Genomic DNA, 54,311 nt, shown 5'->3' with positions numbered 1-54,311 from the left:
AACACGGTCTTCAGGGTCATTGAAAAAATGACGACCGGCCCGTCGCAAGGCGAATTCAACATCGAAAGAATGTGCTGGCTCGCTGGCGTCAGCCGGGCAAGTTACTATCGTCATTGGCTCGATTCATCTCCACGCTGCGCCGAAACCGGATTGCGCGATCTCATTCAGAAGCTGGCTCTCGCCAACCCTCATTACGGCTATCGCCGAATTGCAGCTCTGCTGCGACGAGAGGGATGGCAAGTCAATCATAAGTGCGTCTTGCGGATCATGCGGGAAGATAATCTGCTGTGCCTGCGCGCAAGGCCGTTCGTACCTGTGACGACGGACTCCAAACATGGGTGGCGGGTGGTGCCGAACCTTGCCAAGGGAATGATCCTCAACGGGGTCGATCAGCTTTGGGTTGCGGATATCACGTACCTGCATCTGGCCGAGGAGTTTGCGTTCCTTGCCGTCGTCCTGGATGCGTTCAGCCGCAAGGTTATCGGCTGGGCTCTGGATACGCACCTCAGAGCAAGTCTGGCAATCGAAGCATTGGAGATGGCCATCGCGGACCGCCAGCCAGAACCTGGTGGCATCGTTCACCATTCCGACCGTGGGGTTCAATATGCATGCGGGGCTTATTCCGAGCTTCTGAACCTCCATGGCATTCAGCCCAGCATGAGCAGGGTTGGAAATCCATACGACAACGCGAAAGCGGAAAGCTTCATGAAAACCCTGAAGCAGGAGGAGGTGCAAGGTCTCACCTATAAGGACGTAGATGACGCTCGCAAGCGCATCGGCACGTTCATCGATACCGTTTACAACACGCAGCGCCTGCATTCGGCGCTCGATTATCTCACGCCGGAGGAATACGAGCAGAAGCTGCGAAAAGTCGTCAGCCCGAAAAACATCGATGATCGCCCGCAAAGCCGCTCGCTCGCTACAGCGCGATTGAGGGCGCGCGAGCGAGCGGCTTTGCTACCGTCGAGCTAGACCACCACCGAAAACAGGCTTCGGCACCACTTAACCGCACTTTCCAGCGACCGCAGATGGACGACAGATGGAAAAAGCGACATAACTAAACGCGCGAGCTGTCCGTGAATTTCCCTGTCTCACACGGAGGGTGCACTCCACGATTTCGAGAATTAGCCGGGCGCGATTCCGATTTGATACCGGACAGTTTTTCAACGTAAGCGGTGCCCCTGGGTCAGCAACCTTGGCATGCATTTCCTTTTGAACTTGAGGAGATAGCATGTCGAAGAGACGAAGGCTGACCATGAGACAACTACGACGTTTGCTTCGACTGCGATCAGACGGCGTGAGCGTTCGCGATATTGCCGATCTGCTCGGGATTGCCCGCAGCACGGTGCAGGACGGGATCGGGCGAGCTGCGACGGCAGGGCTGTCATGGCCTTTGCCTGCCGATCTGACTGACGACGTCCTGGAAGGCAAACTTTTCGCCCGGCAAGGCACCAAACAAGGGGTGCGGCGACTACCAGAGCCGGATTGGAGCGTCATTGCGGTCGAGCTGAAGAAGCCCGGCGTGACGCTGACGATACTGTGGGAGGAATACCGGGCGATTCATCCGGATGGCTACGGGTTCAGCCGGTTCTGCGACCTGTTCCGCGGCTTTGAGCGACGTCTGACGCCAACGATGCGGCAGATCCATATCGCCGGCGACAAGGTGTTCGTCGACTATTCCGGCAAGAAGCTGCCGATCGTCGATCGCAAGACCGGCGAGATCCGCGAGGCGGAGATCTTTGTCGGCGTGCTCGGCGCATCGAGTTATGCGTTTGCAGAAGCAACCTGATGCGGCCGCGGCGATTGAGGTGAGCAGAGCCGAACAGTTCGTCGGTCGCCACTGATAAGAGCTTCTCGCCTTCGAAAAATTTTTCTTTAGATGAACTTCGAACGGCGACGGGGCGCCCTGAAGTGCAGCCAGGGATGCCAGCACGGCATCGAGGGTCGGTTGCACTCGGCTTTCGAGACGCCCGAACGACGAAAGACCGCGCCACATCGACCGTCGCTGCAAAGATTGCTCATCTCCCTGCCCCTTCTCGAGCGGCCTGTCCCACGAAGATAAATCCTCCATTTCGGCGATAGACGCATTGCGTTAAGTCAAAATAAGCGACGCCCGATGATGCAGGAAAGACGTGTGTATCGGCCCCTCCCTGCTCCTTCGAAAATCGGACCAGGTCCAACATTCATTGATCGGCATCAAGGATACTGATCCAAACTCCTTGTAGCATCCCGGGTGCATTCAACTGTTCTTCGACGTCCAACAAGGCGCCGATCGAACTGCGAGGCGCATCAATGCGGCTGAGCACCAAGACATGGAGATACGTCTATGCAAGGAACAGAAACGCACCGGTCTTCGGCACCGATATGGCCCGATCCATCATGGAGATTTACTTTATTCGATGGTTGGAGCACGTTATTCTCGCTCGGGAGCCTTCAGGCCCAAGCGCTCGAGGCGACCCTTCGCTACCAAGTCGAGGGTCTCAAGTTCTTAAAGGGTCGCTTTGAGCAGGATCTCCGGCTTCTCAATGACATCCAGTCGCCCGATCACTCGACTGACATTTTCGATTTGTGGAGTGTCTTCTGGCAAAACGCTTTGCTCGACTACTCGAGGGAAGGAGCCAGAATGGCGGAAGTTGGTTCGAGCATAGCGACCAAAATGGCAAAACGTATTCATCAAGATGAGAAGATTCTCGCTGAAAATATAGCCACACAATCGATCGGTGGCTGAAGATGACACGCTCCAGGACCCAGACACGCAGCCTGCAAGGCGCAGTTGTCGTCGCCCTCGTTTTGATGTTGTTTGAAGAGGGCGCCGCAGCGGATCTCGCTCGCGGACGTAACATTGCCCTACGCTGGTGTAGCCAGTGCCATATCGTTGCTTCCGGACAGAGTACCGGCTCCGATTCTGTCCCGACATTTGTTGAAATAGGGGAATCCGAGCATTTCAACCAGGCCCGGCTGTCGCGCTTTTTGGCAAGTCCCCCGCACTCACGAATGCCCGATCTCTCGCTGACGCGCACGGAGATTGCCGATCTGGTGGCCTATATCAAGGCACAACACCGTTAGAACGGCTCCATCGCGGTTGCCCTGCATAGGAACTAAACACATCCGAGCGGCCCCGCCTATTTCGGCAGTGGGCATCAAGAAGCTGCACTCTTGATTGGAGACCGGTCCATGACGACACGTCTGCGGTATATCATCTCCAAAGTTCGCCTACCTTACGCCGGCCGCATTTGCTCCCGCTTGCTAATTCGCACCGAACTGCCAAGGCGCGTTAGCTATAGCCGCTCGATCCGCCTAAGCCTTGCTCTGATGATGGCCCCAGCCTGCCTTCCGGCGCAATCCTTTGCACAATCGCCGGCTGGACCGGCTATGCCGGATGTCGAATTCGGTGCCCGAAAAATATTCTTCATGCTTTTCTTGATGCTTGGTCCGATCAAGATCCTAATGCCCTTTGTGGCTCTCACCAGCAACTGCGACACCCGCTTTCGACGTCGCATGGCCAATCCAAGCGGCTTGCCTTGGCGTGCGGGGGGCCAGCGCCCTCGCCGGAATGTTCAAATCCGGGCGCATTGTCTTAGCTAATTTTAGCGGAGAGACGACGGCAGCTAATTATATTCAGGTGCCCGTCAGCAGGATTCGGCAAGTGTTTTAACGACGAACGGTAAGCAAGCGCGGCCGCACTTCTAACAACTGACTAAACGGTTTGCCATGAAGACGGCACGGAGCTCCTAGGAAGCTACGTTTCAGAACCGCCACTCCATGTCGTAATCATTCAGAGGATTAGATAACGCTCATGAAAAAGCTACAAAGACTATCAAAGCGTTCATGTTGCTATGTCGCGACCGCACTTGTGCTCACAATTGTGGTCGGGCCGGCCTTTGCCGCTTCGCTGAAAAGCATAATGGGCGATATGGGTGACAACACGACCGCTGCCAAGGCCGTTCTAGCAAATTTCGATAGTGCTTCGGCCAAGCAGGTTCTGCAACATTATGCATCGGAAGCTCGGGCGGCGAGCGACATGTTTACCGGCCAAGGAAGCGCTAAGGAAAAAGATCTGAGCGCTCGTTTCAAGAAATTAGCCGCGATGGCCGATGCTGCAAGCCAGGCACCGCAGAACAAAGCCACGTTCCGCAGCGCATTCGCCGACGTCGCAAGCGAGTGCAAGTCATGCCATTCCATCTACAAGTAACGGCTTATAGGGCGGCAGGCGAAACACTTCGCCGCAGATGCGTTTTTGCCCAAAGCTCCTGCTACGGCTTTCGCCCGCAGCCCGACCGTTAAGCGGCCGGCCTCAATCCCGGAGATGCAGAATATAGGCCGATACGTCCTCAACTTCCTTGTGCGACAAGACTATCCTGGGCATGGTGGGATGTTCATGGGCCGTCAGCCAGACATTGAGCGCCATTGCGGTCATCCCTGGAGTCACAGCGATCGTTTTGAAACTGGGCGCTGTTGCGACAGGAGATTGAACTTGCCCTGGTAGAACGGCATGGCAAGACGCGCAAATTTCAAGTGCGAGTTTGCGCCCGTGCTGATTGTCTTGCGCTTGGGCCACGGCAACCGTCGCAAAGGCGCAGATAATGACTGCGATAGTCCGTGTTCGCATGGAAACTGTCCTATCCAACATTGCCCCAGAATTCACCGAGGGTTGGCCATGCCATAATCCTGGTGAGACAACTCAAAATGCAAAGGCGATCTGGTAATGTAATGCGGTGTTGGGCCAGCCAGAGTTATGGCAGTCTCTCGCCTCTCGACGCGCTGGTCAATACCAACATTGGGAGCAGGAACAACGACCTTCAGCCTAACCGAATCCATAAGCTGTCGGAGAACCTAATGGACGACCTTGAAAGTTCCACTAGTCGTCTCGGACCGGCGTCGTGGTACAATGCTTGAAATGCGGAATGGGAGGTGCTCGGTAATCGATATCGCAAGCGAGCGCTTTTCGAGTCGAGCCGGTGCGAGCGCCTGGCCGCTACAGCCAAGATTCGGGCGCCCGCCGCACTTTAGCACATTCTACTCAGCATTTCCGCTTTAGCCTCCACTACTCCTCGTTCCGCCAATGCGCCTTTGGCAAAGCCGCATTTACAACCTGACGGATCAGTTTTCACTCCGGCTTCTTTACGCTCCATCGAGTTGTAGGCATCCACCGTCTCTGCAGTCGGTATCTGCCTTTCGCGTCGGCGTCGTTCATTTGGCGTGTCAGCTCAATATGATTGTTTCCCGATAGTTGCTAATCAGATGTCCGATTGTTTGAGGTCCGCCGACTGCGTCCGATCGAAAATCTTCACACCCTGAGGTCGCAGAAATGTGAGCGCCGGCTGGAACCAATTGCGACTGAAAAGAGTTTGTCGAGGTTGCACAACCAGGGAGGGCTCTACCGAGCGGGGTCGATTGACGGCCGCTCGGTGGAACAGTCGAGTTATGAACGCACCGCTTTCACAAAACTCATCCAGGAAATCTCATGACTTTTTCCAATATTTGCTGGAGGGCATTGCCGAGCCGGTGATCGTAAAGGACGATCGCTCGCGGTTTGTTTTCGTCAACAGCTCGGGATGCGCACTTCTGGGTCGGGACTGCGATGAGCTTCTGGGACACACCGATTATGACTTTTTGCCCAAGGAGGAGGCCGACAGAATAGTATCCCTGGACAGGGTCGTGCTTTCAACCGGCAAGGAACACCATCTCGAGGAGCAGGTCACGACGGCAAATGGCGCCCAACGGACGCTGCTGACCAAAAAACGCTGCGTGCACATACCCACCGGTGGGACTGAGGAGAAATTTCTGGTCGCCGTCATCGTGGACATCACGAAGCTGCGTCGGGCCGAAGATACTCTTCGAACCAGCGAAGATCACTATCGTTCCCTCGTCGACCTTCATTCGCAAGTTCCCTGGATTGCAGACGCGGCGGGAAACGTTTTGGAGGTTGGCCCCCGCTGGACCGAGTTTACGGGATTGAGCGTAGAGAAGACAGTCGGAAGTGGTTGGGGAAAAGCCGTCCATCCGCAGGATGCTGACGCACTGGTAGAGCATTGGCACCACTCTCTTTTGAGCGGCGACCCGCTGGACTATGAATACAGGCTATTGTCTCGGACGGGCTCTTATCGGTGGTTTCGAGTTCGCGCGGCCGCCAAACGCAATGGCGTTGGCAAAATCGTCCGCTGGTACGGTGTCCTCGAGGATGTCGACGATAGGCGACGCGCCATCGAGGCTTTGCGCGAAAGCGAGATACAGTTCCGGACGATCGCTGATAATGCGCCGGTGATGATTTGGATGGCGGATCCATCGGGCGACACAAGTTTCTTCAATCGCCTTTGGCTAGAGACCACCGGCCAAACGGAGTCCGAGGCGCTTGGCTTTGGTTGGGTGGATGTCATCCACCCCGAAGATCTGGAGAAAGTGCAGAAGGCTTTTTTCAGTGCAAAGGCGGGCAGGGCATCGGTACGCTGCGAATACCGTTTGCGACGGGCTGATGGGAGCTGGGCATGGGTGATTGATGTCGGCCATCCCCGCTTTTCTGCCGATGGAACGTTCCTCGGATACGTCGGATCAGTTCTCGACATTACGGAGCGCCGAGCCGCGGAGATCGCCCGAGAACAATCGGAAGCCTTCATCCGGAGCATATTCGACAGCAGCGCCGATTGCGTGCGCGTGCTCGACCTCGACGGGCACCCTCTACTTATGAACATAGCTGGTCGGAAGATATTCGGTCTTGCTGAAGGGGCACCGCTGACAAAAACCACATGGGATGTCATCGGCAAAGCCTCGGACGCAAAAAAGGTGAAGGCCGGTTGGGCCAAGGTCAGGTCGGGCGAAACGGCCCGTTTCGAGATCACCATTCGGGATGGCGATGACAGGGAAAGGTGCATGGACGTGATCGCAGCGCCGGTTATGGGGCGCGAAGGGGAGCCGGTTCGAATGCTTTCGATCTGGCGCGACGTCACCGAAGCGAAGCGCGCCAAAGAGGAAATAAGCCACGCGCAAAAACGGGCAGAAGCTGCGGCCGAGCAGCTCTCCTCGGTTCTCGAGAGCACCATGGAGAGCGTCATGCTCCTCGACCCCGAGTGGCGTATCCGGTATTTAAATGAAAATGCCAAAAGACTTTTGCGAATTGGGGACGAGTCGCTTGGAAAGGTCTTTTGGACGGTATTCCCGAAAGAAAGGAAAGGAACTTTTGCGAAGCATTGCCAGGAGGTAATGAGTCGGCGCACGCGCTCCTTCTTCGAGGACTACTTAACGTCGCTCGATCGATGGATCGAGGCAAGTGCTTCTCCTACTCAAGACGGTATATCCATTTTCTGCCGAGACACAACGGAGCGCCGTCGGGCGGAGGAGGAGAAGCTCCTCGCCCAGAAACAGATGGCTCACATGGCAAAGCACGACATGCTGACCGGGCTTGCAAACCGGGTGTTCTTCCGCGAGAGCTTCGATCACGTCTTGAATGAACGACGTGCAAATCAAAGTGTGGCAGTACTGTGCGTGGATCTCGATGGCTTCAAGGCTATCAATGACACGCTTGGACATCCGGCCGGCGATTCGTTACTGCGGCAGGTATCCGCCCGGTTGGTTCAGAGCGTGAGGGCTACAGACATCGTTGCGCGACTGGGGGGTGACGAATTCGCTATCATACTCCCTGCCGCAACGGATGAAGATGGGGCTTGCCATCTCGCTCAACGAATAATCGACGTGCTATACGAGCCCTTTACCATAGAAGGGGTCAGCGCGACTGTCGGAGCGAGCGTCGGAATTGCTTTTGCACCGGACGACGGGGAGACCGCGAATGAATTAATGAAAGCGGCGGATATCGCTCTTTATAGCGCGAAGTCGAGCGGCCGGGGCACTTACAGACGCTTTAATGTGGCGATGCATGCTCAACTGCAAGCGCACCAGCAGATCAAGATTGCGCTCCGAGGTGCGCTGGAGAGGAACGAATTCGAGCTGCATTACCAGCCGCTAGTTAGCTTGCGATCGCGCCGTGTAACAGGCTGCGAAGCGCTTTTGCGGTGGCGCAGTCCCGAAAGAGGCATGATTTCCCCGTCAGAGTTCATTCCCATTGCCGAGGAAACCGGGCTGATCGTGCCGATGGGCGAGTGGATTCTCGCTCAAGCCTGCCGCCAGGCTGCTCGATGGCCCGAGCATGTCAGCATAGCCGTCAACCTATCGCCCGTCCAATTCAAGCATCGGAACCTTGTTAAGACGGTGGCCGATGCCCTATCTGCTTCCGGCCTCGCTCCGGCACGTTTGCAAGTGGAGATAACGGAATCGGTCCTGTTGGACGAGAGCGAACACAATCTCCACGTGCTCCAGGAGCTGCGCGGCCTTGGAGTGAAAATCGCCATGGACGATTTCGGAACAGGCTATTCGTCGCTCGGCTATCTCAGAAGCTTTCCCTTCGACAAGATCAAGGTGGATCAAGCCTTTGTCCGCGACCTGCCGCATGGAAAGGAATCGCTCGCAATCGTCAGAGCCGTCGCCGGCCTTGGTGAGAGTTTGGGCATAACGACAACAATCGAGGGCATCGAGACGGAGGATCAGCTTGCGATCGTCAATGCGGAAGGATTCCATGAGGTTCAGGGCTATATCTTTTCGCGGCCGCTGCCGGCATCCGAGGTCTCCAAACTCATAAACGGCCAACTCTGATCCGGCTAGACCAGGCGGCTAGAAGCCGAGCAGTGGTAAATACCCCCGGGCTTTGCTTGGCAAAGCCGGGGGGTCTCCCGCTGACGCTAGGCAGGCCTTGCATCAAGGCAACTCGTCATTGGCGCCGCCGCTGGCGGCGGCAGGTCGCTGGACCAGCTGATTGCCCGACTAGAATGTCTAAGCAGATTCCGCTGGGTTGACCAACGGATGGTATTTGTGATTCGGTGTTTGGGTTGATTTGTCGTGATGGCAGATGGTGGGCAAGTCTCTGGTGGCGGCGGATGAGAAGCAGCGCGCGGCGTTGGAAAGGCTGGCCCGTTCGCGCGAGCGCGGTGAAGCGGATCGGGCTCGGGCGATCTTGTTGACGCTTTCGGGCTGGACCAGCCCGCGCATTGCGGAAGCCTTTGGTGTGCGCGAAGATACGGTTCAGCTGTGGCGCAGCGATTTCATGGGCGGCGGCGTCGAGGCGTTGAAGTCGACCATCGCGCCCGGCTCGGCGCCGGTGAAGACCGAGGCGGCGCTGCGCGTTGTTGCGCCGCTGCTCGAAGCGCCGGTCGCCGACCGGCCCAACTGGACGATTGCCCGTCTGGGGGCCTTCAGCGACAGTTCCGCCACTCCCGGCAATGGCACCGATGGTTCGTCCTTCAAACCGGATGGGAATGCCACCGCCGAAGACCACGATCCTTCCACCATACGAATGCTGAATGCCGTAGAGTTCGGCGCCAGGTTGGGCCAGTGCACCGAGCGCCTCGGTCCGGTTGTTGAAAATGTGAGCGGCAAAGGCCTTGTCGATGGCGAGCTCGGCTGACCCTACCATGGCCCCTTCCTGGCGAACAAAGGAGAGCAGGTGCCCAGACGCTTCGACGATGGCGATTGAGCAGGCAACTTCCAGGGCGCCGGCGGCCGCGATGCACCTTTCGATCATCTGTCGCGCACCCGACAGCAGCATCGCTGGAATCGTGGTGGACATAAAAACTCCGGTTTCTGAAGGCGATCTGCCGACGCACTGGCCGTCGGCAGATCACGATATTTCAGCGCGTTCAGGCGGCCCTAGTATTCATCTGGTCCAGAGCTGCGATCAGTGCTTCTGCTGCCTTGCTCGATGAGGCCGGGTTCTGACCGGTGATGAGCTGGCCATCGACCACTGTGTGCACGCTCCAGTCCTTGACCTTGGAAAAGACCGCGCCGAGACCCACCAGCTCGTCTTCGACAAGGAACGGCACGACCTTTGTGAGACCCACAGCCTCTTCCTCGGAATTGGTGAAGCCGGTGACGGAGCGTCCCTGAACGAAGGGGGTACCGTCGGGATTGGTCACGTGACGCAGGACGCCCGGCGCGTGGCAAACGAGGGCGATCGGCTTGCCGGCCCCGACAAAGGATTCGATCAGCCCGATCGAATGCGGATCTTCAGCCAGATCCCACAACGGGCCGTGGCCGCCGGGATAGAAGACCGTATCGAAGTCCCTCTGATCGACGCTCTCCAGGCGCACAGTCTCCGCAAGTTGCGCCTTGGCTGCCTCATCGGCGCTGAAGCGCCGCGTCAGGTCGGTCTGGAACATCGGCTCGTCGCTCTTTGGGTCGAGCGGCGGCTGACCGCCTTTCGGTGAGGCGAGGGTGATTTCGGCACCGGCATCCTTGAAGACATAGTAGGGCGCTGCCAGCTCTTCGAGCCAGAAGCCGGTCTTCCTGCCGGTGTCGCCGAGCATGTCGTGAGAAGTGAGAACCATAAGGACTTTCATTGTCGGATCCTTCCGTCAGATGGCGCGATCAAGCCTCGCAGCCGGTTGAATTGGAGTTCGGTCAGCCGCAATGGCCTTTCGATGTGGTGACAATGGCAGATGCCTACATATTTCGGAAATTTACTTCATTGATTTTAGATATTCATATGAGATTATATCTTAATGAGATACGATCTGAACCTGCTCCCGGTTTTCTTGGCTCTGATGGAGGAGCGGAGCGTGACTCGAGCTGCCGCGCGACTGGGCATTACCCAGCCTGCGCTGTCCAATTCCCTCAATCGCCTGCGCGAGACCTTACGCGATCCGCTGTTCATCCGGGAACGGTACGGTATCAAGCCAACGCAACTGGCCGAGGAGATCGCTCCGACAATCGAAGCGGCGCTGGCACAACTAGACGATCTCGTTTTTAACCAGCAGGAGTTTCGGCCAGCGGAGGCCGAACGCCTGTTCACGATTGCCCCCAACAGCTATGCGGAACTCGTTTTGATGCCGGCGCTTGCAGCGAGAATGCTCGAGCTAGCGCCCGGCATCAAGCTCCGCATGACGCCATTTGGCAACGATCTCGCCGAAACCGGCATCGTTTCCGGTACCACCGCCATGGTACTTGGCCGGATCGTAGATCCGCCTGATAACCTCGTCGTCCAACACCTTATGGACGATGGGCTTGCCTGCGTGGTGCGCAGAAATCATCCCGAGATTGGAGACCATATATCCCGGGAACAGTTTGAGAGCCTCAAGCACGTGAACGTACTGCCACCGGGCCGGCTGCGCGCGGGCCTCTTCCAGGCATTGGGGCAGCAAAACCTCAAGCGAGAGGTCGCCGTGTCCGTGACGCACTTCCTTGCCGTGCCCGAGATGCTCGTCGTAACAGATTACTGCGCGACGCTACCGCGCCTGATTTGTAGGAGCCTCGAGCGGGATCCGCGCCTCAAGGTACTACCGCCGCCCGTCGATCTCGGTACTTTCCCGGTGCAGATGGCCTGGCACCTTCGCTATCGCCACGACCCAGCCCACAGGTGGTTACGTTCGATGATCGGCGAATTGGCAAGAGAAATGACCGCAAAAGAGACTTAAAATCGATTGCTCGTAATCGCGTCCGTCTAGGAGGGCACTGTGCCGTCTGTGGAGACCCGTTCCAACCGTTGTTATGTGGTGAAGCCGGCCAAAATCCTATCGTTTGAAAGTTGTCATGGTCACCCAGGATAATGGAACCGATGGCATAGGGGCCGAATTCCGTGGCTGATGAATCAGCGACGAAAGCACGCCTTCTGATCTTCATTTTACTGACGTATGAGCTGATGACACGGTTCCGTAAGACGTAACTGACGCCCATGCAAAGTGGTAATGATCCAGATCGCAGGCTCAAGGGCAGACCGGAGAGATCACCTTGTCGAAGACTTCCCGGAGCCCGCTATAGGCCAATTCCCGTCCGGCGGTTGTTATCGGCACCCACTTCACCTCACGGGAATTCTTCTCGGGATAGTCGATAGCCGTATCGTGGACGGACAGAAGATGTACGGCGACTGCATATCTTAAGAGACGCCCTTCCTTGTCCTTGTGGTAGGAGAACGATCCAATCCTCTGTTTCGTCACTTCGCCAATGACGCCCGCTTCCTCGAAAGCCTCTCTTTGGGCCGCCTCAAATGACGTCTCGCCCGGTTCGATATGTCCTTTCGGGATACCCCAGCCACCGTGGCTGCGGCTGGAGATCAGGAGAACTTCGGTCTCTCCGAACTCACCACGCGGTCGCAAACAGATGGCGCCAGCCTGCGCGATCTGCCGTGCGGGCGTTGCCAACTCCAAGTGATCATTCCGCGTCCAGCTACGGACGAGTTCGATTGTCATCGTCGCTTCCACCGTGTTTTTGACGAATGTGCCTCAAGCATTAGGGGGAACGAAAATCGCATTCCTTCGCCGTCTGATGTCAAATGGCAAATGCCTCGCACGCTACGGCACGGCACGGCATCTTCATTTTCGATTGGCGGCTCCTCCCTCCATCCCGGCGCGACTTCATTTATTTCTCACACCGGCAACGTCTCCAACGGCAGCACGTGCAGCGGCGTACTCGCGATCGTCGAAAATGGTTCCTGTCAGTTCCGCCACGCCGTTCATGACGATCACGCTAGTCGAGGATGTTTCCGCTCCATCGCTGCGCTGCGATCTCATCGACAATCGCCGATTCGATACGAGCGTCGTCGTCCGGGGCCAAAGCGACCTCGGACATCGCGTTTGCCAAGGCCCGCATGAAATCCGACCGGGAGACAATGCCGACGACTTTTTCGTCGGCAACGACAGGTAGCCGCTTGATGGCGTGCTTCTCCATGATCGACGCGGCAGCCACGGAGTCGGTGTCCGGCGAGACCGTCTCGACGGGCGAGGACATGACTTCCTCGACCTTGCGCCCGTGCGAGCGCACATATTCTTCCGCCATCTTGCCTACGTTCACAAAGAAGGAAAGCCAGCGCGACCTCGCCTTCTCGGTGCCGGGTTCACCCCATCTGAGGAAGTCGCTCTCGGTAATAATCCCCACAAGCCGGCCATGATCGTCCAACACTGGAAGGCCGCCCACCCGTCTTTCGAGCATAAGTTTTGCTGCATCGATGAGCGGAGTAGAAGGAGCCACCGTGGTCACCGGGGAAGTCATAAGGAAACGAATAAGCATGGTGGTCTCCGATATGGTGGTGCTGCGACGCGTGCGGAGTGAACTGAACCGCAGTTCACTCCATCACAATCGCAGCACAGTGGGTCTCATCCGTCATCACCAAGACTTCGGCAAAGACCTTTGCCGGTTGCTGGATTGCCTCGATCATGAAGGAACGGCGTCGAGCCTGCCTTGATCGGGATCAAAAGGGTTGCGTTGCGTCGCACGAAATTTTCTCTGGCACAGCTACATTCCTGCGCGCAGCGGGAACTTCAATCCAATGGTCTGAACATTTCGGTAGAGTGGCAATACCACAAAGAGGATGGCCTAGAAGGCCGTCAGAAACCTTTAAGGCGGCGTTGGCGTGAGAACTGGAATCAAAATCGCCCCCTGCGTCAGTACCACTGACGTCAGGAGGCGGATTGAGGACGGATTCGAACGCGACGTCGAATTCGAAGCCAGAACCATACAGGTCCGGCTACGCTATTGCCACACCGGAGCAATCAGGTTAAGCCCCGGCGGAGCACTGCGCCTGTATCAGCAGCCTAAGGTTCAACCGTGAAAGCAATGTACATTCCCGCACTGAAGTGCCCCTGTTCATTGCAGAACAGCTCGTACTTGCCGGGTTTGAGGATCAAGGTGGTACTGCGCGACTTGCCCGGATGAACATCGCCGAGTTCTTTGAGGCCCTTGAACTTGTCTTCATCGACGCGCGTGCCGCTTGCATCAATCGGAAAATCCGCTGGGGCAAGATCTGTCTTCACGAGGAGAAGTTCATGATCTTCGTCGGTGGACACGTTCTTTACCTGGAACTGAACTTTGCCCGCTTTGACGTGATCAGTGCTTAATGTGACGCCTTGCGAACCATCTGGTTTGTTCCACAGCTCCGCCTTAACGACGGTCAGGCCAGAGGCGTAAGCCGGAATCGCAAGGTTAAGAAACATCGTAGTAACAACGGGCGCAATCAATGATGATCTGATCATGATATCCTCCCCTTCATGCTCTGCACATCAAGTGCCAAAGTAACAACAAGCATACTTGCCCTACGAAGACGCGAATTGATTTGCGTCAAGATCCACGCACCGCGGTTATTTTTACCCACACGCCACGGCCTTTAATTGGCGAGACACTACTGCCGCTGTCGCGGTTTCTGCGTCTGCTTTTCCGCTTCGCTTTGATGGTTGGCTTGTTTCAGCACATGAATGTCTTCTCCGACGAGTGCCAGCATTCCGAGGCTGTCGGGAGATGAACTGAGCCGTGCATGGATAGACAATGGCGATGCCATTCGCTTGGCCCAGCTCCTCGTTTAGTCACGGGGGGCAAAGCCGCACCCTCGCGGGAATCCGTTCGGAATGGGGTATGGCCATTTTGCTCTTCCCAAGACTTGGATATCTGATGGAAGGGATATCGAAGTTCATCCCAAGGGCCAAGGCCTGACACCGGTAATCTTGAGGAAATGGAAGATCGCCGCGCGGCCCTTAAATCCGATAGGTCACGGGAGATGGCAGCAAAAGGGTTAGCTGAGCAAGGGGTTTGTTTGGCTCTTTCCAGCAAACGGTCTGAAATGATGGTTCAGTCGTTCTGGCCCTTCATCGCACTTCATTCAATTATCTCGTTCATCGGACCCACGCGACACTCCCCTACCCCGCCAAAATGCTGCCTCCTCTTCGGCTGTTATATAACCTTCAGACTCCGGCGATGGGGGGGCTTGTTCTTCTGGGTAGCCTACCTCCAGAAATTCTTCCGCTCGCAGATAAGCCAGGGCTTCCGGTCGAACCTCAATCTCCAGCACATGTACCGCCACCTCGCCAGAATATTCCTTGATTGGCTCGGCATAAGAATAACGCGCCCACGGAAAGAGTTGGGTCATCAGCTCATGAAGACTGCGGGCGCGAATACGATAATCAACCTGCATCTCCGGCTCGCTGTTGGCTAGAAAAACGCGCAAATTGCAGAAGATTGGGGAAAAATCCCCCCATTCGTCCCATATGAATATCGCAGTCTGATGGCCAATTCTCTCCATCAAAAAGCGATCGAGCGCAAATGCCGACCGCAACAACAGTTCCGAATCCAGTGAAATGCCTTCCTCGAAACTCAATCTCGCCGATCCATCCAAGATGTTGGATGATGGAACGGCCAGCAACCATTCTTCCCCGGATTTGCTGCACGATTCCGAGTTGACCCATTGCCACATAACACAATGGCGATCCGGGTCGAAAAGGAACACACAAACCGACAGGCAATGCGATGCCCAGTAGTCTACAGAGCGCCTTTCGAGTTGGTGAAGGTAGTTGCCGCTGTCGTCCTTTTCTGACGGCGCCGGCCAGATCCGCATCGGTAGAAAGCGACCGGTCGACCATCCATTGTCGAGAATCTCGGCGCGAGCATCAATGCCACTCTCTTGGGGATATGAGAGCCGGCGGAAAGACCATTTAAAGTCTTGGATAAACACTTGCTCGACAGCATCGATCGCTGCGCAAATAGCAGGATCTGCATGAAAAGCGCTGAGACTCATGACGCGCTGGCGTCTTCGCGGCAGCTCTTCCGGACCGGCTGTTACGAAGAGGCGATACATTGCCGTCACAGCGGCAACGATTGCAAGAATAACTGCCTGCAGACGTCCAGTCATCGAACCCTGCCGTCAAACTAAAGCAGTTCAGCGCCTTACGGAATCGCTAGACTGCTCTATCTCTTTGTTTTCACGCAATTCCGGGCGGAAAACCGCTACGCACTTTTCCTCGAAATGCTCTAACCTGCCCGTTCGCTTACATGATCTAGCAGTGCCAGCAAGCCTTTGAGGATATCCGTTGGTGATGGGGGACAGCCCGAAATGTGCAAGTCGACGGGCACGATCTTCGAAACCCCACCGACCACGGCGTAACTTCCGGCAAAGCAGCCGCCACTACGCGCGCAGTCACCCAGCGCAACGACCCATTTGGGATCTGGCGTAGCATCATATGTCCGTTCGAGGGCTTCTGCCATGTTCTTCGTCACGGGGCCAGTGACGATGAGCACGTCGGCATGACGAGGCGAGGCCACGAAACGGATGCCAAACCGTTCGATATCATAGAAAGCATTACTCAGAGCATGCATTTCGAGTTCGCAACCATTGCAGGATCCGGCGTCGATGGCGCGGATCGCCAGACTACGACCGAGCCTACGGCGCGCCTTCTCGTCAACAGCAGCCGCGAGCTCTTTAGCTGCTGCATCGGCACTGACCGGTGCAGGCTCCGTCAAAGGCGGCAGTATCAAGCTTTCGAACAGGAGCCTGCGCATAGCTTATTTGCCCTTATAGATCGTGCCCCGAATATGAGCAGTTGAATGACTTGTTGCAGAGCGGAAAGTCGGCGACGATATTGTCTTTGATGGCGGCCTCCAGCAGCGGCCACTGAAACCAGGAGGGATCGCGCAGATGGCAGCGTTCGATCCTGCCCTCGGATGTGAGACGTAGCCATGCCAGGACATCGCCGCGGAATCCTTCCACAAGAGCCACACCCTCTCGAATTTCGTTGACAGGCGGAACATCCGAGAGAACCGGGCCGTCCGGCAGCCGGTCGAGAATTTGTTCGACGAGCGACAGGCTCTGCTCGACTTCACGAACGCGTATCCATATCCGGGCGTTTACGTCGCCGTCGCTAAGCAGCGGTATATCTAAGGTCAGTTCGTCATAGGGCGGGTAGGCAAGGTTACGCCGGGCGTCAAAGCCGCGGCCGGCCGCCCGCCCGACATAACCGCCTGCGCCGTATTGGCCGGCAAGCTCGTTGCGCAGCGTGCCCGCACCGACCGTCCGGTCCTGAAGCGAGGCGGTATTGTCGTACAGTTCCACCAAAGCAGGGAATTTCCAACTGAGCTCGGCATGCAGTGCCCGCAAGCCGGCTTGTCCGTCGCCATCAAGGTCGGCGGCAACGCCGCCAGGTACGATACGGTCGCGCATCAGCCTGTGCCCGAAAGCGGCATCGGCGGCGCGCAGGACATGCTCACGCAGCAGGCCGCAATGGGCGAGCATCAGTGCAAAGGCGGCGTCATTACAGATGGCGCCTATATCTCCGAGATGATTGGCGAGCCGCTCGAGTTCGGCCATCAGCGCACGTAGCCAAACGGCGCGCGGCGGGATCTCTATCCCAAGGGCGGCTTCCACGGCCCGCGAAAAGGCATAGGCATAAGCGACGGTGCTGTCCCCGGACGTCCGCCCGGCAAGCTGCAATCCGCGAGCCAGATCGGTACCCACCATCAGCGCCTCGACCCCCTTGTGGACATAGCCGAACCGTTCCTCTAGTCGAACGACAGTTTCACCATTGGCCGTGAAGCGAAAATGCCCGGGCTCGATGATGCCGGCATGCACCGGCCCGACTGGTATCTGGTGTAGGTTCTCTCCATCGGCATACAGAAAGGCGTAGGATAATTCAGGGGCAGGCGCACTGCGCGTTCCCAGTGGGAACCGCAGACCCCAGCGGCCGTGGTCGATCCACGGCCTGTTATCCGGCAGTCCTTCCGGCTCCAATCCTGTGAGGTCGCGGAGCGTTCGTTCCAGACGTAGCGCCGGCGGATGGTATCGCGCGATGGAAGGATAACCTTTCTGCAGTTCCTCTAGGCTAAGGACAGCAGTCATACCGGCCTGTTCGTCGAGCAGAGCCAGATGCACGGCGTTGCGTTCGCCCCAGAGGCCGAGCATCGTCAATTGTCCTTCCGATAATCTCGAAGCAGCCGACATCCAGGTGGAAGGATCGGTGACGGCGCGCGGCGCGGGCCTATGATGCGAGACCAGGCGGCTATTGCGTATGAGATCATTCAACATCGACATATTCCGGCCTCGTATTATCGAAGAAGATTGGCGATATGCTGAAACCAAGCAACCATCAGGGGCGGTAGGTAGATTCCGGCTCCGAGCACGAGCGCCAGATGCAGGAACATTGGCAAGTAGGACGCTTCTGCCGGCGCAATGCTGCCACGCGGCTGACCAAAGATGGCCCCCGTCAATCGCAGCAATAGAGCCCCGAAAGCGACCAGCAGCCCAAATACGAGCGGAATGGCCAACAACGGCACCTTCGCGAAGGTCGAGCTGACGATGAGGAATTCGCTCATGAATATGCCCGCCGGCGGCAAGCCGGCAATGGCGATCACGCCGACCAGCAGACCCCAGCCAAGCCCCGGATGTGTCTCGGTCAGGCCTCGAATGGCCGAAAGCCTCTGCGTCCCCTTGATCTGGGCGATATGACCGACGGCAAAGAAGATCGCCGACTTGGTCAGCGAATGCATGACCATATGCAACAGGCCGGCGAAATTGGCGAGCGAGCCGCCGAGACCGAAGGCGAAGACGATGATGCCCATATGCTCGATTGATGAATAGGCGAACAGACGTTTGATGTCGCGACGGCGGTAGAGCATGAAGGCGGCGAAGATCAGTGAGGTGAGCCCCATCGTCATCATAAGCGGCCCGGGGCTGATTGCTTCCGGGCTGGCGGCAAGCAATATCTTGAACCGCAGCACGGCATAGAGCGCAACGTTGAGCAGCAGGCCAGAAAGCACCGCCGAAATCGGTGTCGGCCCCTCGGCATGCGCGTCCGGCAGCCAGGCATGCAGCGGCGCCAATCCGACCTTGGTGCCGTAGCCGAGCAACAGGAAAATGAAAGCGAGGTTGAGAAGAGCCGGATCGAATCCGGCGGCGTGTTCTACCAGCGTCGTCCAGACCATGGCATCATAGCCGGTGCCGACAACGGCCTGAGCGGCCAGATAGACGAGGATGGTGCCGAACAGTGCGAAGGCGATACCGACACTTCCGAGGATGAAATATTTCCAGGCAGCTTCCAGTGCCTCATGCGTACGGTAGATGCCGACCATCAGCACGGTGGTCAGCGTCGCGAGTTCCACCGCCACCCACATCAGGCCGATATTATTCGACACGAACGCGAGATTCATACCAAACATCATGATCTGATACATCGCGTGGTAGAATCGCAAGTTGGCAGGCGTCAGACGGCCGATCTCAAGCTCGTGGGCGATGTAGCCGGCGCTGAAGACACTGGTGGTGAAGCCGACAAAGGCATTCAGGGCGACAAAGACGATATTGAGATCATCCACGAGCAGATATCGGCCGGGCGGCGGCCGCGCGCTGACAAAGAGCAAAAGCGCCGCAAGCAGAGTCAAAAGACTCGCGACTATGTTCAGCCGCGCCGTCATGCGGTAGCCGGGCAGGAGCGCTAGAAGGGCGGCGGCGGCAATCGGAATAACGAGGACAGCGGTCACTGCGTCGAAGCCGAGGATGGAGGAGAGATCGTTCATTTCCGTCGTCTCCCCTTGAAGTCGTCGAGCGCCCGCACGTCCACTGTGTCGAAGCGCTCGCGGATGCGGAACAGGAAAACGCCGATGACGATGAAGGCGATCAGAATCGAGAAAGCGACGCTGATCTCCACCACCAGCGGCATGCCCTTGGCGCCGGTCGCCGCCAGCACCAACCCGTTTTCCAAAGACATGAAGCCAACGACCTGACTGACGGCATTGCGGCGCGTGACCATAATCAGCAGTCCCAGCAGCAGAACCGACAGGGCGAAGGCGAGGTCCTCGCGGGCGATCGGATCGGCCGATGGTGTTACCCGCAGCATTACTACCGTGGCCAGGGCCACCAGTCCCAGGCCGGCAAGCATGGTGGGGCCGACGCCGACAACAGTCTCGATCTCGCGGTGGATGCCGAGCTGGCGGATCATGCGATGCAGCACGACGGGAATGATGATTGCCTTGAAAATGAGAGCGATCGCCGCCGTCACGAAGAGATGCGGTGCATCCTGGATGAGGGCTTGCCAGGCAACCGAGAGCGTCAGCACCAGCGAATGCAGCGCGAAGACGTTCAGCAGCGCATAAAGACGGTCCTGATAGAGCATCATCATGCTGACGAGCACCAGACCGCCGGCAAGCATGTGGGCGATGTCGAAGACCGACCCGGTCATCACAGCCCCCTCGACACGAACCGCAACAATGCGGCGAGCAGACCGAGCATCAGCGCGGCACCGAGGAATTCCGGCACACGAAACACGCGCATCTTGGCAGTCGCGGTTTCAAACAGCGCAAGCAGAGCGCCACCCGCTGCGAGCTTGGCGAGATAGGCGAACAATCCGATCAGATAGGCAAGCGGCCCGGCCCCAAAGGCAACGAGCCTCCAGGGGACGAAAAGGCAGGCGATCAGCGAAATATAGAGTAACAGCTTGAGCGATGCCGCAAGCTCGATCATGGCAAGGTGTCGCCCGGAATATTCAAGCACCATAGCTTCATGCACCATGGTCAGTTCCAGATGGGTCGCGGGGTTGTCGACAGGGATGCGAGCATTTTCGGCAATTGCGACCATGATGAGGGCGATGAGGGCAATCGCCAGCGAGACGCGCAACCCCACTTGCGGCGAGGTCATGAAGGCAGCGATGGTGGAAAGTTGGGTCGAGCCGGCGACCAGGGCAAGCGTGAAGATGATGAGCAGCATCGACGGCTCGGCGAGCGTCGCAATCATCATCTCCCGGCTCGAGCCAATGCCGCCGAAGCTGGTGCCTACATCCATGCCGGCAAGCGCCAGGAAGAAACGCGCACTGCCAAGCAGCGCGATGATGGCGATCAGGTCCGCGGTCCAGCTAAAAAGGAGGCCGGTGGCGAAAGTCGGGATGATGGCTGCAGCCACCCATGTCGCGGCGAAGATCACGTAGGGTGCTGCTCTGAACAGCCAGGATGCATTCTCCGCAACCACCGCCTCCTTGCGCAGAAGCCGGGCAAGGTCACGATAAGGCTGTATCAGCGAAGGTCCGCGACGGCGTAACAGCCGCGCCTTGAACATGCGCACGACGCCCGTCAGCAACGGCGCCAACAGCACGACGAGCAACATCTGGAGGACTTGGGCGAAAAGGGCTGACATCATGACCATAGCGCCAGCACCAGAAGCAGGAGGACGAGCGTGAGGAAGACCAGGCTCAGATAGCGGCGGATAGTCAGGAATTGCAGATAGTTGAGTTTTTCTGCGGCAAAGCCGACGGCGCCGACGATAGGCAGATAGAGCCCTTCCCATATCTGATCATGCATCTCCAGGGTGAACCGCGCCGGCCGGAGATCGCCGGGCGGCGGCATGCTGACCCGGTCTCGCGCGCGAAAGATCAGCGTGCCGAAGACGCGCCTGATGGGCTGGGCGAAGCTGCTGGCGGTATATTGCGTTGCTGGACTGCTCAGCGGAAAGCCGCAATCCCAGGCCGGCGCCCGGCGGATGAGTCGCGAGCCGAAGCGGTGGACAAGATAGGCCGTGAGCGACGCCGAAAAGAGGATGAATAGGAAAACGAGCAAGCCGTTATACGAGCTGCGGGCTTCGGCGATCGGCACGATCGACAGCCATGGAATATCCGTTTGCACCGGCATGCGCTGGCCGATCAGCGAGAGCGTCAGCGGTGCCAGTGCATCGATGACGACCCCCGGCAGAATACCGGCAGCAAGGCAAAGGAAAGCCAGAACCGACATGGCGGCAAGCGAGAAGCGGTCGACCTCCGTTGCCCGTTCGACTAGCACGCTGCGGGGACGGCCAAGAAACGTCACGCCGAAAACCTTGACGAAACAAGCAGCCGCAAGGGCGGCGGCAAGAGCGAGCATGCCGCCCACTGCCGGCACCAGAAGCTTCAATCCCCATTGCGGCAGGGCTGGGCTTTGCAGGACAGCCTGAAACGCCAGCCATTCGGAAATGAAACCATTGAAGGGAGGAAGAGCCGAGATGGCGACGCAGCCAATGAGAAAGACTACGCCGGTCACCGGCATGCGATGGATGAGCCCACCGAGTTTTTCCATATCTCGTTCCCCGGTTGCCGTCAGCACCGCGCCGGCACCAAAGAAAAGCAGGCTCTTGAAGAAAGAATGATTCAGGACGTGGAATAGCGCGGCGATCAACGCCAGCGCTGCTGGCAGTCCCATGCCGTTCGCCTTGAACGCAAGCGCCAGACCGAGGCTGACGAAGATGACGCCGATATTTTCAATGGTGCTATACGCGAGAAGGCGCTTGAGATCACTCTCCATAAGCGCGTGCAGGATACCGAGAACCGTGGTGGTGCCGCCGATCGCCAGAACGACGACGCCGAACCACCAGGCAGGCGTGCCGAGCAGATCGAAGACCACGCGGATGAAGCCGTACACCGCGACCTTGGTCATGACGCCACTCATGAGGGCGGAGACATGACTGGGGGCTGCCGGATGCGCTCGCGGTAGCCAGACATGCAGGGGCACCAGCCCAGCCTTGGATCCAGCACCGAGCAGCAGCAAAACGAGCACCAAACCTGAGGTCAGTGACGCATGTTCGGTGGCACGCATGGTGGCAAAACTGTAATTGCCATCCGGTCCCGCAAGCAGACCGAAAGCGAGCAAAAGGGTGAACGTGCCGAAGCTGGCCATGACAATGTAGAGATAACCGGCTTTCCGGTTGTCGGTATCGCGATGATGGGCCATCACAAGCGCCCAGGAAGCGAGCGACATAAACTCCCAGGACATCAGGAAGGTGAAGGCGTCATCCGCAAGGATCACGAGATTCATACCTGCGACAAAGGCCGGGAAGAACGGTAGCACTCGGTGCGGCGCCTGTTCGTGCCGGCCATAGCCGAGCGCGTATAGGCTCGCAAGCATGCCACCGAAATCGACGACCGTCAGGAAGAAGGTGGATAGCGCATCCAGACGGAAATGACTGCCGAGCCACGGCAGGCCGACCGGAAGCATGAGCTTCGATACGGCATCGGGAGAAACTATCGTGGTGAGTGCACCGACAGCCGCAGCGAAGGCGATTGCCGAGAGGAAGAAGCTTAATCCATAGACGAGATTCGTTGCATGTTTCGAGCGGGCGATGAAGACCGCTGAAGCCGCGGTTGCAAATAGGAATACCGAGCACAGTAGGATCGCGACCAGACAAATCATGAACGAGGACCTTTTCCTCGTCCGGGCAATGCAGGCGCTTCGTTGTCCGACTGCCTAGTCTTTAGCCTGACGCCGCGCCCTCCATCCTGGCTAACCGCCCCCTCGTTAATCACCTCTATGCCAGCCTCGCTCAAAGCCGCCAGCAAACGCATGAGGGAATCAACGTTGCCGCGCACGACGTCAGGGCTTGCCTCCATACGCTGAATCGTCGGGACTGATACTCCAGCCAATTCGGCGAGTCGGCGCTGATCTATGCCAAGAAGTGCCCTGGAGGCACGTATTTGAGCGGCGGTGATCATAGCGCAACCATCACTTATGCTTGATAAGCTCTGATATCAGAACCCTAGCGCATGCTTACCGATGTATCAAATCACAATTCTGATGCGTCACGGCTCGCTTCGGCGGGCCTTTTTCTGAACAGCGCGGGTTTTGAGAAAGATCTAAGGGTGCATTGGGAACCATTTGTACCGGACGCCTTCCAAAATGGATAGTAATGTCATATACTTAGCTTATGAATTGGGAAATCCTTAGGCGTTATTGCCACTATTGTTCAGCTTGATTGAGATGCTCATTTAGCGGCTCAGGAACAACTGAAACCGGACCGGTTTCAACGAGTAGTCCCTGGATCATCCCACCTGGCGCTTCTTTCTTGAAAGCTTCCTCGCGAAGTTCCTGATTATCAATCAAGGGTCGACGATTGACTATCTCGATGAGACCATCTCACCGCGTCGGTGACAGGAACTCATCTTTCCATGTGCTGTAGATTTCCTTAGGCTAGCTGCGCATACGCCATCGTGATCGGCAATTGGCATGGGAGGCCACGCGGAGTGACATCCAAGACTATGGAACAGTTGATAACAACAACACCCGACGACTCGTCATTCCACCAGGCGGCTGACTTCAACGCGGAGCTGCATGCTCGGCCATCGATCTACTTCGATGGACCGGCGATTGTCGAGCATATCGCATTTATGCCTTCAGACGGGGTTGTGAAGGATTTCCATGATAGCGTCCGGGTAGACGGAAATATATCGGTCAGACTGGAACACCACACCGAGTTCGTGACAGTCACCCGCGTGCGAAAGCTCGCTGATCAAACCCTAACCTGGCCTGAATCCGATCTCGCTGAGGCAGATTTCGCAACCCTTGCCGGGCTAGCGTCCCCTCGTCTCGTTTGTCACGTCAGCATTCTTGTCCTGGGCGAGGCTCCGACCGACCTTAGCCCGGTCCTTAAGACCTTCGATTTCGGAGACACCGCGGCCTCTACAATCGGAGGCGGTTCCGCCCAAGTTTGCTCCGATTTTCGGGTTCGCGAGGATCATTCGAGCAGAATCCTATTATTCAACAAAGATCTGAATGCACACCGGCTCGGGCGGATGGTACGGCGTATCTTTGAGATCGAAACTTACCGCGCCATGGCGCTGCTCGGACTGCCCGAAGCGCGGCGGCTCGCTCCACTCCTTGGTGGCTATGACAAAAAGCTTGTAGAGCTGACAAACCGCAACCTGATTACGCCTGCAAAGGATCACAAACAGCTACTTGAAGAGATCACAATACTTTCTTCGCACATCATCTCGGCCACAGCCGAGACACGCAATCGATTCGGAGCAACCGGAGCCTACGCCAAGATCGTCGAGGAACGGATCGCCATGCTCCGGGAAACACACGCCCCTGGTTTTCAGCGCTTCGGCACGTTCGTCGAAAGGCGTTTTAAGCCTGCGGTCAGAACGTGTGAGGCAACGGCCATTCGGCTTGGACAGCTCTCACAGGCGACGATGCATTTGCTCGACCTTCTCCAAACCCGCATTCAGGTCGAGATCGAGTTCCAGAATGCTACCCAAATCCAAGCTATGGCGGATCGCGCCGCGACCCAGGTAAAGATCCAGCGTGCAGTAGAAGGCTTCTCGATCATCGCAATCAGCTACTATTTGCTCAGTTTGATGAAGTTCGTCTTCGAGACCGCTGACCACACCGGCTATCACTTCACTCCCGTGATCATGCTCGTCTCAATTCCAATTGTTGTCGCAGCGGTGCTGGTTACCGTCCTCCGCGTGAAGCATGCTCTGAAGGCAGAGCCCTGAACCAAGATGCAGTGCTCATTGTAGCAGCTGATGGCAGGCCCGCGCAGCCTGAAGAAACTACTCAACGTTTGCCTTGGCAAAGACGGCGCTGGCATCGCTTACAATTTCGACATGCGAATATGCCGCCTGCGCAGCGGCAGCGCCGTCTGCTCGAATGATTGCCGTTACGATCGCGTCATGCTCCGCATAGGATTTCGTCAGCCGACCCGGCAGCCTGAACTGTGCTCGGCGGAAAGGCGCGAGTCTGGCGCGGCTCTGGGTCACGAGTTCGTAAATATGATCGTTATGAGCGCCGCGATAGAGCCGGTTATGAAATTCGATGTTATAGGCGGCATAGTCCTCATCCGCCCCTCGATGAACCAGCCGTGCTGACGCCCGATGCTCGATTTCCAGCTGACGCCGCTCGTCCACGGTCATGCGCTCGGCCGAAAGCCGCGCGCACATCCCCTCGAGCTCCGCCATCGCCTCGAACATCGAATGCAGATAGTTTTCGGTAACGTTGGTTACGACGGCGCTGCGGTTTGGTTCACGATCGACAAGACCCATCGCCCCCAGTTCGCGCAGCGCTTCTCGCACGGGCGTGCGTGACACCTCGAAGCGCGCCGCAAGCGAGATTTCATCAAGCTTCTCGCCCGGCAGCATTTGTCCCGTCACAATCATATCCGCAATCGCCCGCACCATCTGTTCGACGGTATTACCTGCCCGGACGACCCGCGTGCGCCTGACTTGCCCCAACACTGATTCTGCCTTTTTACCTTCTGCATACACATGCATTTGCCACGCATGAAAGTCAATTATTGATTTAAGCACCTGATTATACTTACAGAAAATCTTCCGAAAGCAGGAGAACGGTGGAAGCTTGCATATTTAAGCACGTATTCTGACTTATTTGTAGGCTATGCACATATTTTGATCTTCCTAGCATGAAAGTTGCATGAAATCTCCCATGTAGCGTTCCGTAGAAATAAACATTATTTATAAAAATCAACATATTAATATCTGGCATGCTCATTGCATACACTTTTTTGCACCCACACTAACCGGCCCTCTTCGCCGCAAGGAGCATCGTGATGACCAAACTCCTTTCCATGAACCGTCGCAATTTCCTTCAGGCATCCGCCGCTGGCGCCCTCGCCGGACTTGCGCCCGGGCTGCTAGCATCCCGCGCCGCCGCACAGACGGCGCTGACCGTCGGCTTCATCTATGTCGGCCCCAAGGACGACTACGGCTATAATCAGGCGCATTCAGAAGGTGCTGCCGCCGTCAAGACGATGCCGGGGGTGACCGTGGTCGAAGAGGAGAACGTGCCGGAGACGGTCGATGTCCAGAAGACGATCGAGTCGATGATCAATCTCGACGGCGCCTCCCTGATCTTCCCGACATCCTTCGGCTATTTCGATCCCCACATGCTGGCGATGGCCGCGAAGTATCCGAACGCCCAGTTCCGCCATTGCGGCGGCTTGTGGCAGAAGGACAAGCACCCGATGAACACGGGTTCCTACTTCGGCTACATCTTCCAGGGCCAGTATCTGAATGGCATTACGGCGGGCTACGCGACGAAGAGCAAGAAGATAGGTTTCGTCGCCGCCAAGCCGATTCCGCAGGTGCTGCAGAACATCAACGCCTTTCTGCTCGGCGCCCGGTCGGTCGATCCCGCGATCACCTGCCAGGTGATCTTCACCGGCGAATGGTCGCTTGCGGTCAAGGAAGCAGAAGCTACCAACGCGCTCATCGATCAGGGCGCCGATGTCATCACCTGCCATGTCGATAGCCCCAAGGTCGTCGTTCAGACGGCTGCCGGCCGCGGCGCCTTCGTCTGCGGCTACCACGCCAATCAGAGCCCGATTGCACCGGAAAAATATCTGACCGGCGCCGAATGGGCCTGGGGGAATGTCTATAGCAATTTCATCAAGCAGGCGCAGGCCGGCCAGGCCCTGCCGAACTTCGTGCGTGGCGGCCTGAAGGACGGTTTCGTCAAGATGAGCGCCCTTGGCCCCGGCGTTTCCGATGCGGCTCGCAAGAAGTTCGAGGCGACCAAGGCAGAAATGATTGCCGGCGGCTTCTCCGTCTTTAAGGGGCCGCTGAAGGACAACAAAGGCAAGCAGGTCATCGATGGTGGCAAGGCCTATGCCGAAGACGCGATAGAGCTGGAAAGCATGGATTACCTGGTCGAAGGCGTGGTCGGGTCCACCGCCTGATCTCGAAGGGAGGGAAGCGTCATGACGGTCAAGATCGATGATCCGGCAATCTCTCTTTCCGCCACGAGGCAGGCATCGTTGCGCCCTGTCCTGGAATGGCTGGCGCGGCGGGCCGAACCTATCGTCATCACGCTTGGCGGCATTCTCGCCGGCCTGGCGCTTTTCTCCCTCTTCCTTCTCGCGCTCGGCAAGTCGCCGGCCATGCTCTATCAACTAATGTATACCGGCGGCTTCGGCAGCTGGTTTTCCATCCAGAACAGCCTGAGCCGAGCCTCGCCGCTGCTGCTGACCGCGCTCTGCGTCGCGCTGCCAGCCCGCCTCGGACTTGTCATCATCGGCGGCGAAGGCGCGGTCGTTCTCGGTGGCGTCGCGGCGGCGGCGATCGCCCTGCCGCTCGTTGGCACTGCGCCGGTCCTCGTCGTTTTGATTCTGATGGCCGCTGCCGCCTTTTTCATTGGCGGTATCTGGATCAGTCTCGCGGGTCTGTTGCGCCATTATCGCGGCGTCAACGAGACTATTTCCTCGCTACTGCTCGCCTATATCGCCATCGCCCTGATGAACCAGTTCGTTGAAGGGCCACTGCGCGATCCGGCGAGCCTGAACAAGCCTTCGACTAAGCCGCTTCCATCGGGCTATATGCTGGGCAACATTCCCGGCATGGACGTAAATTGGGGCCTCGTGATCGGCATCACGGCCTGTGTCGTCTCCTGGGTGCTGATCGAGATGACGAGCTTCGGCTTTGCTGCACGCATCGCCGGCGGCAATGTACGCGCCGCCCAGATCCAGGGTCTGCCGGTCGGCAAATTGATCGGCGGGCTGACAGCGATCGCCGGCGGTTTCGCAGGTCTCGCCGGCATGGTCGAGGTCGCGGCTGTACAGGGTAGCGCCAATGCCTCGCTTGCCGCGGGTTACGGCTATACCGGCATCCTCGTCGCCTTCCTGGCACGCCACAATCCACTGGCAATCATTCCCGTCGCCTTCTTTCTCGGCGGCATCGATGCCGCCGGCGGACTGATCCAACGGCGCATGGGCCTGCCCGACGCAACGGTCCTCGTTCTGCAGGGCACCCTCTTCATCGTCATCCTGTTTTGCGAGACCTTCTATGGCCGTTTCAGGATCTTCAATCCCGATCTCTGGAACACCAGGGACTTCGCCAAGGGGAGAGGATGATGGAAGACGCAGCAATCGGCATCTGGGGCGTCCCACTCGCGATCCTGGCCGGCGCGATCCGGGTTTCGACGCCTTTTATTTTCGTCAGCCTCGGTGAAACCATCACCGAGCGCTCCGGCCGCATCAATCTCGGTCTCGAGGGCACCTTGGTGTTCGGCGCGATGACGGCTTACGCCATCGACGTCATGACGGGTTCGCCCTGGCTCGGCGTGCTCGCCGCGATGGCGACCGGCGCGGTGTTCGGTGCCGTGCACGGCTGGATCTGCAAATGGCCGAAGGTGAATGATATCGCGATCGGCATCGCAATGATGCAATTCGGGCTCGGCCTCGCCTTCTTTCTCGGCAAACCCTTCATTCAACCGGCGGCGGCGCATTTGCCTTCAATCCCGTTCGGCTTCTGGTCGGAACTTGCGCCGGTGCGGGTGGCACTCGATGTTAACGCCCTCTTCCTGATCGGCATTGCGCTTGCGATCCTGCTCTGGTGGGCCTTTCGGAATACCAGGATCGGCCTCATCCTTCGTGTTGTCGGCGACAGCACCGATGCGGCGCGTGCGATGGGCATTCGCCCCGATCGCGTCCGGTTGGTCGCGACCGCCGTCGGCGGCTCGCTGGCAGCCGTCGGCGGTGCCTATCTGTCGCTCTATTACCCAGGTTCCTGGAATGAACGCATCTCCTCGGGCCAGGGCCTGATGGCCGTTGCCCTCGTGATCTTCGCGCGCTGGAACCCGATCGGCTGCTTCCTTGCCGCTCTGCTCTTCGGCGGCGCCGGCGCCCTTGGTCCTGCTTTGCAATCGGTCGGTGTGACCGAAGGTTACTATCTCTTCTACGCGACGCCTTACGTGCTGACGCTCGTGATCCTTATTGCCACATCCTCGCCGACCCGTTCGCTTGCGGGCGCTCCCGGCGCGCTTTCATTGACCAAATAGGAGATCCGCAATGAACAGCCTTCCCAAAGCGGAACTGGCCGGCCAGACGCTGAGCTACATCGACGCCGATCCCTATCCGTGGCCCTATAACGGCGATCTGCGACCGGACAATACCGCGCTCATCATCATCGACATGCAGACGGATTTCTGCGGCAGGGGCGGTTATGTCGACCACATGGGCTACGACCTGTCTCTGGTCCAGGCGCCGATCGTGCCGATCAAGGCCGTACTGTCTGCCATGCGCGCAAAGGGCTATCACATCATCCACACGCGGGAGGGCCATCGGCCGGATCTCGCCGACCTGCCTGCCAACAAGCGCTGGCGCTCGCAACGCATCGGTGCCGGCATCGGCGACAACGGTCCGTGTGGCCGCATTCTCGTGCGCGGCGAACCGGGCTGGGACATCATTCCCGACCTCTATCCGATCGAAGGCGAAGCAATCATCGACAAGCCGGGCAAGGGCTCCTTCTGCGCGACCGACCTTGAGCTGATCCTCGACCAGAAGCGCATCGAAAACATCATCCTGACCGGGATTACGACCGATGTCTGCGTTTCCACGACCATGCGCGAGGCAAACGATCGTGGCTTCGAATGCCTGCTGCTCGAAGACTGCTGCGGCGCGACCGACTATGGCAATCATCTCGCCGCAGTCAAAATGGTGAAGATGCAGGGCGGCGTCTTCGGTTCCGTTTCCAATTCCAAAGCGCTGATCGAGGCGCTGCCATGAGTATCGTCCGCGATACGCCCCTTCCGCACGCAGGCAAGGCCGTCGGCATCGATACCCTCGACATGACGATGCGCTTCGGCAGCTTCACAGCCCTCGACCATGTCTCAGTCAGCATTCCGGCCGGCAGCTTCCATGCGCTGCTCGGCGAAAATGGCGCCGGCAAATCAACGCTCGTCAAATGCATCATGGGCTTCTACCACGCGACCTCCGGCTCCCTCTCCGTCGATGGCCGCGAGGTGGCGATCGCCTCGCCAAAGGACGCCGCGACTTACGGCCTCGGCATGGTCTACCAGCATTTCACGCTGGTGCCCTCGCTGACGGGCGCAGAGAACCTCGTTATCAGCCGCACCGAAGTGCCTTCCGTCATCAACTGGGCCAGGGAACGCCGGGATCTCGCCGCTTTCATGGAGCGTATGCCCTTCAAGATTCCGCTCGACCGGCCCGTCAGCGAGCTTGCCGCCGGTGAAAAGCAGAAGCTCGAAATCGTCAAGCAGCTCTATCTCGGACGCTCCTTCCTCGTGCTCGATGAGCCGACATCGGTGCTGACGCCGGCCGAGGCCGATGAAATGCTCGGCCTCGTACGCGGAATGACGGAGCGCGGCGAACTCACCGTGCTGATGATCTCGCATAAGTTCCATGAAGTGACGATATTCGCCGACGCGGTCTCGATCCTGCGACGCGGCAAACTGGTGGGGAGCGGTAACGTCGGCGAGCTATCGACCTCGGATATGGCGGCGATGATGATCGGCGACGTCAAGCTCGCCGAGCTCGACACGCGCGTTCCCGTCGCCGATCTCGCCAAACCGGTCTTGACAGTCGAGGCGGTCAAGGCCCCGGATCGCTCCGGGCTGAAGACCATCGAGATCGACAATCTCACCGTCCGTTCCGGCGAGATCGTCGGCATTGCGGGAATCTCCGGCAATGGCCAGAAGGAACTGACGGAGATTCTTGCCGGCCAGCGCCCGACCGATACGGGCCGGGTCATGGTCAATGGCGCGCTTTACGGCGCGACGCGGCAGGAGACGCGCAGGAACAATGTCCGCTTCATTCCTGAAGAGCCGTTGCAGAATGCCTGCGCGCCGAAAATGACGGTCAGTGAAAACCTCACCTTCCGCACCTTCGACATTAAGGCCGACGGCAAGGATGCGATCTGGCTGAGCTCGGCCAAGATGAAGAAGCGGGCCGCCGAATTGATTGCCGATTTCAAGGTGAAGACCGCGTCTTCTTCATCGCCCATCGCAGCGCTTTCGGGCGGCAATGTCCAACGCGCCGTGCTTGCGCGCGAGCTGACGGGCAAAGTCGATCTTCTGATCGTCTCAAACCCCTGCTTCGGCCTCGATTTCTCCGCCGTCGCCGAAATCCGCGCCCGTATCATGCGCGCCCGCAATGCCGGGACCGCCGTGCTGCTGCTCTCGGAGGATCTCGACGAATTGCTGGAAATGTCCGACCGCATCATGGTGATCTCGGAAGGCAAGCTGGTCTACGAAACACCGGCACTCTCGGCCGATATCGGCGTCATCGGCGCTCACATGGCGGGGCATCACTGATGATCGACATCAAGGCGGAGCCCTTCGCCTTTGCGGCGAAGATCGATCAGGTGGCCCTGATCGTCATCGACATGCAGCGCGATTTCGCTGAGCGCGGCGGCTTCGGCGAAAGCCTCGGCAACGATGTCAGCCGCGTCACCAGGATCGTGCCCGAGGTAAAGCGGCTGATTGAGGGTTTCCGCAAAGCGCGCTTACCGGTGATCCACACGATGGAATGCCATAGGCCGGATCTGTCCGACCTGCCGCAGGCGAAGCGAGATCGTGGCAATCCTTCGCTCAGGATCGGCGATGAAGGTCCGATGGGCCGCATCCTGATTGTCGGCGAGCCAGGTACGGCGATCCTGCCCGAGCTGGCGCCCATCGATGGCGAGGTCGTGATCGAGAAGCCGGGCAAAGGAGCCTTTTACGCCACGGAGCTCGGCGACATCCTGAAACGGCGCGGCATCGCTCAGCTCGTCTTCGCAGGCGTCACGACCGAAGTTTGCGTCCAGACGACAATGCGCGAAGCGAACGACCGTGGCTACGAGTGCCTGCTCGCCGAGGAGGCGACCGAGAGCTATTTCCCTGAGTTCAAGACCGCCGCCATCGCCATGATCCGTGCTCAAGGCGCAATCGTCGGCTGGACGGCGCATGTGGATGACATATTGGAGGCGATCCATGCCTGAAAGCACCCGCGAACTCTTGACCTCCGGCGGTTGGAAGGAACTGGAATTCAGCCCCTTCCGACCCGATGTCACCATCCATTGGATCCGTCCTTTTGAAGGCGATCAGCCGGGCGTAGCGCTTCTGAAATATGAGGCCGGCGCTTCCGTGCCGCGCCATCGACACGAGGGGCTCGAAACGATCCTGGTGCTTGACGGCACCCAATCCGACGAGGCCGGCGATTACGGCAGTGGCAGCTATTTGGTCAATGCTGCCGGAACCGAACATTCGGTTTGGAGCGACACGGGCTGCGTTGTGCTGATCCAATGGGACCGACCCGTCAGAATACTTGAAGGGGAAACATCATGAGAGCGGATCAGCTTTCAATATCCGTTCCCTTCATGAGGCTACGCAAACGGCCTTACCGCGGTATGATTGACACCGCATTTTTGCGCATCACCGAGGTAGACGATCCCGGTATCGTCATCCATCTTGCCGACATCAGAGATCTGCTCGCCCAAGCCGAAGCTCGTGGGGCGTTCGCCCCCAGTCGCAAGGCTGCCCTTGGGCGTTGCCTTTGCGGTTAAGGATAATATCGACGTCGCCTGCCGCGGAAAGCGACTGATTGGCAGCCTCAACGTCCAAATCTCTCCGTCGGTGCGATGGCATTGTATGAGGTGCTTCGCCGTTGTACTCTATGACAGCGATGGGTGCGCAACGTGCTCGATCCATAGCCGAGGCGAAGTCCGGTCGCGTTTCAACCCGTGAATAAGTAGCCGCGGATATGGAACTTATCGTCGCCCTTGGCCTGATTATCTTCAAGGTCGCCTTTCTGATTGCGATCCTTCTGTTGCTGCCCTTGCCGCTGACGTGGCTGGAACGCAAGATCGCCGGGCACATGCAGCAGCGGATGGGCCCGATGCGCGTGGGGTGGCATGGGCTATTGCAGCCGATGGCGGACGGGATCAAGCTCTTAACCAAAGAAGATCATATCCCGGCCGAGGCGGACCGCTTCCTGTTCAAACTGGCGCCAATCCTGGCGCTCGTCCCACCTTTTGTAGTGTTCGTCGCGATCCCCTTTGGCGAAAATATCTCGGTCCTTGGCGCCAATATTACGCTCTACGTCTCTAATATGAATGTGGCGATCCTTTTCGTCTTCGCGGTGATCGGGATCGAGGTCTATGGCGTCATCTTCGGTGGCTGGGCCGCTAACAGCAAATACGCCGTTCTGGGTAGCCTCAGGACGTGCGCGCAGATGATCAGCTATGAGATCCCGATGGGCTTCTCGGTCATTGGCGTGGTGATGCTGGCGCAATCCATGAGTCTGCTCTCGATCGTGCGAGCGCAAGCCGATGTCTGGAACATCGTGTATCAGCCGATCGGCTTCTTCGTGTTCTTCGTCGCTGGCCTGGCCGAAGCGCAGCGCATTCCCTTCGATTTGGCAGAAGCGGAGGGCGATCTGGGGGCTGGCTTTCATACCGAATACAGCGGCATCCGCTTTGCATTCTTCATGGTCAGCGAATATGCGATCGTATTGCTGGTGTCGGTCCTGGTGGTGATCCTGTTCTTCGGCGGCTGGAACGGCATACTGATCCCCTTGCCGCCGCTTCTCTGGTTTCTGCTCAAGGTCGCGTTTTTCGTCTATTTATTTATTTGGTTCCGCTTCACCTTCCCCCGCTACCGCTACGACCAACTGATGGCGATCGGATGGAAAGTCTTGCTTCCTCTGTCGATCGCGAACATAATTATTACTGGTATTGCCTTCTTTTAGGGGCCACAGGGGCCCCACAGCGAGGCGACAATGTCGCGCGCGCAGCACAGACTTGGAACTTGGATCGGCTGGGCATTCTTCGCCGATCTGGCGAGCGGTTTGGCTTTGACCTTCCGCTACATGTTCTCCAGATCCGTGACCATGCAATATCCTGACAAAGAAAAATGGTTGCCCTACTCGCGCTACCGCGGCCACCACTTTCTGACGCGCGACGACGAGGGTGAGATCAAATGCGTGGCCTGCGAACTCTGCGCACGCATCTGTCCCTGCGACTGCATTGAAGTCGTTCCCTACGAGGATGCGAAGGGCAATCGTCACCCGGCAAAATTCGAAATCGACACGGCCAGGTGCCTGTTTTGCGGGCTTTGCGAGGACGCCTGCCCTGCGGATGCGATCGCTCTTGGCCAGCAGTACGAATTCTCGAGTTTTTCCTCCCGTGACCTGGTGATTGGACGAGAGGATTTGCTCGGCAAGCCGGGCAAGGCGGCAACCGGCGGCGGCGTAGTCGCTGCGTGCCTGAACACCCAAAAGGACGTTCGGGTCGAGACAAGTGAGCCGCAGGGTTACAACTGGTGGCGGAATATCCGGCGAACGTGAAGGCGCTTGCGTGAGGCCGGAGCGTGCAGACAGGAGGCTCAGATGCATGTTTGCCAAATCTTGAAAACCAAATCGCCCGAGCTCATCTCGATCAGACCAGATCGGCCGATGGTTGAGGTTCTGCGGCTGTTTCGGGACAACAACATCGGTTTCGTGGTCGTGGGCCGTAAGCCGGGGGAATGCCTGGGTACGCTGTCGGAGCGGGACTGCTGCAACGCAGTGGCTGAATACGGAACCGAGGCACCCATGATGCGGGTGGCCGACATCATGAACCGCAAAGTAGCGACCTGTACGACAGACGATTTGCTACCCTATGTGATGGCGATCATGACCAAACGGCGCACGCGCCATGTGTTGGTCATGGAAGGCAACACCCCTATCGGCGTTGTCAGCATCGGCGACGTGGTCAAGCACCGGCTCGACGAATCGATGCGCAACGAGCAGGCGTTGCACGAATACATTGCTGGCACCGGTTATCACTGATTGCGCCGGCCTGATGTCCAGATGCGGGACCAGTCTATCAGCGGGATCCCTCAACGCAGACTATCGGGTTTCGGCTCGACGTCGACGACTGAGGGAATCTCGAAGGCCGCGTGCGCCTTTCGAACATCGACCGGGCATGGGTATTCGCCTCGCCGCATCAGCCTGTTGAGACGCAGGGCCTTGTAGTTTTCGGGAACAAATACGAGGCCTTCGGGAAAACGCCTGTTGACCTTGAGTTTTGCCGTCAATTCGCCCTGAGCGGACCGGACGGTGACCAGATCGCGATCCGAAAGGCCAAGTTGAGCCGCATCCTCCGCACTCATCTCGACATAAGGGTCATCTGCGACCGTATTGAGGATTTCCGAGCGTTCGGAGAGATATCCGTTGTGGAATAGGCAATCGCCGGTGATCAGCATGAGCCTGTCGGCTGCTTTCGGTGCGGGAGGCGACGTGAAGAACTCACCAGCCGGTGGCGTCGGGACAGCCTTGGTGAAGGCGCCGTCGGCACCGAGCGTTTCCTGCGTCAACCCGTCGTAAGCCGGAATCAACTCGCCAATCTCGTCGAAGATTTCTCCTTGCATCGATGGCCGCAGCTCTTGATTCCGCAGTGCCGCCACGAAATCGAAGATCGCCAGATTGCCTCGCGCCTCGAAGGCTGGCTCGCGGAATTTGCGGACCATTTGGGTTCGGCCCTCGTTGTTGGTGAAGGTGCCGGTTTCTTCGCCGTAACCTGCCGAGGGCAACACGACCTCTGCCAAACCCGCGGTATCCGTAAGGAAGGTGTCCTGCACGATCAGGAGATCGGCAGCACCAAGTGCCCGGGCCACGAAATCCCTGTCGGGATAGGCTATCAAGGGGTCGGTTCCGGCGATGTAGAGCGCGCCCATTCGCCCACCGACACAGAGCTCCAGCATAGCGTCGAGACCCGCGCCGGATTCAGACGGGATTTCGGCACCCCACTTCCGTGCGAGAGTTGCGCGCGCGGCACCATCGGTGATCGCCCGCAGTCCCGGCAAAGCCGCCGGCAGAACCCCCATGTCCCAGGCACCCATCTGGTTGGCGCGGTCGAAGAGGAACTGCATCGCGGGGCCTTTGCCAAGTAGGTGGAGAACCCGCAGCAGGTTGTTGAGCTGCTGCAGCGTCGCTCGCGCTTCCGGCAATCTCAGCAGTTCAACGCTGACAAGCACGGTGACGCTACGGCCCTTCTCGAGCGCTTCGGCCAGACGATCCAGCCCGTCACTGTCGGCACGCGCCTCCGGTCTACCGATTTTTGCGCTGATGTCGGCCGAAGCTTCACCCGACAACGTCTGGCCAGCGGCCTCCACGAGCCCGGCTACCACCGCCGCGAGACCTGCCGCTTCTCCGCCTGGGGGAACACGAACAACCACCCGGGCATCGGCGTCCAGACGGGATGGCCGCGCCGAGAGCATCAGCAATCCCGTATGGCGCCGCCGCGCGCCGTCCCGCAGCAGATATTCGGTGACGGGGTTCTCCTCCGTCACGTTGCCGCCGACGATGAGCACGCAGTCGTTGCCGATCACTTCGTCGAGCGGTGCGCGGCGGTAAAAGCGTGCCACCAACGGACCGAGTATATCGAAGGGAGTGGACCAGCGCGTCGAACAGTCAATATTATTGGTCCGCAATACCGTCCGCATCAGCTTCTGGAACTGATAAAGCACCTCATTGGGCAGGCGCGGCGAGGCCAGCCCGCCGGCAGCCTTGCCCTCGACGGCAGACAGCCGCCCGCGGAGATAGTCCCCCGCTTCGTCCCAGGAAACCGGAACCAGGACGCCGTCACGACGGATCATCGGCCGCTTGATCCGGTCCCGGCTCGCGACGAAGTCCAGACCGAAACGGCCCCGCACGCAGAGCGTTTCGCGGTTAAGCCCCTGATCCCACTTCGAACGTACCCGCATGAATTCGCCTTTGCGCGTCCCCACCGTTAGCTGGCAACCGGTGCCGCAATGCGGGCAGACAGTATCGGTCTCGGCCAGATCCCAGGGCCGCGCCTTATAGCGATAGGGGAAGCTCATCAGCGCACCAACGGGGCAAACCTCGACGCAATTGCCGCACTGATCGCAACTCGCGAGGCTTCCCTCAAAACCGGTGACGGCGGTATCCATGCCTTTTTCGACGGTGCCGAGCGCGACCGCACCGACGACCTCCTCACACATCCGGACGCATCGTTGACACTGGATGCAGCGGTTGACGTTCATGATGATGACCGGGCTGAGGCGGATGTCTTCAGAGTGGAACACACGCTTTTCATCGCGGAACCGGCTTTCGCGGGGACCGTAGGCCATCACCATGTTCTGAAGCTCGCATTCGCCGCCCTTGTCGCAGATCGGGCAATCGAGAGGGTGGTTGGCGAGCAGCATGTCGAGCATGGAAGAGCGCGTTTCCTCGATGAGCGGCGTGTTCGTTCGCACCACCATGCCGTCGGTGACCGCGGTGGCACAGGACGGCTGCAGCCGCCGCAGCCCCTCGATCTCCACCAGACACATGCGGCAGGAGGCGAGCGCCGGCAGGCGCTTCAGATAACAGAAGGTCGGGATGTCGATGCCCAAACGTTGGGCGGCCTGCAGTACTGTCGAACCGGCCTCAACGTCCAGCGTTTGTGTGTCGATCGTAACATTAACCATGACTTCCTCACGCTTCTCACCCAGCGCGTTCCCTAGTGAAACGGGCACCTCCGCTCCTCGATATGGGCGACGAATTCAGATTCGAAATGCTCCAGCGCCGCCCGCAGCCCCATGGCCGCGCCGTCGCCCAGAGCACAAAACGTATTGCCGAAAATGCCCTTGCAGAGCGCCTTTAGCTGTTCGAGGTCGCCCGGTGCGCCCTCCCCGGCCTCAATCCGGCGTAGCACCTTCACGACCCAGTTCAACCCTTCACGGCAAGGGGTGCATTTGCCGCAGGACTCATGATGGAAGAACTCGATGATCCTGGTGGCGACCCTGACTACGCAGGTCGAGTCGTCGATCACGATGACCCCGGCCGAACCGAGCATCGAGCCGACAGCGGCCAGCGAGTCGAAGTCCATTCCCACGTCCAGACCGCGCTCCGGGATCAGCGGCGCCGAAACCCCACCGGGGATCACAGCCTTGATCTTACGCTCCGGCAGCGCGCCACCGGCGTGGTCCTCGACCAGTTCGCGCAGCGGTATGCCCATCGGCAACTCGAAGAGGCCGGGCCTGCGCACCTGCCCGCTGAGGCAATAGAGCTTCGGGCCGGGGCTCTTCTCCGGGCCGACATCACGGAACCAATCAGCCCCCCGCATAACGATATGCGGCACGCAGACCAGTGTCTCGACATTGTTGATAACGGTTGGACTGGCATAGAGCCCGGCCACAGCCGGAAATGGCGGTTTCAATCGCGGCTGAGCCCGCTTGCCCTCGAGCGACTCGAGCATCGCAGTCTCCTCGCCGCAGATATAGGCGCCCGCGCCGCAGTGAATGTGTACGGTGAAATTGAAGTCCGAGCCCAGAATGCCCCTTCCGAGGTAGTGCTTTTCATGAGCCTCGGCGATCGCCTGCTCCAAGCGCCGTATCGCCGTTACGTATTCTCCGCGAATATAGACATAGGCGGTTTCGGCTCCAATCGCGTAAGCGCTAACCGCCAGCCCCTCGATGAGCTGATGCGGGTCACGCTCCATGATGATCCGGTCCTTGAAGGTACCCGGCTCGCCCTCGTCGGCGTTGCAGCACAGATATTTCGGCTTATCGACCCGCTTCGGCACGAAGCTCCATTTCATGCCCGTGGGGAATCCGGCACCGCCGCGACCACGCAGGTTGGACTTCTTGACGAGTTCGACGACCTCGTCGGGCGTGTACTCGCGCAGCACCTTTGCCAGCGCCTGGTAGCCGCCGCCAGCCTCATAGGTCGAGAGTAAATGGCCGTCCGGCACGCCGATATTTTTGAGAAGAACCTGCTCGAACATGGCGCTATGCTCCCTGCGGTCGCGCAGAGGCGTGCTCAATGCCCGCTGCCCGCCCGGCTGTCGCCCGAAGGCGGTTCAAGAGTGCATCGATCCGCGCGATGTCGAGGTTGCCGTGATAGTCGTCGCCGACCTGCATCGTCGGAGCCATCTCGCAAGCCCCGAGGCATTCGACGGTCGAAAGCGTGAACAGTCCGTCCGGGGTAGTGCCGCCCTTCTTGATCCCCAGCACCGTTTCCAAATACTTCAGCAGGTTGTCGGACCCGCATAGCATGCAGGAAACATTGTCGCAGAGCTGCAGGTGGAACATCCCCACTGGCTCCGCATGGAAGTGGGTGTAGAAGGTCGCCAGTTCGTAGACCCAGATCCGCTCGACCCCTAGAATGTCCGCAACCTCTTCCAACACCGGACCGGGCAGATGGCCATGTTCTCTCTGGGCGATCAGAAGCGCGGGCATGATCGCCGAGCGCCGGTTGGGATACCGCACTGCTGCTTCTTCGATCTTTTCCCGCATGGTCATCGCGTCCAAATCCCTTGCTACTTGTCCACCTCTGCCATCACGGGGTCGAGGCTGCCGAGCACGGCGATCATGTCCGCCAGGTAGCGGGCGTTGGTGACCCCGAAAAGTGCCTGAAGGTTTACGAAAGAGGGCGCCCGCACCTTCATGCGGAACGGCTTTGGCGACCCGTCGCTGATAATGTAGAAGCCGAGCTCGCCTTTCGGCGCTTCGATCGCCGAATAGACCTCGCCCTTCGGCACTTTGAAGCCGTAGGCCGACAGGTCGAAATGCTGGATGAGCGCCTCCATCGAGCAGTGCACCCGATGCTTGTCCAGCGGGAAGGCGATTGTCGGCATGTCGATCTGGAACGGCCCCTCGGGCATCTGTTCTATGCATTGTTCGATAATCCGGATGCTTTCGCGCATCTCGTCGACCCGGCACCGCCAGCGCGCGTAGCAATCGCCCTCTTTGCGAGTGATGACGTTGAAATCGACCCGATCATAAATTTCGTAGGGCTCGTCGCGCCGGATGTCCCAGTCTACTCCGGAAGCACGCAGGTTCGGGCCGCTCAGGCCGAGATCGATAGCGTCCTCGGCAGAGATTACGCCGACTCCTTCGGTGCGCTTGAGGAACACCCTGTTATCTTCGAGCAACCGCTCATAGTCGCGAATCCGGTTCGGGAAGATATCGCAGAATTCCCTGATCTTCGGAAGGAAACCGTCGGGCAGGTCTTCGCGTAACCCGCCAACCCTGCAAAATGAGGTGTGCATGCGCGCACCAGTAATCATTTCCATCAGGTCCATGATCATTTCGCGCTCGCGCATGGCGTAAAGGAGCGCGGTCATGGCGCCGAGGTCCATCGGCAACGCGCCGGTGATCAGGAGATGGCCGGAAATCCGCGCCAGCTCGGCCATCATCACGCGGATATATTGCGCCCGCGGCGGTGCTTCTATGCCGAGGAGTTTCTCCACCGCCAGCGCAAAGGCCAGGTTGTTCGAAGGCGGGCAGAGATAGTCGAGCCGGTCCGTCAACGGAAAAATCTGGGTATAGGTGAAACTCTCCGCCAGCTTTTCGGTGCCGCGATGAAGGTAGCCGATATGCGGGTCCACGCGCTCGACGCACTCGCCATCCAGTTCGAGGACGAGCCGGAGAACCCCGTGAGTGCTGGGGTGCTGCGGGCCGAGATTGAGAAGCACTTCCCTGGTATTGAGCGCTTCGCCTTCCGGCCTGCTGAGCTCGGTGACTTCGGTCATCTCAACTTTCCGGCGTCGAACGGCCTCCCTGTGGAATGTCCCTAGTCGCGAGGTCGGGCTGCGTTGGGGGCGGGCCTTCAGCACCGAAGGGATTCAATTTGTCCTTGTAGCCACGCAGGGGGAAATCCTTGCGCTGGGGAAAGCCCTGGAAACCCTCCCACATGTAGATGCGGCGCAGATCGGGATGGCCCTCGAACCTGATGCCATACATGTCCCACGCCTCACGCTCATGCCAGTTGGCCGTACGCCAGACGCCTGTGACCGAGGGAACCTGCGGCGGATCGCCGAGCCGGCATTTGATGCGAACCCGCCACCTGTTGGGTAGCGAATAGAGGTGATACACCGCCTCGAACCGCGGCGTTTCGGGGTAATGATCAACCCCGCAGATGTCCGAGAGGAAATTGAATTGCAGCGCCGGATGTTCTTTCAGAAACCGGCAGAACTCGACGATCTTTGCAGGTGGAATAGCAAAGACGTGAATACCATGCGCGACGCCGAGGTCCTCGATTACTTCGCCGAAACGCTCCATGATCAAGGCGGTATTGAGAAGCGGTTCCACACTCATGACGTTGCAACCCGATCGAGAGGCGTCCCGGCCAGCGCGCGGGATCTTTTGATCTTCTCTTGAAGCAGGAGAAAGCCATGCATCAGCGCCTCCGGCCGCGGCGGACAGCCGGGCACATGCACGTCGACGGGCACGAAGGTTTCCGACCCCTGGACCACGGCGTAGGTGTTGTAGACCCCGCCTGAAATAGCGCAGGTGCCCATTGCGATCACCCAGCGCGGTTCCGGCATCTGATCATAAAGCCGCCGCACGACGGGCGCGAATTTCCGGGTCACTGTACCGGCGATGATCATTACATCGGACTGCCGCGGCGAAGGACGGAACACCACGCCGAAGCGATCAAGATCATAGCGCGCGCACCCCGCCGAAATCATCTCGATGGCGCAGCAGGCAATTCCGAAGGTCTCGGGCCACAGCGCCGACCTTCGACTCCAGCTAATAATGCTGTCGGCCGTCGTGAAAAGCACGCTGTCGCGGATCGCATCGTTTACGCCTCCCATTCAAGCGCTCCCTTCAGCCAGGCGTAGGCGAAGCCCACGAGAAGCAGCAACATGAAGACGAACATCTCGACATAGCCGACCAGCCCGATCTCTTTCAGGACGACAGCCCACGGAAAGAGGAACATCGCTTCGACATCGAAGACGACCAGCAGGATGGCGAGAATAAAAAACGGCACTCTGAAGCGGCCGCCGGCAGCCTCTCCCGCTGCGTCCATCCCGCATTCATAGGGCATGTTCTTCGCAGGATAGGGATTGGATGGGCGCAGTAGCGAGGAGACGAAAAGCGTCACTCCCGCCACCAGAGTCACTCCAGCGACCATGAAAAGAACCGGCAAGAATTCCATTGCAGTCATATCACACTGCACCGGTCACCCAACTGGGGGCTTCCTCGGGCGGCGACCGACCTCGTTTGGGACCAGTAAAGCGGTCGCTCCGGAAAGCGGTTTGGGCAATCCTTTCCTGAGTTGTCAGTTTATTCCGTCGGGCGGGTCATTGCAAATCCAATTGATCAGCCGCCAAACAGCGAATGTTGGGCAAGCCTCAGAAACCACGATGGAAATATGCCGATACCGATTGTGCCGGCGGCGGTAAAGGCGAGCGTGGCCCGCACCAATGGCGTCAGCGCCGGAGAGAAGGCCCTCCCTGGCTCACGCATATAGATCACCATGACGATACGGATGTAGAAGTATGCGGCAACGGCGCTCAGCAGCACCGCGATCACCGCCAGCGTGACGAAACCCCGCTCGACGAGCGCAACCAGAACATAGAACTTGGCGAAGAACCCGGCTGTCGGCGGAATGCCGGCCAAAGAGAAGAGATAGAGCAGCATCAGAAGCGCAAGCCCGGGATGCGACTTGGCCAAACCCGCATAGTCTTCGATGACCTCACCCGAAAAATCGCCATTCCGCATCATGATGATGGTAGCGAAAATGCCGAGGTTCATGAAAGAGTAGATCAGTAGGTAGAGCATGACGCTGGCGATGCCGTCCGGACCGCCGGCGGCCACGCCGAAAATCGCGAACCCGGCATGGGCGATGCTGGAATAGGCCAGGAGGCGCTTGAAATTATCCTGCACCAGCGCCACGAAACTGCCAAGTGCCATCGTCGCCACCGCAATGACCGCAACGATGATCCAAACGTTCGAGGCTGCGACCAGCGGATTGAGGAACACGCGCAGGATCACCGCAAACCCCGCCGCCTTGGGGCCTACTGACATGAAGGCCGTAATCGTCGTCGGCGCGCCTTCATAAATGTCTGGCACCCACATGTGGAACGGGACCGCACCGACTTTGAAGACCAGCCCCGCGACGATGAAAACCACCGCCAGCAGTAATCCGGGATCAAGCGGATCACCGGTCACCGCCGCAGCCATCCCGTCGAGCTGCGTCGTACCGGTGAGTCCATAGACCAGAGAAACGCCGAAAAGGAAAATCCCGGTCGAGACCGAGCCGAGGATCACATATTTCAGCGCCGCTTCGTTCGACCGCCGTTGCTGGCGCAAGAAGCCGGTCAGCACGTAGGTGCAAAGCACCATAAGTTCGAGGCCCACATAGATCGACAGGAGATCGGTCGCCGATGCCATGATCATCATTCCCGAAAGCGCAAAGAGCAGGAGGACGTAATATTCGCTACTCCCGATCCCCTCGATATCGGCATATTTTCGTGAAAGGAGGAATGTCAGAACAGTGGCCAGGTAGAACACGAACTTGAAGAAGACCGCGAAGCGGTCGACGATGAACATGCCCTCGTAAGCCGGTCGCACTTCGCTTGCCAGCATGAGGGTTGCCAGGGCGGCAATCAGCACGATCACGACCGAAGCCCAGACAAGGAAATATTCCTGCTCCTTTCGCACGAACTGTCCCAGGATCAGCAGGATGCAAGCTCCGGTGACCACCACGATCTCGGGTATGCTCGCCAGGATCGACTGGAGAAGTGCTGCGTCGGTCATTGGCCGCTCCCCTCACCGTGTACATGGGCCAACAGATGCTTTACCGAGACATCGATGATGCTGAGAAACGGTTTCGGGTAGAGCCCGACCCAAAGCACGAAGACAGCCAGTGGCAAGATCGCAGCCATTTCGCGGGCATTCACATCGCGTATCTTGAACCGAATGCCGATGCTGGGCGGACCGAGTGCAACTTTCCCATACATGCCAAGCAGATAGGCCGCACCCAGCAACGCGCCCAAAATGGCTGCCGCGCCGGCCGCCAGATTGACGGCAAACCCACCCGACAGCACCAGCAGCTCTCCCACGAATGAATTCGTTCCCGGCAGTGCCATTGACGACAGGGTGAACAGCGCAAGAAACGCGGTGTAAACCGGCGCCACCTTCATCAAACCGCCATAGTCCGCGATGCTGCGAGTATGTGTCCGCTCGTAGATCAGGCCAACAAACAGGAACAACGCGCCCGTTGTTACGCCATGATTGAACATTTGCAGAATACCGCCCTCTAGCCCGCGGAGGTTCAGCGCAAAAATTCCCAGCGTGACGAAGCCCATATGGCTGATGCTGGAATAGGCCACCAGCTTTTTCAGATCATCCTGCGCCAGCGCAAGCAATCCGCCATAGACGATCGCAAGCGCCGAAAGCCCTAGCATCAGCGGCGAATAATACACCGACGCCTGCGGCAGCATCGGCAGCGAGAACCGCAGAAATCCATAGGCGCCCATCTTCAAGAGTACGCCGGCGAGGATGATGCTGCCCGCCGTCGGCGCCTGCACATGAGCATCCGGCAGCCAGGTGTGAACCGGGACCATCGGCACTTTGACCGCGAAGGCGATCAGGAAGGCGAAGAACAGCCAGGACTGCACCCGGAACGGCAAATCCTGTGCTGTGAGTGCAAGGATGTCGAAGGTCTTGCCGCCGTGGAGATAGAGCACGATGACGCCGATCAGGAACAGAAGACTGCCCGCCAGCGTGTAGAGGAAGAATTTGAACGCTGCATAGACCCGGCCGTCGCCGCCCCAGACGCCGATGATCAGATACATCGGGATCAGCATGGCCTCCCAGAAGACGTAGAACAGGAAGAGGTCGAGCGCGCAGAACACCCCTAGCATCAGAGTCTGCATGACCAGCAGAGTGACCATGAACTCCTTCACCTTGCGGTCGATCGCTCTCCACGAGGCGAGCACGCAGATCCCGCCCAAGAGCGCCGTTAGGAACACGAAGAGCGCGCTGATTCCATCGATGCCAAGGGCATAGGTGATCCCGAGTGCGGGCACCCAAAGTCGCGTCTCGGTGAACTGCATCGCGTGGGTGGTGGTGTCAAAACCAGCAAGCATGACAATGCAGAGAGCAAGATCGAGGACGGTGACGAAGAGTGCTGTCCAGCGTGCCGCGTCGTCGTTGCGCAGAAACATCAAAACCGCTGCGCCGGCGGCAGGCGTGAAGATGATGAGACTAAGAAGCGGGAATCCCATCGCACCCCCTACCGCCAGACCACGGCGAAAACGACGGTAGCTGCGATCACACCGGCAATCATCGCCAGCACATAATGGGTGACGACGCCCGTCTGGAGCCGCCGCAGCGCCCCGCCACCGCGCAAAATCGAGCGAGCAACGCCGTTCACGACAGCATCCACGCCGGTGAGATCAATCCACAGCCCGGTCCGCGCCGCGCCATGCAGGAAGGGCAGCGCTGCGGTCTCGGACACATCGCTCACCGCCTTCTCGTAGCGCTCCAGCGGTTTTTCGGCGAGCCACATGAAGCACCGCGCACCCTTGCGATAGAACCAGTCGGTATCGATGCTGATCGTGTTCTCGGGATCGAGCGCCTTGAGGAACAATACGAACCCCAGGGCGGTGAACATCAAGAGGCCGAGGCTTTCCGTCACATGGAGGCTTGTGTAGGGTTCGAAGTCGACCGGATAAGGCAGAAGCGCATAGAGCGGCTGTGGGAACACTCCGATCGCGATGCAGAGCACCGCCGCCATGGCCATCGCAACCAGCATGTTGCGTGGCGGTTCCTTCGCCTCGATTTTCCGATCCGTGCCAAAAAACATGTAATAGGGGAGCTTGAGCCCGGTGTGCAGGAACGTCCCGGACGACGCCATCGTCAGCGCCAGTACCACCAGCGCCCGATGATCCGCTCCGGCGGCGGCTATCACCATTGATTTGGTGACAAAGCCCGAGAAGAACGGAAATGCCGAGATCGCGAAAGCGCCGACCATGTAAAGCGCCACCGTCAACGGCATGGTCTTGTAGAGCCCGCCAAGCTCCGTGAGCTTGCGCCGCCCGGTGACGTAGATCACCGCCCCGGCGCCCATGAAGAGCAGGGCCTTATAGAGAATATGCGCAAAGGCATGGCTGGTGGCTCCGTTTATCGCCATCTCGGTCCCTATGCCGATGCCCGCCACCATGTAGCCCACCTGGCTGACGATGTGATAGGCGAGAAGCCGCCGGCAGTCGTTCTCGAGCACCGCGTAGACGACGCCGTAGAGCGCCATCGCCGTGCCGAGCCAAACCAGAAGCTCGGTGCCTGGAAACGCCCGCGCCAGGACATAGACGGCGGTCTTGGTCGTGAAAGCACTCATGAACACCGCCCCGGTAATCGTCGCCTCCGGATAAGCATCGGTTAGCCATGCGTTGAGTGGCGGCACCGCCGCGTTGAGGATGAACCCGGCGAGGATCATGTAAGCGCCCACGCCCATTCCACCCTCGATCGCCCCCCTTTCCATTGGACCAAAGAGCAACGAGCCAGTGGCGAGGCCATGGAGAATGATACCGCCGAGCAGAACAACGCCGCCAGTGATATGGACCATGAGATACCGGAACCCCGCCCGGATCGCCGGCCCGCCGCGTTGCGCGAAAACCAGGTAGGCGGAAGCGAATGCCATGGCTTCCCAGAACATGTAGAGGGTCAGGTAGTCACCGGCGAACACCACACCGAGCGCGCCGCCGACATAGATGTAGGCCGCCACATGCTGGCCAGCATCCGTCAGGTGTAGCGCATAGACCATGCCGATCAGCGCCATGATGGTGAAAACGGTGGCAAAGACGATGCTGAGCTTGTCGACCTTCGCGATCAGGAGTTCCTGCCCAATGAATCTCACCTCGCCATAGCTGCCGGGCTGCATCATGAGCACGGCGAGGATCGCCAGCGCCGGGATTACCAGCAGATAGACTTTGCGGATCGCCCCGCCGAGGAACGGGATCGGCAGAGCGCCGAGGATGAAGAGCAGAGCCGGGTGGATGAAGTCAGTCATAATAATCCTCGCGCCGCATCAGCCCGGCCCGATGGCCGAGAAACTTCGAAACGAAGATGATCAATATGCAGGAGCCGAAGCCGTAAACGGAGGACCAGCCAGGCAGGCGATCCCACAGATATTCGGCGTGTTCATGAGAGACCAGAAAGTCAGCCGCGACGATCAGAATGAGCGCTAGATAGAATAGTTGGCGCCGCCGCCTCGCATAGCCTTCATCACCAAAGAAGTCGATGACACGCTTGATCATTTGACCACTCCGTCCGCCAGGGTGAGGAAATAGCCGGGAAAAATGCCCATCAGCACGGACAGGATGGCGGTCGCGACAAGCGGGATCGTGACCATCGGAATTTCACGAACCGTCGCCGGGCTTTCCTCCGCCTCCGTCCCGAAAAAGGCGGCGTAGCTGACCGGCAGGAAATAGGCTGCATTCAGGATCGAGCTCACCAGGAGCACGGCCAGGAACGATATCTGTCCTGCCTCTACGGAGCCCATGGTCAGATACCATTTGCTGATGAAGCCCGCGGTCGGCGGTATCCCGATCATGCTCAACGAAGCGATGAAAAATGCGCCCATCGTCCAGGGCAGCCTGCGGCCGATACCGGCCATGTCGCTGATGTTTCGCTTGCCGGACGCGCAATAGATCGACCCGGCGCAGAAAAACAGCGTGATCTTTGAGAATGCGTGCGCAGCCATGTGGACAATACCGCCGACCATCGCGACCGGCGACAGCAGAACCGCGCCCAGCACGATGTAGGAAAGCTGGCTGACTGTCGAATAGGCAAGCCGCGCCTTCAAGTCGTCCCGCGTCAAGGCATAGATCGACGCCATCAGGATCGTGAACGAAACCAGATAGGCTGTGGCGATGCCGAGGCCCAGCTCGCCAACCAGCTTGATGCCGAAGACATGGAACACCACCCGCAGCAAGCAAAACACGCCCATCTTGACCACGGCTACCGCATGCAGGAGCGCGCTGACCGGCGTCGGAGCCACCATCGCGGCCGGCAGCCAGGCATGCATCGGCATCACCGCAGCCTTGGCGAAGCCAAAAAGATAGCAAAAATAGACGACCGTCAGCAGCGCCGCGGAGGCATTGGCGCCCGCCAACAGCCCTCCTTCTACAAAATCGAGCGACCCCGCAATGGAGTAGGTCAGCGCCAGTGCGGCAAGCAGCACACTTTTCGAGGTCCCCATCAAATAGACAAGATACTTGTGGGCGCCCTTCCATCCCTCTTCGTCTTCATGGTGGTAGACGAGCGGATAGGTAACGAGGCTGAGCACTTCGTAGAAGACGACCAAGGTGAACAGATTGGCGGCGAAGGCGCCCCCAACGGCCGCCGCGAGACTGGTGGCGAAACAGGCGAAGAAGCGGGTCTGCGCGTGCTCCTTAAGATGTCGCATGTAGCCGATGGAATAGATCGCAGCCACGATCCACAGAAGCGACGAGATGGTGGCGAAGACCATGCCGAGCGCATCAGCCCGGAACGCGAACTCGACGCCCGGCAAGATTTCGAACAGGCGCAAATCGACGGTCCCGCCCGAAAGCACCGTGGGGGCCATCGAGGCGACAAGCGCGAACAGGACGATTGCGGCCAATGGCGAGACGAGATCGCGGAGTTTTTCGCGGTTGTTTAAGAGCAGAATCATCAGCGCCGCCAGGCCTGGGACGGCGACGGCAAGCAGTGGCCGGATCGATATCACCGGGTCCAAGCCGCTATCCTTTCATCATGGTCACGTCGTCGACCTTGAGGGTGGATTTGTTCCGCACAAGGGCGACCAAGATGCCGAGGGCCACGGCAACCTCGGCCGCGGTAATTGCGATGACGAAGATCGCGAAGATCTGCCCGCGGAAATCGTCATACTGACGCCCAAAGGCGATGAAGTTGATGTTGACCGAGTTGAGCAGCAGCTCCAGCGACATCAGCACCACCAGAATATTGCGCCTGAGCAACACCCCTGCCGCCCCGATCACGAACAGGACCACTGCGAGCAAAATATACCACCAGAGCGGAACCATTACTCCGACTCCTTTCGCGCCAGAACAATGGCGCCGATCAGAGCGGCCAGCAGAATGACGGAGGCGACTTCAAACGGCAGGAGATAGTCGGCGAAAAGTGTCGTGCTGAGCTGCCTGATCTGATCACCGCCACGCGCAGCGACGGGCTCCGTGATCGAAAAGCGGTGGCTCCGGAGCACCAGCACGAGCATCTCGACCCCAAGCAGAACGAGGAGCACCAGAGCCGGCAGATTGCCACCCGGCAAGAACCGCTGCAACGCCGCTTCGCGCACATCGATCATCATGATCACGAATAGGAACAGCACCATGATCGCGCCGACATAGACGAAGATCTGGATGACCGCGAGCAACGGTGCCCCGAGTAAGACGAAAATTGCGGAGATCTGCAGGAAACAAGCCATCAGCGCCAATGCGCTATGAACCGGATTCCGCGCGACGACCACCGTCAGGGCCGCAATCACGGACACCGCAGCGAACAGAAGAAAGAACCCCTGATCCATCGACGCCACCCTCCCACGCGAGCTCTCACGCGGCGCGAGACGGCCGTATCTGAGTTGGCTCCGCACTTCAGGTGCATTCACAAATTGTGCCCTAGTCTTGGATTTTTCACAAGATTGTTGTCACTTGCGGAGCAAGCAAGCCCGCCCGAATGTGATGAAAATCACTCGCGAAGGTCTATAGGGATTTGCTTGAAGCGCAGCGGCCGATCAGATGTCCTCTTGCCTTGGTCGTTCCATCTGCAGCATCTGTTTTTCCACCTGGTCGGAAACAGCCCCAAATTGCTTTCAGTGGCCATCGAGGCCGGCGCCGCTCCTTAGTCGAATTGTTCACCGTGTCCGATCTGTTCGCGAACAGCATCGCCGCTGGGAGGATCACCAGCAGTATCCGGGTTAGCACTGTTGGCGTTCTCGAGAGAGTGGGCCGCCTCGACCAGTGCGACGTGTACCTCTCGAGTGCCCCACCCCGCTTTGTTCGCAGAGGCGATGACGTCTTCCAGGGCCTCTCTGGCTGCCGCCTTCAATTCCTCGATGCGCTGCTGTGGATTCTGGGATTGCGGTGATGGAAACGGCATGGTCGGCTCCAATGGACGACGGGGGTAACCCGTAGGACATCGGTCGGTTCCGCCGGCGCCTAGAGGGATCGCTAAATTATCGCGGAAAAACCTCCCGTTAACCAACGAATATCTACCCTTCCTAAGTCGATTCCGGCCGCGCTCAACTTTTGAAGGATTCACCCAATGGCTGATGATACCGCAAAGATCGCACGCTCCGCAGACGAACAGGCAGCGGAGGACCACTTCTGCGAATTCCCAGGTTGTGTGAAATGGGGCGCTCTCGGATACGACGTCGGGCACGGTGAAGCTCAGTGGTTTTGCTCCGAGCACAGGTGGGATGACTACCGGCTAGGTAAAGCACGGCGGTCTTTTTTCGATGAGGAAGCATCCGGGATCGAGGCCATCATGGTCGAACCTCGTGCTGCAGCCTTTCGCTGATCTCTAGTCTCGTCCCAGTTAGTTGCGGCAGAGCCCCCTCATGCCGGTGCTGACAGATAGCGTTGTTTCGACCATCCAAACGAAAGTGAGCTCCTGTGCCCTACTCTGCCTCCAACATCCTTCTTGATCTCGACGGCACCTTGGTCGATTCCCAACCAGGCATCCTTTCGAGCTGCCGTGCGGCATTGCGGGCTCTTGGTCATGAAACGGACCCCGAGATGGATATCCGTTCGATTATTGGGCCGCCTATCGAAGACGTGATGCGTTACCTTCTCAGCTCGTTCGGCGATGATCGCGTCGCGCAAGCAGTCGATGCCTATCGATCTGACTACGGAACTCGTGGCCTCCTGCTAAGCGAGCTCTACCCCGAGATCAGGGAAACGCTCGTTGGGCTACATTCTCGAGGCATCCGTCTCTTCTTGGCGACCTCCAAACGGGAAACTTTCGCTCGGCGCATTCTTGACAATCACGGACTGCCTAGCCTGTTTCAGGGCATATATGGTTCGGTACCCGGAGCCGGTCTGGATCATAAGCCTGAACTGCTAGCGCATATCCTACGGGATACCGGCCTGGCCGCCGAAGACTGCATCATGGTCGGCGATAGAAAATTTGACATCGTCGGAGCCCATGCGAACCGGATGCATGCCGTCGGTGTTCTTTGGGGCTATGGTAGCCGCGAAGAGCTCGAACTTGCTGGCGCGGACCTCATCGTTGATGCTCCGCGAGAAGTGGCGTCGCTTGCCGGGTGAGACGTGGGTTGTTCTTATTGCTCGTACGAAGCTTGCGGCCTTCACAAAACGCCGTGGCTTGATTGTGCCACCTGACAATCGATCCTTGCCATCGCTTTGTCAGCCGAGGCATCAGGTGTTACTCTTTATGCGCCCTTTCGAGGCGATCACGTCTGATGCGCGCCGACGACCTTCCCGCGGGCCACGACTTCAAACAATGATCGTCGAGGTTTACACGAGGACCTCTACCCGATAGAGGCTCGCATAGGCCCGTCCCGCGCTAGCGCACACCGCATCCAGACAAGAGAAATGACCAATATGAACGACCAGAACGACGACTATATCTATGACGAGGCAACCGGCGAGTGGCGGCCAGCTTCCGAAATTGCTGCGGAGAAGGCTAAAGCGGCAGAGGTTCGCGATGCTGCAGGCAATGTTCTCGCAGACGGGGATTCCGTCGTCCTGATCAAGGACCTCAAGGTCAAAGGCGCCGGCCAGACGTTGAAGCAGGGAACTGTCATCCGGTCAATCCGGCTGACCGACAACCCGGAAGAGATCGATTGCCGTCACGATGCGATCAAGGGTCTGGTCTTGCGCACCGAGTTCGTCCGCAAGCGCTGATTTCAGCCGCGATCCTTCAACCGGCGCCTGCATAGTGGTTTGACCGGCGAAGTCTTTGGCAAGCACAGACATCACAGGACCCACCATCGCCTGGGGTGGGCTGTGGCTTGCCGCAAATACGGGGAGCAAGGCGGGCTTGCCCCAACCTGCTGATCGTTTTTAGCGCAGAACGATATGATTGCGCAAAATGCAAGCTATTCTATTTATCGGTTGGCAGCGCTTTTGATTTATCTCGATAGGCGGGGTTGATGGCCGCTGTGCGACCGCACGAGCGAAGCCGCCAGCCGCGACATAAATCCATCCGTCTTCCAACCAGCTCCCTTAGGCGAGTCACTTGGACAACCGCCTCCTCCAATTTTCAGGCTATATGATGAAAGCACAATTTCGCTCTTTCGCCATTTCCATTGTCATCGTCGCAGCATTGGCAGGATGCCAAACTGCAAAGCCTATCGCTATGAGCGTTGTGGCCACACCGACCGCGAAGGGCACGCAATATGGCGATGTCCTGGCGCCGCAGCGTGCCGCCGGTCAGGATATCCCGGCGCTAAAAGGCCAGAAGATCGTCACGGTGCGGGCATACGAAGATGTTCGCAAGAAGGACGCACAACTTTCCACCAGAACGGAATTGGAAGGCATCGACTGCGCGTTGGATAGCGAGGGGTATCGCGCCTCTGTGAAGACTCCGGCAGAAATTCGAGTGCCTGACTACGGCTATGCATCACGCCCGGTTGCTGTCCACTGCCAGGCCCCAGGTTACAGGACCGGCTTTGCAAGCGTTCAGCCTTTCGACGAAACATCCCATGATCGCATGGCGGCAGCAAGCAACAACGGTCTTGTCACGATGGTGGCAGTCGCCTTGGTCGATGCCGCGACAGACAAGAAAAAACATGACTACAGCTATCCGCCCGTATTCGTGACGATGAACCGGATTGGCTGTGAAAAAGACAAGGCCGGATGCCACTAACGCATAGCGAATGCCGGTGCATTTGGCTGAAAAAACGGGATCGGCTCTCTCGCAGATCCCAAATCACCTGGCGTTGATGCCTGCCGCAGCCAATAGTTTCGACTCTTAGGCCGCAGCCCTTCCCTTTTGAACCGACGTATTTCCATGTCTTGAAACATCATCGAAGCGGAATTGCTCGAGCAATTCGAACAGGGCAGCGGCCTCGCGGGCCAAGCCGTGGCTGGCGGCCGTCTGTTCTTCGACCATTGCCGCATTCTGTTGCGTGCTCTGGTCAACCGTGTTCACAGCCTGGTTGATTTCGCCAAGCGCCGTCGATTGTTCGCGCGCCGCGTCGACGATCGCGGATACATTGGCGTTGATCTCTCCTACCTGAGAGGCGATTTCCTCCAGAGCCGCACCGGCCTTGGTAACAAGAGTGACGCCATTTCCGACGTGGGTGCCTGACGCGGTGATCAGGCTTTTGATTTCCTTGGCCGCGGTCGCCGATCTCTGCGCAAGCTCGCGGACTTCCTGTGCCACAACGGCAAAGCCCTTGCCCGCTTCGCCCGCTCTTGCAGCTTCGACACCGGCGTTCAGTGCCAAAAGGTTCGTCTGGAAAGCGATCTCATCGATCACGCCGATGATGTTGGAGATTTCGCGGGAAGAGCTTTCAATCTGGCCCATGGCCGTAACGGCATCGCGAACGACCTGGCCGGAATGCTCGGCATGATCCCGCGTCCGGGTGACCAGCCTGCCGGCCTCTTCCGCACGACGGCTCGAATCCTTGACGGTCGTTGTGATCTCTTCCAGCGCCGCAGCCGTCTCTTCGACAGATGCTGCCTGCTGTTCCGTTCGTTTTGCCAGATTGTCTGCGGCAGTCCGGATCTCGTTTGAACCCGCTGAAATCGCCTTGGCATTTTGAGCGATAATTCCCATCGCATCCTTCAGTTTCCCGGATGCGCCATTGAAGTCTGTCCGCAAACGCTCCAGCGACGGGATGAAGGGCTTCTCCATTCGCTGCGACAAATCCCCATCCGCGAGATTGGTCAGGCATTGAGCGAGCTGCTCGACGTTTTCGACGCGGCCCGTCACATCGGTCGCGAATTTAACGACCTTGAAGACCTTGCCATTCAGATCGAAGATCGGATTGTAGGACGCCTGAATGAAAACCTTTCGGCCACCTTTGCCGATGCGCGTGAACTCGTCCGCAAACAGCTCACCGTTTGCAAGTTTCCTCCAGAACTCCTTATAGGCGGCTGAGACCGCATAGGCGGGATCGCAAAACATGGAATGATGTTTTCCCTGGATTTCAACAAGGGAATATCCGAGCGCGGACAGGAAGTTATCGTTTGCGGTCAACACCTCACCGGTCGGCGTGAATTCAATGATTGCCTGTGCTCTCGAAAGAGCGTTGATCTTGCCCGCATCTTCTGCCGACTTCAGCTTTTGAGCCGTGATATCGGTCGCGATCTTGACGACCTTGA

General features: G+C 58.6%; 51 protein-coding genes and 3 pseudogenes (1 of these 54 only partly in view). 24 read left to right on the top strand and 30 right to left on the bottom strand.

Translation table 11 applies throughout. From position 1 onward, the window contains the following. The 7 genes and pseudogenes from GGD50_RS25890 to GGD50_RS32895 all read left to right on the top strand — a co-directional run. Nucleotides 1–972, top strand: a 972-nt coding sequence (locus GGD50_RS25890) for an IS3 family transposase (RefSeq protein ID WP_210318959.1), incomplete at its 5' end; no start/stop codon positions are given. Nucleotides 973–1,231: 259 nt separating this feature from the next. Next, on the top strand, nucleotides 1,232–1,789 hold the full coding sequence (locus tag GGD50_RS25885) for a helix-turn-helix domain-containing protein (RefSeq protein ID WP_343070016.1): 558 nt from the start codon (nucleotides 1,232–1,234) through the stop codon (nucleotides 1,787–1,789). Nucleotides 1,790–2,326: 537 nt separating this feature from the next. Beyond that, nucleotides 2,327–2,728, top strand: a complete 402-nt coding sequence (locus GGD50_RS25880; protein WP_183940060.1) for a hypothetical protein — start codon at nucleotides 2,327–2,329, stop codon at nucleotides 2,726–2,728. Between the two features lie 2 nt (nucleotides 2,729–2,730). After that, entirely contained in the window at nucleotides 2,731–3,066 is a 336-nt protein-coding gene (locus GGD50_RS25875; RefSeq protein WP_183940058.1) for a c-type cytochrome, read from the top strand. A 730-nt stretch (nucleotides 3,067–3,796) separates the two neighbouring features. Continuing rightward, complete coding sequence (locus tag GGD50_RS25870; RefSeq protein WP_183940056.1) at nucleotides 3,797–4,192, top strand: cytochrome c; 396 nt, start codon at nucleotides 3,797–3,799, stop codon at nucleotides 4,190–4,192. 1,232 nt (nucleotides 4,193–5,424) lie between these two features. Next, a complete protein-coding gene (locus tag GGD50_RS25865; protein WP_183940054.1) occupies nucleotides 5,425–8,640 on the top strand; it encodes a PAS domain S-box protein in 3,216 nt (1,071 codons plus the stop codon). A gap of 253 nt (nucleotides 8,641–8,893) precedes the next feature. Next, a pseudogene (locus GGD50_RS32895) lies at nucleotides 8,894–9,103 on the top strand (helix-turn-helix domain-containing protein); the annotation flags it as partial. Nucleotides 9,104–9,295: 192 nt separating this feature from the next. Here the strand turns inward: GGD50_RS32895 and GGD50_RS25860 are convergent. Then, nucleotides 9,296–9,565, bottom strand: a pseudogene (locus GGD50_RS25860) (GlcG/HbpS family heme-binding protein); the annotation flags it as partial. A gap of 115 nt (nucleotides 9,566–9,680) precedes the next feature. Continuing rightward, nucleotides 9,681–10,379 carry a type 1 glutamine amidotransferase domain-containing protein gene (locus tag GGD50_RS25855; RefSeq protein WP_183940052.1) on the bottom strand — a complete coding sequence of 233 codons (699 nt, stop codon included), beginning with the start codon at nucleotides 10,377–10,379 and terminating at the stop codon, nucleotides 9,681–9,683. Between the two features lie 162 nt (nucleotides 10,380–10,541). On the opposite strand from GGD50_RS25855, the gene GGD50_RS25850 reads away from it, so the two are divergent. After that, the gene (locus GGD50_RS25850; RefSeq protein WP_183940050.1) at nucleotides 10,542–11,453 is read left to right on the top strand and encodes a LysR family transcriptional regulator; all 912 of its coding nucleotides are present in this window, start codon (nucleotides 10,542–10,544) and stop codon (nucleotides 11,451–11,453) included. A gap of 288 nt (nucleotides 11,454–11,741) precedes the next feature. Here GGD50_RS25850 and GGD50_RS25845 read toward each other — a convergent pair whose 3' ends face one another. Both GGD50_RS25845 and GGD50_RS25840 read right to left on the bottom strand, forming a co-directional pair. After that, a complete protein-coding gene (locus tag GGD50_RS25845; protein WP_183940048.1) occupies nucleotides 11,742–12,224 on the bottom strand; it encodes an NUDIX hydrolase in 483 nt (160 codons plus the stop codon). A 277-nt stretch (nucleotides 12,225–12,501) separates the two neighbouring features. Next, nucleotides 12,502–13,041: a CBS domain-containing protein gene (locus GGD50_RS25840; protein ID WP_183940046.1), complete on the bottom strand. Its 540-nt coding sequence runs from the start codon at nucleotides 13,039–13,041 to the stop codon at nucleotides 12,502–12,504. On the opposite strand from GGD50_RS25840, the gene GGD50_RS25835 reads away from it, so the two are divergent. Next, nucleotides 13,040–13,216, top strand: a complete 177-nt coding sequence (locus tag GGD50_RS25835; RefSeq protein WP_183940044.1) for a hypothetical protein — start codon at nucleotides 13,040–13,042, stop codon at nucleotides 13,214–13,216. The two genes, GGD50_RS25840 and GGD50_RS25835, sit on opposite strands and share 2 nt — an antisense overlap. Before the next feature lie 349 nt (nucleotides 13,217–13,565). On the opposite strand, the gene GGD50_RS25830 is transcribed toward GGD50_RS25835, so the two are convergent. The 9 genes from GGD50_RS25830 to GGD50_RS25790 all read right to left on the bottom strand — a co-directional run bounded on the left by GGD50_RS25830 (nucleotide 13,566) and on the right by GGD50_RS25790 (nucleotide 23,228). Further along, nucleotides 13,566–14,003 carry a plastocyanin/azurin family copper-binding protein gene (locus tag GGD50_RS25830; protein WP_183940042.1) on the bottom strand — a complete coding sequence of 146 codons (438 nt, stop codon included), beginning with the start codon at nucleotides 14,001–14,003 and terminating at the stop codon, nucleotides 13,566–13,568. Between the two features lie 620 nt (nucleotides 14,004–14,623). Further along, entirely contained in the window at nucleotides 14,624–15,649 is a 1,026-nt protein-coding gene (locus tag GGD50_RS25825; protein WP_183940040.1) for a DUF4365 domain-containing protein, read from the bottom strand. Between the two features lie 119 nt (nucleotides 15,650–15,768). After that, a complete protein-coding gene (locus tag GGD50_RS25820; RefSeq protein WP_183940038.1) occupies nucleotides 15,769–16,296 on the bottom strand; it encodes an NADH-quinone oxidoreductase subunit B family protein in 528 nt (175 codons plus the stop codon). 13 nt (nucleotides 16,297–16,309) lie between these two features. Then, nucleotides 16,310–17,821, bottom strand: a complete 1,512-nt coding sequence (locus GGD50_RS25815; RefSeq protein ID WP_183940036.1) for a hydrogenase large subunit — start codon at nucleotides 17,819–17,821, stop codon at nucleotides 16,310–16,312. Nucleotides 17,822–17,835: 14 nt separating this feature from the next. Next, nucleotides 17,836–19,299: a hydrogenase 4 subunit F gene (locus GGD50_RS25810; protein ID WP_183940034.1), complete on the bottom strand. Its 1,464-nt coding sequence runs from the start codon at nucleotides 19,297–19,299 to the stop codon at nucleotides 17,836–17,838. After that, nucleotides 19,296–19,961: a hydrogenase-4 component E gene (locus GGD50_RS25805; RefSeq protein ID WP_183940032.1), complete on the bottom strand. Its 666-nt coding sequence runs from the start codon at nucleotides 19,959–19,961 to the stop codon at nucleotides 19,296–19,298. The genes GGD50_RS25810 and GGD50_RS25805 overlap by 4 nt, the downstream gene beginning before the upstream one ends. Next, nucleotides 19,961–20,917 (bottom strand): respiratory chain complex I subunit 1 family protein, encoded by a 957-nt coding sequence (locus GGD50_RS25800; RefSeq protein ID WP_183940030.1) that lies wholly within the window; start codon nucleotides 20,915–20,917, stop codon nucleotides 19,961–19,963. Before GGD50_RS25800 ends, GGD50_RS25805 begins: the two co-directional genes overlap by 1 nt. Next, nucleotides 20,908–22,929 (bottom strand): hydrogenase 4 subunit B, encoded by a 2,022-nt coding sequence (gene hyfB / locus GGD50_RS25795; RefSeq protein WP_183940028.1) that lies wholly within the window; start codon nucleotides 22,927–22,929, stop codon nucleotides 20,908–20,910. The genes GGD50_RS25800 and hyfB overlap by 10 nt, the downstream gene beginning before the upstream one ends. Continuing rightward, the gene (locus GGD50_RS25790) at nucleotides 22,926–23,228 is read right to left on the bottom strand and encodes a helix-turn-helix domain-containing protein (protein ID WP_183940026.1); all 303 of its coding nucleotides are present in this window, start codon (nucleotides 23,226–23,228) and stop codon (nucleotides 22,926–22,928) included. The genes hyfB and GGD50_RS25790 overlap by 4 nt, the downstream gene beginning before the upstream one ends. Before the next feature lie 543 nt (nucleotides 23,229–23,771). Here GGD50_RS25790 and GGD50_RS25785 point away from each other — a divergent pair. Then, nucleotides 23,772–25,010, top strand: a complete 1,239-nt coding sequence (locus GGD50_RS25785; protein ID WP_183940069.1) for a DUF3422 domain-containing protein — start codon at nucleotides 23,772–23,774, stop codon at nucleotides 25,008–25,010. 57 nt (nucleotides 25,011–25,067) lie between these two features. On the opposite strand, the gene GGD50_RS25780 is transcribed toward GGD50_RS25785, so the two are convergent. Next, entirely contained in the window at nucleotides 25,068–25,691 is a 624-nt protein-coding gene (locus tag GGD50_RS25780; RefSeq protein ID WP_183940067.1) for a GntR family transcriptional regulator, read from the bottom strand. A gap of 389 nt (nucleotides 25,692–26,080) precedes the next feature. Here GGD50_RS25780 and GGD50_RS25775 point away from each other — a divergent pair, with 389 nt between their 5' ends. From GGD50_RS25775 to GGD50_RS25730, 10 genes are all read left to right on the top strand, one after another. Continuing rightward, the gene (locus GGD50_RS25775) at nucleotides 26,081–27,208 is read left to right on the top strand and encodes a BMP family ABC transporter substrate-binding protein (protein ID WP_183940024.1); all 1,128 of its coding nucleotides are present in this window, start codon (nucleotides 26,081–26,083) and stop codon (nucleotides 27,206–27,208) included. Between the two features lie 21 nt (nucleotides 27,209–27,229). Further along, complete coding sequence (locus GGD50_RS25770) at nucleotides 27,230–28,378, top strand: ABC transporter permease (protein WP_183940022.1); 1,149 nt, start codon at nucleotides 27,230–27,232, stop codon at nucleotides 28,376–28,378. After that, entirely contained in the window at nucleotides 28,378–29,304 is a 927-nt protein-coding gene (locus GGD50_RS25765; protein ID WP_183940020.1) for an ABC transporter permease, read from the top strand. Before GGD50_RS25770 ends, GGD50_RS25765 begins: the two co-directional genes overlap by 1 nt. Before the next feature lie 10 nt (nucleotides 29,305–29,314). Then, nucleotides 29,315–30,031, top strand: coding sequence for a biuret amidohydrolase (biuH, locus tag GGD50_RS25760; protein WP_183940018.1), 717 nt, complete (start codon nucleotides 29,315–29,317; stop codon nucleotides 30,029–30,031). Beyond that, entirely contained in the window at nucleotides 30,028–31,578 is a 1,551-nt protein-coding gene (locus GGD50_RS25755; RefSeq protein WP_183940016.1) for an ABC transporter ATP-binding protein, read from the top strand. Before biuH ends, GGD50_RS25755 begins: the two co-directional genes overlap by 4 nt. Next, nucleotides 31,578–32,243: a cysteine hydrolase family protein gene (locus tag GGD50_RS25750; protein ID WP_183940014.1), complete on the top strand. Its 666-nt coding sequence runs from the start codon at nucleotides 31,578–31,580 to the stop codon at nucleotides 32,241–32,243. Before GGD50_RS25755 ends, GGD50_RS25750 begins: the two co-directional genes overlap by 1 nt. Next, nucleotides 32,236–32,589, top strand: a complete 354-nt coding sequence (locus GGD50_RS25745; RefSeq protein ID WP_183940011.1) for a cupin domain-containing protein — start codon at nucleotides 32,236–32,238, stop codon at nucleotides 32,587–32,589. Before GGD50_RS25750 ends, GGD50_RS25745 begins: the two co-directional genes overlap by 8 nt. 415 nt (nucleotides 32,590–33,004) lie before the next feature. After that, nucleotides 33,005–33,991, top strand: a complete 987-nt coding sequence (gene nuoH / locus GGD50_RS25740) for an NADH-quinone oxidoreductase subunit NuoH (protein ID WP_183940009.1) — start codon at nucleotides 33,005–33,007, stop codon at nucleotides 33,989–33,991. 30 nt (nucleotides 33,992–34,021) lie between these two features. Next, nucleotides 34,022–34,588 carry an NADH-quinone oxidoreductase subunit I gene (locus GGD50_RS25735; RefSeq protein ID WP_183940007.1) on the top strand — a complete coding sequence of 189 codons (567 nt, stop codon included), beginning with the start codon at nucleotides 34,022–34,024 and terminating at the stop codon, nucleotides 34,586–34,588. 42 nt (nucleotides 34,589–34,630) lie between these two features. Next, nucleotides 34,631–35,071 carry a CBS domain-containing protein gene (locus GGD50_RS25730; protein WP_183940005.1) on the top strand — a complete coding sequence of 147 codons (441 nt, stop codon included), beginning with the start codon at nucleotides 34,631–34,633 and terminating at the stop codon, nucleotides 35,069–35,071. A 50-nt stretch (nucleotides 35,072–35,121) separates the two neighbouring features. On the opposite strand, the gene nuoG is transcribed toward GGD50_RS25730, so the two are convergent. The 15 genes from nuoG to GGD50_RS25655 form a co-directional block, all read right to left on the bottom strand. Continuing rightward, on the bottom strand, nucleotides 35,122–37,713 hold the full coding sequence (nuoG, locus tag GGD50_RS25725) for an NADH-quinone oxidoreductase subunit NuoG (RefSeq protein ID WP_183940003.1): 2,592 nt from the start codon (nucleotides 37,711–37,713) through the stop codon (nucleotides 35,122–35,124). 32 nt (nucleotides 37,714–37,745) lie between these two features. After that, the gene (gene nuoF, locus GGD50_RS25720) at nucleotides 37,746–39,011 is read right to left on the bottom strand and encodes an NADH-quinone oxidoreductase subunit NuoF (RefSeq protein ID WP_183940001.1); all 1,266 of its coding nucleotides are present in this window, start codon (nucleotides 39,009–39,011) and stop codon (nucleotides 37,746–37,748) included. Between the two features lie 4 nt (nucleotides 39,012–39,015). Next, a complete protein-coding gene (nuoE, locus tag GGD50_RS25715) occupies nucleotides 39,016–39,528 on the bottom strand; it encodes an NADH-quinone oxidoreductase subunit NuoE (RefSeq protein ID WP_183939999.1) in 513 nt (170 codons plus the stop codon). Nucleotides 39,529–39,545: 17 nt separating this feature from the next. Further along, complete coding sequence (gene nuoD / locus GGD50_RS25710; protein WP_183939998.1) at nucleotides 39,546–40,760, bottom strand: NADH dehydrogenase (quinone) subunit D; 1,215 nt, start codon at nucleotides 40,758–40,760, stop codon at nucleotides 39,546–39,548. Between the two features lies 1 nt (nucleotide 40,761). Next, nucleotides 40,762–41,325 (bottom strand): NADH-quinone oxidoreductase subunit C, encoded by a 564-nt coding sequence (locus tag GGD50_RS25705; protein WP_183939996.1) that lies wholly within the window; start codon nucleotides 41,323–41,325, stop codon nucleotides 40,762–40,764. Beyond that, complete coding sequence (gene nuoB / locus GGD50_RS25700; RefSeq protein ID WP_183939994.1) at nucleotides 41,322–41,825, bottom strand: NADH-quinone oxidoreductase subunit NuoB; 504 nt, start codon at nucleotides 41,823–41,825, stop codon at nucleotides 41,322–41,324. Before nuoB ends, GGD50_RS25705 begins: the two co-directional genes overlap by 4 nt. Then, entirely contained in the window at nucleotides 41,813–42,178 is a 366-nt protein-coding gene (locus tag GGD50_RS25695) for an NADH-quinone oxidoreductase subunit A (RefSeq protein ID WP_183939992.1), read from the bottom strand. The genes nuoB and GGD50_RS25695 overlap by 13 nt, the downstream gene beginning before the upstream one ends. Before the next feature lie 155 nt (nucleotides 42,179–42,333). After that, nucleotides 42,334–43,773, bottom strand: a complete 1,440-nt coding sequence (locus tag GGD50_RS25690; RefSeq protein ID WP_183939990.1) for an NADH-quinone oxidoreductase subunit N — start codon at nucleotides 43,771–43,773, stop codon at nucleotides 42,334–42,336. Continuing rightward, nucleotides 43,770–45,245: an NADH-quinone oxidoreductase subunit M gene (locus GGD50_RS25685; RefSeq protein WP_183939988.1), complete on the bottom strand. Its 1,476-nt coding sequence runs from the start codon at nucleotides 45,243–45,245 to the stop codon at nucleotides 43,770–43,772. Before GGD50_RS25685 ends, GGD50_RS25690 begins: the two co-directional genes overlap by 4 nt. 8 nt (nucleotides 45,246–45,253) lie before the next feature. Next, the gene (locus tag GGD50_RS25680) at nucleotides 45,254–47,029 is read right to left on the bottom strand and encodes a Na(+)/H(+) antiporter subunit D (RefSeq protein ID WP_183939986.1); all 1,776 of its coding nucleotides are present in this window, start codon (nucleotides 47,027–47,029) and stop codon (nucleotides 45,254–45,256) included. After that, a complete protein-coding gene (locus GGD50_RS25675; protein WP_183939984.1) occupies nucleotides 47,022–47,276 on the bottom strand; it encodes a hypothetical protein in 255 nt (84 codons plus the stop codon). Before GGD50_RS25675 ends, GGD50_RS25680 begins: the two co-directional genes overlap by 8 nt. Continuing rightward, nucleotides 47,273–48,736, bottom strand: coding sequence for a monovalent cation/H+ antiporter subunit D family protein (locus GGD50_RS25670; RefSeq protein ID WP_183939982.1), 1,464 nt, complete (start codon nucleotides 48,734–48,736; stop codon nucleotides 47,273–47,275). Before GGD50_RS25670 ends, GGD50_RS25675 begins: the two co-directional genes overlap by 4 nt. Before the next feature lie 4 nt (nucleotides 48,737–48,740). Beyond that, the gene (gene nuoK / locus GGD50_RS25665; protein WP_183939980.1) at nucleotides 48,741–49,043 is read right to left on the bottom strand and encodes an NADH-quinone oxidoreductase subunit NuoK; all 303 of its coding nucleotides are present in this window, start codon (nucleotides 49,041–49,043) and stop codon (nucleotides 48,741–48,743) included. After that, entirely contained in the window at nucleotides 49,043–49,543 is a 501-nt protein-coding gene (locus GGD50_RS25660) for an NADH-quinone oxidoreductase subunit J (RefSeq protein WP_183939978.1), read from the bottom strand. The genes nuoK and GGD50_RS25660 overlap by 1 nt, the downstream gene beginning before the upstream one ends. Before the next feature lie 314 nt (nucleotides 49,544–49,857). Beyond that, a complete protein-coding gene (locus GGD50_RS25655; RefSeq protein WP_183939976.1) occupies nucleotides 49,858–50,115 on the bottom strand; it encodes a hypothetical protein in 258 nt (85 codons plus the stop codon). A 165-nt stretch (nucleotides 50,116–50,280) separates the two neighbouring features. Between GGD50_RS25655 and GGD50_RS25650 the strand changes: the two genes are divergently transcribed. The 4 genes from GGD50_RS25650 to GGD50_RS25635 all read left to right on the top strand — a co-directional run bounded on the left by GGD50_RS25650 (nucleotide 50,281) and on the right by GGD50_RS25635 (nucleotide 52,848). Then, entirely contained in the window at nucleotides 50,281–50,535 is a 255-nt protein-coding gene (locus GGD50_RS25650) for a hypothetical protein (protein WP_183940071.1), read from the top strand. A gap of 95 nt (nucleotides 50,536–50,630) precedes the next feature. Next, complete coding sequence (locus tag GGD50_RS25645) at nucleotides 50,631–51,284, top strand: HAD hydrolase-like protein (protein ID WP_183939974.1); 654 nt, start codon at nucleotides 50,631–50,633, stop codon at nucleotides 51,282–51,284. A 297-nt stretch (nucleotides 51,285–51,581) separates the two neighbouring features. After that, nucleotides 51,582–51,884 (top strand): alkylphosphonate utilization protein, encoded by a 303-nt coding sequence (locus GGD50_RS25640; RefSeq protein ID WP_183940066.1) that lies wholly within the window; start codon nucleotides 51,582–51,584, stop codon nucleotides 51,882–51,884. A 334-nt stretch (nucleotides 51,885–52,218) separates the two neighbouring features. Beyond that, entirely contained in the window at nucleotides 52,219–52,848 is a 630-nt protein-coding gene (locus GGD50_RS25635; RefSeq protein ID WP_183939972.1) for a hypothetical protein, read from the top strand. A gap of 117 nt (nucleotides 52,849–52,965) precedes the next feature. Here GGD50_RS25635 and GGD50_RS25630 read toward each other — a convergent pair. Beyond that, nucleotides 52,966–54,311: pseudogene (locus tag GGD50_RS25630) on the bottom strand (methyl-accepting chemotaxis protein) (its annotated part continues 334 nt past the right edge of the window); the annotation flags it as partial.

It is taken from the genome of Martinezella paranaensis, assembly GCF_014200235.1.
In the GTDB taxonomy this organism is placed as follows: Bacteria; Pseudomonadota; Alphaproteobacteria; order Rhizobiales; family Rhizobiaceae; genus Rhizobium; species Rhizobium paranaense.
This window is presented reverse-complemented; position numbering and strand designations above follow the sequence as displayed.

Excerpts from the sequence above, each read along its gene's own strand:
- GGD50_RS25885 (WP_343070016.1), top strand. The coding sequence starts at position 1,232 with ATGTCGAAGAGACGAAGGCTGACCATGAGACAACTACGACGTTTGCTT.
- GGD50_RS25880 (WP_183940060.1), top strand. The coding sequence starts at position 2,327 with ATGCAAGGAACAGAAACGCACCGGTCTTCGGCACCGATATGGCCCGAT.
- GGD50_RS25875 (WP_183940058.1), top strand. The coding sequence starts at position 2,731 with ATGACACGCTCCAGGACCCAGACACGCAGCCTGCAAGGCGCAGTTGTC.
- GGD50_RS25870 (WP_183940056.1), top strand. The coding sequence starts at position 3,797 with ATGAAAAAGCTACAAAGACTATCAAAGCGTTCATGTTGCTATGTCGCG.
- GGD50_RS25865 (WP_183940054.1), top strand. The coding sequence starts at position 5,425 with ATGAACGCACCGCTTTCACAAAACTCATCCAGGAAATCTCATGACTTT.
- GGD50_RS25855 (WP_183940052.1), bottom strand. The coding sequence starts at position 10,379 with ATGAAAGTCCTTATGGTTCTCACTTCTCACGACATGCTCGGCGACACC.
- GGD50_RS25850 (WP_183940050.1), top strand. The coding sequence starts at position 10,542 with ATGAGATACGATCTGAACCTGCTCCCGGTTTTCTTGGCTCTGATGGAG.
- GGD50_RS25845 (WP_183940048.1), bottom strand. The coding sequence starts at position 12,224 with ATGACAATCGAACTCGTCCGTAGCTGGACGCGGAATGATCACTTGGAG.
- GGD50_RS25835 (WP_183940044.1), top strand. The coding sequence starts at position 13,040 with ATGGTGGTCTCCGATATGGTGGTGCTGCGACGCGTGCGGAGTGAACTG.
- GGD50_RS25840 (WP_183940046.1), bottom strand. The coding sequence starts at position 13,041 with ATGCTTATTCGTTTCCTTATGACTTCCCCGGTGACCACGGTGGCTCCT.
- GGD50_RS25830 (WP_183940042.1), bottom strand. The coding sequence starts at position 14,003 with ATGATCAGATCATCATTGATTGCGCCCGTTGTTACTACGATGTTTCTT.
- GGD50_RS25825 (WP_183940040.1), bottom strand. The coding sequence starts at position 15,649 with ATGACTGGACGTCTGCAGGCAGTTATTCTTGCAATCGTTGCCGCTGTG.
- GGD50_RS25820 (WP_183940038.1), bottom strand. The coding sequence starts at position 16,296 with ATGCGCAGGCTCCTGTTCGAAAGCTTGATACTGCCGCCTTTGACGGAG.
- GGD50_RS25815 (WP_183940036.1), bottom strand. The coding sequence starts at position 17,821 with ATGTCGATGTTGAATGATCTCATACGCAATAGCCGCCTGGTCTCGCAT.
- GGD50_RS25810 (WP_183940034.1), bottom strand. The coding sequence starts at position 19,299 with ATGAACGATCTCTCCTCCATCCTCGGCTTCGACGCAGTGACCGCTGTC.
- GGD50_RS25805 (WP_183940032.1), bottom strand. The coding sequence starts at position 19,961 with ATGACCGGGTCGGTCTTCGACATCGCCCACATGCTTGCCGGCGGTCTG.
- GGD50_RS25800 (WP_183940030.1), bottom strand. The coding sequence starts at position 20,917 with ATGGTCATGATGTCAGCCCTTTTCGCCCAAGTCCTCCAGATGTTGCTC.
- hyfB (WP_183940028.1), bottom strand. The coding sequence starts at position 22,929 with ATGATTTGTCTGGTCGCGATCCTACTGTGCTCGGTATTCCTATTTGCA.
- GGD50_RS25790 (WP_183940026.1), bottom strand. The coding sequence starts at position 23,228 with ATGATCACCGCCGCTCAAATACGTGCCTCCAGGGCACTTCTTGGCATA.
- GGD50_RS25785 (WP_183940069.1), top strand. The coding sequence starts at position 23,772 with ATGGAACAGTTGATAACAACAACACCCGACGACTCGTCATTCCACCAG.
- GGD50_RS25780 (WP_183940067.1), bottom strand. The coding sequence starts at position 25,691 with ATGGTGCGGGCGATTGCGGATATGATTGTGACGGGACAAATGCTGCCG.
- GGD50_RS25775 (WP_183940024.1), top strand. The coding sequence starts at position 26,081 with ATGACCAAACTCCTTTCCATGAACCGTCGCAATTTCCTTCAGGCATCC.
- GGD50_RS25770 (WP_183940022.1), top strand. The coding sequence starts at position 27,230 with ATGACGGTCAAGATCGATGATCCGGCAATCTCTCTTTCCGCCACGAGG.
- GGD50_RS25765 (WP_183940020.1), top strand. The coding sequence starts at position 28,378 with ATGGAAGACGCAGCAATCGGCATCTGGGGCGTCCCACTCGCGATCCTG.
- biuH (WP_183940018.1), top strand. The coding sequence starts at position 29,315 with ATGAACAGCCTTCCCAAAGCGGAACTGGCCGGCCAGACGCTGAGCTAC.
- GGD50_RS25755 (WP_183940016.1), top strand. The coding sequence starts at position 30,028 with ATGAGTATCGTCCGCGATACGCCCCTTCCGCACGCAGGCAAGGCCGTC.
- GGD50_RS25750 (WP_183940014.1), top strand. The coding sequence starts at position 31,578 with ATGATCGACATCAAGGCGGAGCCCTTCGCCTTTGCGGCGAAGATCGAT.
- GGD50_RS25745 (WP_183940011.1), top strand. The coding sequence starts at position 32,236 with ATGCCTGAAAGCACCCGCGAACTCTTGACCTCCGGCGGTTGGAAGGAA.
- nuoH (WP_183940009.1), top strand. The coding sequence starts at position 33,005 with ATGGAACTTATCGTCGCCCTTGGCCTGATTATCTTCAAGGTCGCCTTT.
- GGD50_RS25735 (WP_183940007.1), top strand. The coding sequence starts at position 34,022 with ATGTCGCGCGCGCAGCACAGACTTGGAACTTGGATCGGCTGGGCATTC.
- GGD50_RS25730 (WP_183940005.1), top strand. The coding sequence starts at position 34,631 with ATGCATGTTTGCCAAATCTTGAAAACCAAATCGCCCGAGCTCATCTCG.
- nuoG (WP_183940003.1), bottom strand. The coding sequence starts at position 37,713 with ATGGTTAATGTTACGATCGACACACAAACGCTGGACGTTGAGGCCGGT.
- nuoF (WP_183940001.1), bottom strand. The coding sequence starts at position 39,011 with ATGTTCGAGCAGGTTCTTCTCAAAAATATCGGCGTGCCGGACGGCCAT.
- nuoE (WP_183939999.1), bottom strand. The coding sequence starts at position 39,528 with ATGACCATGCGGGAAAAGATCGAAGAAGCAGCAGTGCGGTATCCCAAC.
- nuoD (WP_183939998.1), bottom strand. The coding sequence starts at position 40,760 with ATGACCGAAGTCACCGAGCTCAGCAGGCCGGAAGGCGAAGCGCTCAAT.
- GGD50_RS25705 (WP_183939996.1), bottom strand. The coding sequence starts at position 41,325 with ATGAGTGTGGAACCGCTTCTCAATACCGCCTTGATCATGGAGCGTTTC.
- nuoB (WP_183939994.1), bottom strand. The coding sequence starts at position 41,825 with ATGGGAGGCGTAAACGATGCGATCCGCGACAGCGTGCTTTTCACGACG.
- GGD50_RS25695 (WP_183939992.1), bottom strand. The coding sequence starts at position 42,178 with ATGACTGCAATGGAATTCTTGCCGGTTCTTTTCATGGTCGCTGGAGTG.
- GGD50_RS25690 (WP_183939990.1), bottom strand. The coding sequence starts at position 43,773 with ATGACCGACGCAGCACTTCTCCAGTCGATCCTGGCGAGCATACCCGAG.
- GGD50_RS25685 (WP_183939988.1), bottom strand. The coding sequence starts at position 45,245 with ATGGGATTCCCGCTTCTTAGTCTCATCATCTTCACGCCTGCCGCCGGC.
- GGD50_RS25680 (WP_183939986.1), bottom strand. The coding sequence starts at position 47,029 with ATGACTGACTTCATCCACCCGGCTCTGCTCTTCATCCTCGGCGCTCTG.
- GGD50_RS25675 (WP_183939984.1), bottom strand. The coding sequence starts at position 47,276 with ATGATCAAGCGTGTCATCGACTTCTTTGGTGATGAAGGCTATGCGAGG.
- nuoK (WP_183939980.1), bottom strand. The coding sequence starts at position 49,043 with ATGGTTCCGCTCTGGTGGTATATTTTGCTCGCAGTGGTCCTGTTCGTG.
- GGD50_RS25660 (WP_183939978.1), bottom strand. The coding sequence starts at position 49,543 with ATGGATCAGGGGTTCTTTCTTCTGTTCGCTGCGGTGTCCGTGATTGCG.
- GGD50_RS25655 (WP_183939976.1), bottom strand. The coding sequence starts at position 50,115 with ATGCCGTTTCCATCACCGCAATCCCAGAATCCACAGCAGCGCATCGAG.
- GGD50_RS25650 (WP_183940071.1), top strand. The coding sequence starts at position 50,281 with ATGGCTGATGATACCGCAAAGATCGCACGCTCCGCAGACGAACAGGCA.
- GGD50_RS25640 (WP_183940066.1), top strand. The coding sequence starts at position 51,582 with ATGAACGACCAGAACGACGACTATATCTATGACGAGGCAACCGGCGAG.